The organism is Oceanobacillus alkalisoli (assembly GCF_021556485.1).
GTDB lineage: Bacteria > Bacillota > Bacilli > Bacillales > Amphibacillaceae > Oceanobacillus > Oceanobacillus alkalisoli.
This window is the reverse complement of the sequence record NZ_JAKGBW010000007.1, coordinates 115,343-173,013: the sequence shown is the minus strand read 5'-3', so window position 1 is coordinate 173,013 and position 57,671 is coordinate 115,343. Positions and strand designations below refer to the sequence as shown.

The 57,671-nt window shown below is 40.1% G+C and carries 55 protein-coding genes, 1 pseudogene and 1 other annotated feature (2 of these 57 running past the window's edge); of the genes and pseudogenes, 10 read left to right on the top strand and 46 right to left on the bottom strand.

The annotated features are described in order from the left end of the window. On the bottom strand, window positions 1-1,829 hold the 5' portion of the coding sequence (gene dnaE / locus LZD48_RS09375) for a DNA polymerase III subunit alpha (RefSeq protein ID WP_235762471.1). 1,516 nt of this gene lie to the left of the window's left edge; 1,829 of the gene's 3,345 nt are visible here — the first part of the coding sequence; it begins with the start codon at window positions 1,827-1,829; the stop codon falls past the left edge of the window. 157 nt (window positions 1,830-1,986) lie between these two features. Here dnaE and ytrH point away from each other — a divergent pair, with 157 nt between their 5' ends. The 3 genes from ytrH to LZD48_RS09360 all read left to right on the top strand — a co-directional run bounded on the left by ytrH (window position 1,987) and on the right by LZD48_RS09360 (window position 3,169). Beyond that, the gene (gene ytrH / locus LZD48_RS09370; protein WP_235762470.1) at window positions 1,987-2,319 is read left to right on the top strand and encodes a sporulation membrane protein YtrH; all 333 of its coding nucleotides are present in this window, start codon (window positions 1,987-1,989) and stop codon (window positions 2,317-2,319) included. Next, window positions 2,320-2,811 carry a sporulation membrane protein YtrI gene (gene ytrI, locus LZD48_RS09365; protein ID WP_235762469.1) on the top strand — a complete coding sequence of 164 codons (492 nt, stop codon included), beginning with the start codon at window positions 2,320-2,322 and terminating at the stop codon, window positions 2,809-2,811. A gap of 157 nt (window positions 2,812-2,968) precedes the next feature. Beyond that, on the top strand, window positions 2,969-3,169 hold the full coding sequence (locus tag LZD48_RS09360) for a YtzJ family protein (protein WP_235762468.1): 201 nt from the start codon (window positions 2,969-2,971) through the stop codon (window positions 3,167-3,169). A gap of 96 nt (window positions 3,170-3,265) precedes the next feature. On the opposite strand, the gene LZD48_RS09355 is transcribed toward LZD48_RS09360, so the two are convergent. Then, the gene (locus LZD48_RS09355) at window positions 3,266-4,207 is read right to left on the bottom strand and encodes a DHH family phosphoesterase (RefSeq protein ID WP_235762467.1); all 942 of its coding nucleotides are present in this window, start codon (window positions 4,205-4,207) and stop codon (window positions 3,266-3,268) included. 157 nt (window positions 4,208-4,364) lie between these two features. On the opposite strand from LZD48_RS09355, the gene LZD48_RS09350 reads away from it, so the two are divergent. Continuing rightward, a complete protein-coding gene (locus tag LZD48_RS09350; RefSeq protein WP_235762466.1) occupies window positions 4,365-4,661 on the top strand; it encodes a YtpI family protein in 297 nt (98 codons plus the stop codon). A gap of 360 nt (window positions 4,662-5,021) precedes the next feature. Here the strand turns inward: LZD48_RS09350 and LZD48_RS09345 are convergent, their stop codons facing one another. From LZD48_RS09345 to LZD48_RS09320, 6 genes are all read right to left on the bottom strand, one after another. Continuing rightward, entirely contained in the window at window positions 5,022-6,329 is a 1,308-nt protein-coding gene (locus tag LZD48_RS09345) for a DRTGG domain-containing protein (protein ID WP_235762465.1), read from the bottom strand. A gap of 68 nt (window positions 6,330-6,397) precedes the next feature. Then, window positions 6,398-6,625: a hypothetical protein gene (locus LZD48_RS09340; RefSeq protein ID WP_235762464.1), complete on the bottom strand. Its 228-nt coding sequence runs from the start codon at window positions 6,623-6,625 to the stop codon at window positions 6,398-6,400. A gap of 84 nt (window positions 6,626-6,709) precedes the next feature. After that, a complete protein-coding gene (locus LZD48_RS09335; RefSeq protein WP_235762463.1) occupies window positions 6,710-6,925 on the bottom strand; it encodes a hypothetical protein in 216 nt (71 codons plus the stop codon). A gap of 144 nt (window positions 6,926-7,069) precedes the next feature. After that, window positions 7,070-7,825 carry a prepilin peptidase gene (locus LZD48_RS09330; protein WP_235762462.1) on the bottom strand — a complete coding sequence of 252 codons (756 nt, stop codon included), beginning with the start codon at window positions 7,823-7,825 and terminating at the stop codon, window positions 7,070-7,072. A 174-nt stretch (window positions 7,826-7,999) separates the two neighbouring features. Further along, window positions 8,000-8,683 (bottom strand): metal-dependent hydrolase, encoded by a 684-nt coding sequence (locus tag LZD48_RS09325; RefSeq protein WP_235762461.1) that lies wholly within the window; start codon window positions 8,681-8,683, stop codon window positions 8,000-8,002. Between the two features lie 128 nt (window positions 8,684-8,811). After that, window positions 8,812-9,498 (bottom strand): PspA/IM30 family protein, encoded by a 687-nt coding sequence (locus LZD48_RS09320; RefSeq protein WP_235762460.1) that lies wholly within the window; start codon window positions 9,496-9,498, stop codon window positions 8,812-8,814. Between the two features lie 180 nt (window positions 9,499-9,678). Here LZD48_RS09320 and LZD48_RS09315 point away from each other — a divergent pair, with 180 nt between their 5' ends. Next, the gene (locus LZD48_RS09315; protein WP_235762459.1) at window positions 9,679-10,776 is read left to right on the top strand and encodes a M24 family metallopeptidase; all 1,098 of its coding nucleotides are present in this window, start codon (window positions 9,679-9,681) and stop codon (window positions 10,774-10,776) included. Window positions 10,777-10,807: 31 nt separating this feature from the next. Here the strand turns inward: LZD48_RS09315 and ald are convergent, their stop codons facing one another. Then, entirely contained in the window at window positions 10,808-11,926 is a 1,119-nt protein-coding gene (gene ald / locus LZD48_RS09310) for an alanine dehydrogenase (protein WP_235762458.1), read from the bottom strand. A gap of 162 nt (window positions 11,927-12,088) precedes the next feature. Beyond that, the gene (locus LZD48_RS09305) at window positions 12,089-12,244 is read right to left on the bottom strand and encodes a hypothetical protein (protein ID WP_235762457.1); all 156 of its coding nucleotides are present in this window, start codon (window positions 12,242-12,244) and stop codon (window positions 12,089-12,091) included. Between the two features lie 125 nt (window positions 12,245-12,369). On the opposite strand from LZD48_RS09305, the gene LZD48_RS09300 reads away from it, so the two are divergent. After that, window positions 12,370-12,798: a universal stress protein gene (locus tag LZD48_RS09300; protein WP_235762456.1), complete on the top strand. Its 429-nt coding sequence runs from the start codon at window positions 12,370-12,372 to the stop codon at window positions 12,796-12,798. Between the two features lie 89 nt (window positions 12,799-12,887). Here the strand turns inward: LZD48_RS09300 and LZD48_RS09295 are convergent, their stop codons facing one another. The 5 genes from LZD48_RS09295 to LZD48_RS09275 form a co-directional block, all read right to left on the bottom strand. Continuing rightward, entirely contained in the window at window positions 12,888-14,075 is a 1,188-nt protein-coding gene (locus tag LZD48_RS09295) for an acetate kinase (RefSeq protein WP_235762455.1), read from the bottom strand. A gap of 23 nt (window positions 14,076-14,098) precedes the next feature. Further along, a complete protein-coding gene (locus LZD48_RS09290; RefSeq protein WP_235762453.1) occupies window positions 14,099-15,082 on the bottom strand; it encodes a class I SAM-dependent methyltransferase in 984 nt (327 codons plus the stop codon). Between the two features lie 340 nt (window positions 15,083-15,422). Then, window positions 15,423-15,923 carry a thiol peroxidase gene (tpx, locus tag LZD48_RS09285; RefSeq protein WP_235762452.1) on the bottom strand — a complete coding sequence of 167 codons (501 nt, stop codon included), beginning with the start codon at window positions 15,921-15,923 and terminating at the stop codon, window positions 15,423-15,425. Window positions 15,924-16,094: 171 nt separating this feature from the next. After that, a complete protein-coding gene (gene ytfJ, locus LZD48_RS09280; protein ID WP_235762451.1) occupies window positions 16,095-16,532 on the bottom strand; it encodes a GerW family sporulation protein in 438 nt (145 codons plus the stop codon). A 20-nt stretch (window positions 16,533-16,552) separates the two neighbouring features. Continuing rightward, window positions 16,553-17,083, bottom strand: a complete 531-nt coding sequence (locus tag LZD48_RS09275) for a DUF2953 domain-containing protein (RefSeq protein WP_235762450.1) — start codon at window positions 17,081-17,083, stop codon at window positions 16,553-16,555. A 145-nt stretch (window positions 17,084-17,228) separates the two neighbouring features. On the opposite strand from LZD48_RS09275, the gene LZD48_RS09270 reads away from it, so the two are divergent. After that, window positions 17,229-18,029 carry an NAD kinase gene (locus LZD48_RS09270; RefSeq protein ID WP_235762449.1) on the top strand — a complete coding sequence of 267 codons (801 nt, stop codon included), beginning with the start codon at window positions 17,229-17,231 and terminating at the stop codon, window positions 18,027-18,029. A gap of 89 nt (window positions 18,030-18,118) precedes the next feature. On the opposite strand, the gene LZD48_RS09265 is transcribed toward LZD48_RS09270, so the two are convergent. The 5 genes from LZD48_RS09265 to refZ all read right to left on the bottom strand — a co-directional run bounded on the left by LZD48_RS09265 (window position 18,119) and on the right by refZ (window position 24,207). Next, window positions 18,119-18,316: an alpha/beta-type small acid-soluble spore protein gene (locus tag LZD48_RS09265; RefSeq protein WP_235762448.1), complete on the bottom strand. Its 198-nt coding sequence runs from the start codon at window positions 18,314-18,316 to the stop codon at window positions 18,119-18,121. A 105-nt stretch (window positions 18,317-18,421) separates the two neighbouring features. Continuing rightward, entirely contained in the window at window positions 18,422-19,618 is a 1,197-nt protein-coding gene (thiI, locus tag LZD48_RS09260) for a tRNA uracil 4-sulfurtransferase ThiI (protein ID WP_235762447.1), read from the bottom strand. 6 nt (window positions 19,619-19,624) lie between these two features. Continuing rightward, on the bottom strand, window positions 19,625-20,764 hold the full coding sequence (locus LZD48_RS09255; protein ID WP_235762446.1) for a cysteine desulfurase family protein: 1,140 nt from the start codon (window positions 20,762-20,764) through the stop codon (window positions 19,625-19,627). 741 nt (window positions 20,765-21,505) lie between these two features. Further along, the gene (gene ezrA, locus LZD48_RS09250) at window positions 21,506-23,200 is read right to left on the bottom strand and encodes a septation ring formation regulator EzrA (RefSeq protein ID WP_235762445.1); all 1,695 of its coding nucleotides are present in this window, start codon (window positions 23,198-23,200) and stop codon (window positions 21,506-21,508) included. Window positions 23,201-23,571: 371 nt separating this feature from the next. Next, the gene (gene refZ / locus LZD48_RS09245) at window positions 23,572-24,207 is read right to left on the bottom strand and encodes a forespore capture DNA-binding protein RefZ (RefSeq protein WP_235762444.1); all 636 of its coding nucleotides are present in this window, start codon (window positions 24,205-24,207) and stop codon (window positions 23,572-23,574) included. Window positions 24,208-24,396: 189 nt separating this feature from the next. Between refZ and LZD48_RS09240 the strand changes: the two genes are divergently transcribed. After that, window positions 24,397-24,876, top strand: a complete 480-nt coding sequence (locus LZD48_RS09240) for a free L-methionine (R)-S-oxide reductase MsrC (protein WP_235762443.1) — start codon at window positions 24,397-24,399, stop codon at window positions 24,874-24,876. Between the two features lie 83 nt (window positions 24,877-24,959). On the opposite strand, the gene LZD48_RS09235 is transcribed toward LZD48_RS09240, so the two are convergent. Next, entirely contained in the window at window positions 24,960-26,771 is a 1,812-nt protein-coding gene (locus LZD48_RS09235; RefSeq protein ID WP_235762442.1) for a sensor domain-containing diguanylate cyclase, read from the bottom strand. A 399-nt stretch (window positions 26,772-27,170) separates the two neighbouring features. Here LZD48_RS09235 and rpsD point away from each other — a divergent pair, with 399 nt between their 5' ends. After that, the gene (gene rpsD, locus LZD48_RS09230) at window positions 27,171-27,773 is read left to right on the top strand and encodes a 30S ribosomal protein S4 (RefSeq protein WP_235762441.1); all 603 of its coding nucleotides are present in this window, start codon (window positions 27,171-27,173) and stop codon (window positions 27,771-27,773) included. Between the two features lie 86 nt (window positions 27,774-27,859). On the opposite strand, the gene LZD48_RS09225 is transcribed toward rpsD, so the two are convergent. The 25 genes and pseudogenes from LZD48_RS09225 to tyrS form a co-directional block, all read right to left on the bottom strand. Continuing rightward, the gene (locus tag LZD48_RS09225; protein ID WP_235762440.1) at window positions 27,860-29,713 is read right to left on the bottom strand and encodes an LTA synthase family protein; all 1,854 of its coding nucleotides are present in this window, start codon (window positions 29,711-29,713) and stop codon (window positions 27,860-27,862) included. A gap of 1 nt (window position 29,714) precedes the next feature. Next, entirely contained in the window at window positions 29,715-31,310 is a 1,596-nt protein-coding gene (locus LZD48_RS09220) for an aminotransferase class V-fold PLP-dependent enzyme (RefSeq protein ID WP_235762439.1), read from the bottom strand. Between the two features lie 505 nt (window positions 31,311-31,815). Then, window positions 31,816-32,382, bottom strand: coding sequence for a glycerol-3-phosphate acyltransferase (locus LZD48_RS09215; protein ID WP_235762438.1), 567 nt, complete (start codon window positions 32,380-32,382; stop codon window positions 31,816-31,818). Between the two features lie 194 nt (window positions 32,383-32,576). Beyond that, entirely contained in the window at window positions 32,577-33,092 is a 516-nt protein-coding gene (locus tag LZD48_RS09210) for a YfiT family bacillithiol transferase (RefSeq protein WP_235762437.1), read from the bottom strand. Between the two features lie 87 nt (window positions 33,093-33,179). After that, window positions 33,180-33,532 (bottom strand): annotated as a pseudogene (locus LZD48_RS09205) (FAS1-like dehydratase domain-containing protein). Between the two features lie 276 nt (window positions 33,533-33,808). Next, entirely contained in the window at window positions 33,809-34,654 is an 846-nt protein-coding gene (fba, locus tag LZD48_RS09200; RefSeq protein ID WP_235762436.1) for a class II fructose-1,6-bisphosphate aldolase, read from the bottom strand. Window positions 34,655-34,699: 45 nt separating this feature from the next. Beyond that, complete coding sequence (locus LZD48_RS09195) at window positions 34,700-35,719, bottom strand: LacI family DNA-binding transcriptional regulator (protein ID WP_235762435.1); 1,020 nt, start codon at window positions 35,717-35,719, stop codon at window positions 34,700-34,702. Between the two features lie 117 nt (window positions 35,720-35,836). After that, window positions 35,837-37,750 carry a 3D-(3,5/4)-trihydroxycyclohexane-1,2-dione acylhydrolase (decyclizing) gene (gene iolD, locus LZD48_RS09190; RefSeq protein ID WP_235762434.1) on the bottom strand — a complete coding sequence of 638 codons (1,914 nt, stop codon included), beginning with the start codon at window positions 37,748-37,750 and terminating at the stop codon, window positions 35,837-35,839. A gap of 99 nt (window positions 37,751-37,849) precedes the next feature. Further along, window positions 37,850-39,310: a CoA-acylating methylmalonate-semialdehyde dehydrogenase gene (locus LZD48_RS09185; RefSeq protein WP_235762433.1), complete on the bottom strand. Its 1,461-nt coding sequence runs from the start codon at window positions 39,308-39,310 to the stop codon at window positions 37,850-37,852. Then, window positions 39,291-40,172, bottom strand: a complete 882-nt coding sequence (locus LZD48_RS09180; RefSeq protein WP_235762432.1) for a class II fructose-bisphosphate aldolase — start codon at window positions 40,170-40,172, stop codon at window positions 39,291-39,293. The genes LZD48_RS09185 and LZD48_RS09180 overlap by 20 nt, the downstream gene beginning before the upstream one ends. A 28-nt stretch (window positions 40,173-40,200) precedes the next feature. Further along, window positions 40,201-41,199 carry a 5-dehydro-2-deoxygluconokinase gene (iolC, locus tag LZD48_RS09175; protein WP_235762431.1) on the bottom strand — a complete coding sequence of 333 codons (999 nt, stop codon included), beginning with the start codon at window positions 41,197-41,199 and terminating at the stop codon, window positions 40,201-40,203. A gap of 55 nt (window positions 41,200-41,254) precedes the next feature. After that, window positions 41,255-42,067, bottom strand: a complete 813-nt coding sequence (iolB, locus tag LZD48_RS09170) for a 5-deoxy-glucuronate isomerase (RefSeq protein ID WP_235762430.1) — start codon at window positions 42,065-42,067, stop codon at window positions 41,255-41,257. 120 nt (window positions 42,068-42,187) lie between these two features. Then, a complete protein-coding gene (locus LZD48_RS09165) occupies window positions 42,188-43,213 on the bottom strand; it encodes a Gfo/Idh/MocA family oxidoreductase (RefSeq protein ID WP_235762429.1) in 1,026 nt (341 codons plus the stop codon). Window positions 43,214-43,227: 14 nt separating this feature from the next. Continuing rightward, complete coding sequence (locus LZD48_RS09160) at window positions 43,228-44,238, bottom strand: Gfo/Idh/MocA family protein (protein WP_235762428.1); 1,011 nt, start codon at window positions 44,236-44,238, stop codon at window positions 43,228-43,230. A gap of 1 nt (window position 44,239) precedes the next feature. Further along, complete coding sequence (gene iolG, locus LZD48_RS09155; RefSeq protein ID WP_235762427.1) at window positions 44,240-45,265, bottom strand: inositol 2-dehydrogenase; 1,026 nt, start codon at window positions 45,263-45,265, stop codon at window positions 44,240-44,242. 151 nt (window positions 45,266-45,416) lie between these two features. After that, window positions 45,417-46,253, bottom strand: coding sequence for a sugar phosphate isomerase/epimerase family protein (locus LZD48_RS09150; RefSeq protein ID WP_235762426.1), 837 nt, complete (start codon window positions 46,251-46,253; stop codon window positions 45,417-45,419). A gap of 18 nt (window positions 46,254-46,271) precedes the next feature. Further along, window positions 46,272-47,096 carry a sugar phosphate isomerase/epimerase family protein gene (locus tag LZD48_RS09145; RefSeq protein WP_235762425.1) on the bottom strand — a complete coding sequence of 275 codons (825 nt, stop codon included), beginning with the start codon at window positions 47,094-47,096 and terminating at the stop codon, window positions 46,272-46,274. Then, window positions 47,093-48,100, bottom strand: a complete 1,008-nt coding sequence (locus tag LZD48_RS09140) for a Gfo/Idh/MocA family protein (protein WP_235762424.1) — start codon at window positions 48,098-48,100, stop codon at window positions 47,093-47,095. The genes LZD48_RS09145 and LZD48_RS09140 overlap by 4 nt, the downstream gene beginning before the upstream one ends. Next, window positions 48,093-49,040 carry a myo-inosose-2 dehydratase gene (iolE, locus tag LZD48_RS09135; protein ID WP_235762423.1) on the bottom strand — a complete coding sequence of 316 codons (948 nt, stop codon included), beginning with the start codon at window positions 49,038-49,040 and terminating at the stop codon, window positions 48,093-48,095. Before iolE ends, LZD48_RS09140 begins: the two co-directional genes overlap by 8 nt. A gap of 12 nt (window positions 49,041-49,052) precedes the next feature. Further along, the gene (locus LZD48_RS09130) at window positions 49,053-50,261 is read right to left on the bottom strand and encodes a Gfo/Idh/MocA family protein (protein WP_235762491.1); all 1,209 of its coding nucleotides are present in this window, start codon (window positions 50,259-50,261) and stop codon (window positions 49,053-49,055) included. Between the two features lie 39 nt (window positions 50,262-50,300). Continuing rightward, entirely contained in the window at window positions 50,301-51,737 is a 1,437-nt protein-coding gene (locus LZD48_RS09125) for a sugar porter family MFS transporter (RefSeq protein WP_255770972.1), read from the bottom strand. A 149-nt stretch (window positions 51,738-51,886) separates the two neighbouring features. Further along, a complete protein-coding gene (locus LZD48_RS09120) occupies window positions 51,887-52,633 on the bottom strand; it encodes a sulfite exporter TauE/SafE family protein (RefSeq protein WP_235762422.1) in 747 nt (248 codons plus the stop codon). 420 nt (window positions 52,634-53,053) lie between these two features. Then, the gene (locus LZD48_RS09115; RefSeq protein WP_235762421.1) at window positions 53,054-53,812 is read right to left on the bottom strand and encodes a FixH family protein; all 759 of its coding nucleotides are present in this window, start codon (window positions 53,810-53,812) and stop codon (window positions 53,054-53,056) included. A gap of 47 nt (window positions 53,813-53,859) precedes the next feature. After that, a complete protein-coding gene (locus LZD48_RS09110; protein WP_235762420.1) occupies window positions 53,860-54,423 on the bottom strand; it encodes a DeoR family transcriptional regulator in 564 nt (187 codons plus the stop codon). 208 nt (window positions 54,424-54,631) lie between these two features. After that, window positions 54,632-55,906 (bottom strand): tyrosine--tRNA ligase, encoded by a 1,275-nt coding sequence (tyrS, locus tag LZD48_RS09105; protein WP_235762419.1) that lies wholly within the window; start codon window positions 55,904-55,906, stop codon window positions 54,632-54,634. Between the two features lie 55 nt (window positions 55,907-55,961). Beyond that, window positions 55,962-56,171 (bottom strand) — a binding site (T-box leader). Window positions 56,172-56,290: 119 nt separating this feature from the next. Between tyrS and LZD48_RS09100 the strand changes: the two genes are divergently transcribed. Then, window positions 56,291-57,671 carry the 5' portion of a transglycosylase domain-containing protein gene (locus LZD48_RS09100; RefSeq protein ID WP_235762418.1) on the top strand. The gene runs 1,583 nt beyond the window's last position, so the window shows 1,381 of its 2,964 coding nt (coding positions 1-1,381); its start codon is at window positions 56,291-56,293; its stop codon lies beyond the right edge, outside the window.

The following is a 57,671-nucleotide window of genomic DNA, read 5'->3' as shown; positions in this document are numbered from 1 at the left end:
GCATTGACCGCAACGATATCTTCAAAGTCTGTCGGCTGTAATTCTCTCAGCACCCGCTTCATCCCTTCAGATTCCAATTGGAAGACTCCATTCGTTCGGCCTTCTCGAAGGATTTGAAACGTTCGATTGTCCCAAACAGGAATTGCTTCCAAACGAAGCGGTCCCTTTCTCACATAATTTACAGATTGAACGACCCTTTCGAGCAAAGACAAATTCCGCAAGCCAAGAAAGTCCATCTTCAATAAGCCGATTGCTTCCAGGTCATTCATGGCAAACTGGGTTAAATAGGTCTCCCCTGCCCCTGTTGTAAGCGGAGTATGCTCAAGTAATGGCCTTTCACTAATAACTACACCGGCCGCATGGGTTGAGATGTGACGCGGGAGCCCCTCCAAGCTTATCGCTACCTGGAATAATAGTTTTAATTTAGTGGATTGCTTAATATACGCTGCTAGCTCAGGAAGACCTTTCATCATCTCTACTATAGAATTCGACGGCTGAGAGCCGATTTCCTTTAAAATAAATCGGGCATCTTGTTGTTCCACGTCAAGTGTCTTTATTAATTCTCTTATTAATGACCTTGCCGCAAATGTACCAAACGTAATAATTTGTGCCACATGCCCCGTACCATATTTTCCTCTGACATATGCAATGACTTCATCGCGTCTTTCATCGGAGAAGTCAATATCAATATCTGGCATCGTCTGCCTTTCCGGATTCAGGAAACGTTCAAACAGCAAATCATACTTTATCGGATCGACATCCGTAATCCCGAGCGTATATGCGACGAGTGAACCAGCTGAAGAACCACGGCCAGGGCCGACAACGATCCCTTTCTGTTTGGCATATGCAATAATATCTGCTGTTATAAGGAAATAGTCACTGAAATCCATTGTCTTGATAACAGATAACTCGTAAGCCAGGCGTTCTTTAATTTCTTTCGTTGGTTCGTCGTATTTCTCTTTCAACTTCAACATACATTGTTCTTTTAAATAAGTATGTGCATCCGTCACTCCCTCGAGCGGAAACGTCGGGAGATAGCGTTTTGTAAAGTCCATTTCAACCGAGCATTTCGCAGCGATTTTCTCTGATTCATGGATTGCTTCAGGAAAAAGCTCCCCAAGTTCAAGTTCCACTTCCTGCTCGGTACGTAAATGCTTACCTTTTAGCTCAGGAGTTGATAATTGCATATTCCACTGCCTGCCACTTCTCATCGCAAGAAGACAATCATAGCTATAGACGTCTTTCTCCTCGAGATAATGAACATCTGTAATGACAGTAATGTTCGTTGGGTATGTATCTGCGTAAGCTTTTAATAATGAAGCAGTTCTCCCACTTTGTTCGACACCAATATAAAAATCTTCTTTTCCAAACAGCTCTTCAAATGATTGCAAATAATCCTTTACATCCTGAAAGTTATTATCACCCAGCATTGAACGAAGCTTCGTATCTTGAACCGGAATAATCCCAATTAATCCGGTTGCTTGCTCTCTAATTTCTTCCGTAGAAAGTGCCGCTTTATCTTCCACTTGAAGGAGTGTGCTTAAACGCATCAATTGATGATATCCGGTATAATCCTTCGCAAGTAATGTAAGATTCGTAATTGTTCCTTGTTCATCCGCTAAGAGTGGTACGATCAAACCAAGTATCGGTTTAATGCCTGCACGCATACATGCACGGTAAAAGGAGACGGCTCCGTACAGTACCCCCTCATCCGTTAAAGCAAGTGCAGGGAATTGTAATTCCTTCGCTTTATTTATTAATTTATCAATGGTAATTGTACTGTTCATAAGACTGTAGCCGCTTCTAACTTGTAAATGTATGTAAGCCATACAATCCCACCTTCTTTTCATTACTTTCTATTATAGCAATAATATAAGAACAAGCATACGGTTACGTGTTTTTTTCCGTGATTGTTACAAGGGTTCATAATCAGAAACATCTATTCATAAAATAATAAAGGACATGCTAAAAGGGGTGAAGTGCTTCATGGAGGAACGGTTTTTCGCAGCATTTATCCATTGTTTTTTCATTGCTTTCGGTGTTATTCTTGGCGGTTCCGTTATCGGTAGTATCGGAGACTTCGCAACTGGGGAAGCTCCGTTATCATCCATGACAAGAATCGCGGACAAATTGCGTATTTGGGCAATTGTGGCGGCAATCGGCGGAACATTCGATGCGATCGCCAATGTAGAAAGAGGCTTACTCGATGGCTCCACCTTTGACCTTGTAAAACAAGTGCTCCTCATCGTCTCTGCAATGGGGGGAGTTAAAGTTGGAATTATGATTATTGAATGGCTCACACAGAGAGGGATGTCTTAAATGCACTTCCCTCCTTATTATAAACGACCGGAATGGCAGCGATTCATCATCGGTATCCTCGTTGGCGGCCTCGTCAGCTACTTCGTCTTAATCTATATGTATGGAGTCATGTACGAAGAATTGCTCGCCGAGAATTATGAACTGCGAGAAGAAATCATTGATCTCAGACAACAGAATAAAGCGTTACTTGAAAGTCAGGAAAATCAGGACACCGCAAGAACAATAGAAGCGATTGAAATTACGATTTCAAATCCAAATGTGCTGAAAAATGACAGCTTACTCGTCTCCCAGCTCAAAACATTAATCAAAGAAGAAGTCAGTCATCTCATCGGAAATGATATCTTAAATGTTTCCTCCAGTGTAGAACTGCTTATCTCAGCAATTGAAAACAAAGCGTTCACGATTGATAGCGTTACGTATCACTTTTCGATTACACGCTTAATCATTGATTCAAAATTAATTATTGCCGTTGAAGGAAAAGTAGCGAATTGAACATTTCATGAGTTATCTAGAACTCCCGTTTAATGTGCGTATATTTTGTGTAATATAGGAGTAAAAATGATTGTAAGCGTTCTTCTTGGATTCAAGTAAAATCGGAACCAATTTATTAAATGCCCATAGGATAGAAGAAGAATGGAGGAGAAACATCATGGTCATACCTAGAAAATCCTTATTGAATCAAAAAATCGAGCAATTGAAAAATGGGGAAAATGCCTTTGCTGAATCAGCGGAACTTATTCGCCTGCTCGAGCGGGATATAGCGAGAGAAAATCTAAATGTCGTATTCGATAAAACTCCAGCCGGCTGTTGGATTATTCCCCAGAAGGATTACCCGGAGATGAGTGAATAACCCAGACGAGAAAAAGACTGGGTTATTTTCTAGCAGATAAGAAATATAAGCCCTTTCTTGCCGCATAAGATAAAAACGTAATGAATGTCAAGTTGTCTAATAGTTTTCACATGCTTCATTTAAATCATGAATGACCTGGTCCGCTTCCTTCCATTTATAAATGGTCGCACCTGACGCCATCGGATGTCCCCCACCATCATATTTAGCGGCAATTTCATTAATGATTGGTCCTTTCGAACGAAGCCGAACACGAATCAGATCCTCTTCCTCAACGAAAATGACCCATGCTTTTATTCCCTTCACGTCTCCAAAAATTTGTACAAGTTGCCCTGTCTCATCTGGAGAAACCTGAAACGTTTCGAGTAATTCCTTCGTTAATTTCACAGCGCAGAGCCCTGAATCAAACATTTCAAATTCCTTTAAAATATGTCCTCTTAAACGGAGTATATGAGTTTCCACACTATAAAGATTCTGATATAATTCCGAACGGTTGAAGTTATACGTAACAAGCTCAGCTGCATATTGGAACGTCTTCTTCGTCGTACTCGGGAAAAGGAACCTGCCGGTATCCCCGACAATTCCCGCATAAAGCAGGCGGGCTCCTGCATCATTCAAAATAAAACCTTCTTCTTTCCCTGCTTCATACAGCTCATAGATCATTTCACTCGTCGAACTTGCCGTTGTATCAACCCATTGTACGTCACCGTAGATGTCGACGTTTGGATGATGATCAATTTTAATGATTTTCTCGCCCTTCATGTATCTTTCATCATCGACCCGAGGTGTATTCGCCGTGTCACAAATAATGATAAGTGCCCCTTCATATGTCGCATCGGAAACAACATCCATCTTCACAAGATAATCAAATTCAGGGTCATCCTCCCCTACGATATAGACTTTTTTCTCCGGGAAGGAGGCTTGGATAATTTCTTTCAGTCCAGCTTGCGAACCAAGTGCATCCGGATCCGGCCTGACGTGCCGATGAATAATAATCGTGCCATACTGTTTAATTTCTTTCATGATTGCTTGCTTTTCCATACTATAGCTCCAATCTTATTGTAGAATATAATCACTTTATTCATCAAACCTTCCTCATATCAATTAGAACGAACTGGCATAATAAGTGAAAACAAGTTAAAATAGACTTATAATAGCAATGGATCGTTTCATAGAATGTTTATTTAGGAGAGATTGAATGATTATATTCACTATCGGTATTGTTATTTCTATTGTGTTATATGTATATTATAAGGTTGCAATTGTGAAAAGCAAAGATATCTTAACACAGAAATATTTTAATGGAAGATCCCGACTCTGCCTCGGTGCTTTTATTCTTCTTTTCGCTATCAACCAATATTTCTTTTACGAAAGTGTCATTTCCATATTTATTGGAATTATCTTTGCCCTCTTAGGCGGCATGCAAATTATCCGTGGATATAATGAATCAAGACATTATAAGAAAGAATACCGCAGACTCCATCCAGCTGAATGAAAAACAAAGGCGGAAGCGCCCGTTTAGCAACGTACAAACTGTGCCTCCCAGGATGGGAGGTAGTTCCATGTTGCCCCAGGAAGGGGCGAACTTAATCGAATCTCCTTTTTACCGGAAGGGAGATAAAGGTAACTCAGGCGACGAGAGTGAGTTTATGTTGACTTTCACCACAAGGGTATAAGTGCGACTAAGCCTCTGGCTGAAGCCAATTGGCAAGTCTTCTTTATCGATTGGAGGTGTGTGAAGTTTGATAGTTGTTGGGCGCAGAGCGGACGCGGCTAGTCCTAGTAATTATAGTAGTCCACCGTACTTATTTTATAGATGCAATGAAAAATGCACCCAATAAACGGGTGCATTTTTTTATCGGCTGATTAGCTGTGCCATTAAGAGCCCCTTTCCAATCAATGTGCGTTCATCGTATACCTCAACATCAATTTTTGCGTATAAACGTCCGATTTCAAGAATGGTTGGATGGATGCTCAGTTCACTTTCGATCTGCACTGGTTTTGTGAAAAATACTGTTATATTTTCAATCGAAAGGTCCGCTTTCCTCATATGCATTAATAACCGGCTGCTCGATTCAATAATTAAGGCAGTGAACACACCATGACCTAACGTACCGAGATGATTCGTCATCTGCGGCACAACACTCGTAATAAATACATGGGGGTTATCTTCACTCGTGACGAGATTACTATTGATAATGTCACTTATCGTCTCCCCGACTTGTGGCTGCCGTTGAATCTGCTGCATTGCTTTTAACACATCTTGCCGCGAAACGACACCAGTGAGCGCCCTTGCCTCGTCAACTACTGGCAATAACTCAATCCCTTCCCACACCATCGTATGGGAAGCAGATGCGAGAGACGTCTTGGACTGGACGACATGGGGTTTCCTGCTCATTAATTTGTCAATCCCTAGATTCTCATCTTGACCCACAATATCTTTAGAAGAAACCATGCCGACAACTCGTTTCTTACTATCAATAACAGGGAAACGTGTATGTGTTGAATATTTGTTCAGTTCATACCAATCTTTTACCTTATCCTTTGTCTTTAGATAGAATGTTTCCTCTAAAGGTGTCGCAATATCTCCAACAAAAATAATTTCCTTCTTAATTAGCTGGTCATAAATCGCCCGGTTAATCATCGATGCTACGGTAAATGTATCATAGCTAGTTGAGATGATCGGCAAACCCGTTTCATCCGCAAGCCGCTTATTCTTCTCGTCCGTATCGAATCCGCCGGTAATTAATACAGCTGCTCCAGCTTCGAGAGCACTATAATGCGCTTCCACCCGGTTCCCGATAATCAGCAAAGAACCAGCATCGGTGTAACGCATCATGTCTTCCAGCTGCATCGCGCCGATTATAAACTTATTAAGTGTTTTATGCAGCCCTTCCCTGCCACCTAAAACTTGTCCATCAATTATATTAACAACCTCTGCAAACGTCAGTCGCTCGAAATTTTCTTTTCTTTTCTTTTCAATACGGATTGTTCCAACTCGCTCAATCGTACTTACGAGTCCTTGATTTTCCGCTTCTTTAATTGCCCGGTATGCGGTTCCATCACTAACATCCAAATCTTTCGCTATTTGACGTACGGAGATTTTCTGGCCAACTTCCAACGATAAAATGTGTTGTAAAATCATTTCATGCTTTGTAGCCATTGTTTACACCGCCTCATCTGTACTATATCAAAGTCTTAACTCAATTATACAGTTTAAGGCGTAATAACTCAATGTTTGTCACGAACTTTGTTTTCTTCAACCGACTGTTCTATTGCGGGCGGCTGTATTATCTGTAAAAGACTTGCTAAGTTTGAACCAACAACTGCGAGAAAGAACAACAGCCACATCGCCCAGAATGTCATCTCAAGGGTGGAAGTGGCTTGTGGGATTTTCGGCCAGGCAAAATAAAGCATGAAGCCTGCAAGCAGAAGTCGGAGGGTCTGTTGGTTTTTCATGGGTGGGTGTGCCTCCTTTCGTTGGTATTAGTTTATGAGTTTTATGTATTTAAAAGAACATAAAATGCTTTATTCCATGTTGTTTTAGTATGTTACATCAACTATCGTTTTTTCACATTCAAGGTCAGAAAAATTAAAATCACTTGGAAGTTCATTGTCATCCTCTATAAAGTTACACTCATCTGGAAAACGACCGTTAATATCTATATTATTGCCCCCACCCAAATCACCTTCAACTCTTAAATCTGAATCATTGTGGTTTAAATTATTTTTTGTTTCTAATTGATGAATGAATTTCATAATTACCAAAGTCGGCTTTTCCATCACCATATGTAGTTGGGAACGAATCAACCCAACTACATATGGTGATGAAGCATTAAATACGTATTATGAAATTCATTAAGATAGGAAACAATAATAGAAGAATAAAAAGGTCAAAATTATTCACGAGAAGAAGCTAATGTAAAGTTGAACTATCTCTTTCCCGTAAAAATAAGCAATCAATGCTCCAATCACTATATACGGACCAAAAGGAATCGGCTGTTTCCGTTTTACAACCTTTAAAGCGATCAACAGGATGCCAACAATCGCTCCAATCAGGCAGGCTAAAAAGAAAGCTAGGAACACATTCTGAAAACCTAAAACAATTCCAAGTACTCCAAATAACTTCATATCCCCAGCTCCCATACCGCCTCGGCTCACTAAAATAATCAATGCCAACAGCACGGTTCCAGCAACTGCCCCGGCAATCGGTGACCACCAAGGTTCGAGTGGTGTGATCATACGAAGAATAATAAATAGTGGAAGGAAAAACAGCAATACTTTATTTTGGATGATCATATAATGGATGTCCGAAACAAAAATAATCATTAACATCGATACGAGTAATAGCGATATTATGAGTTCTGCGCTCAACCCAAACGTTAAGTAACTAAGTACAAATAAAGCACCAGTTAAAGTCTCTACGACAGGATAAATGATGGATATTTTTTCTTTACAATTCCGGCATTTCCCTAGCTGTAACAGATAAGATAGAATTGGAACTAATTCAAACCACGCTAAGGTTTTATTACATTTCGGACAATGGGACCGATTATGAACGAAGGTTTCGTTCTTTGGCGAGCGAATCCCTACTACATTAAAAAAAGAACCGAAAGCAGCACCAAATAGAAAGAATAGGGAAGATAAGAATAACTCCACTACACGCACTCCCTTTAAATAACAAAAAGAAACTTTATACCTATGATTATAGCACCACCAACCAAAAATAGTTAGTCAATATGGATCGATTTAACAAAAATTTTACAAATAAAAGACTGTATAAACGCCTTCTCAGCATTTATACAGTCTTTTTGTTTACCATTTTCCAGATATTTAAAGTTCGATAGACTCTCCAACCTTCAGCGCACGCCCTTCGCCAGTTTTCACTTTGCTTGCCCAAGCGTCAGCATCTTGTTCAATCACTGGGAATGTGTTGTAATGGACCGGTACACTTACTTTTGCATTTATCCAATCTGCTGCAATAAGTGCATCTTCCGGTCCCATTGTAAAGTTATCTCCGATTGGAATGAATGCCACTTCAATATCATTCATTTCTCCGTACATCTTCAAATCGGTAAACAGTGCGGTATCTCCAACATGATAAATTGTTTTCCCGTTTACGGTGGTGAAGAGAATCCCCCCTGGCATCCCGCCATAAATGATAGAACCATCATCCTCCGTGTAAGATGAACCATGGAATGCTTGGGTGAATTTCACCTTACCGAAATCAAACTCTCTTGCCCCTCCGATATGCATGGGATGGGTTTCAATTCCCTTCGATCCTAAATATACAGCAAGTTCATTCGGAGCAACGACGAATGCTCCTGTTCGCTTAGCAATTTCAAGTGTGTCCCCTACATGATCATTATGCGCGTGAGTTAGTAAAATAGCATCTGCTTCTACTGTATTTGAATCTAAATCACAAGCTTCATTTCCTGTAATAAATGGATCAATTAATATCGTATGTTTTCCTGTTTCGACTTTAACGACGGAATGACCGTGATAAGATACTTTCATTTACTATCTCTCCTTTTTTAGAATTAATTCTATCTATACTAAAATTAAAACATACTGTATAGGGAATGTTAAGCGATAACAAGTTTCCCATAAGAAAAGCACCGCAGCAAACGGTGCTTTTCCATTATTTATTCACTTTTCTCGCTATCATCTTTACCCATTTTCTGCTTCAGCGCTGCAAGTTCGTCATCTACATCATTCGTAATTAAATCTCTGAAATCATCATCTAATGTCCGGCTTGCCTGTGACAGGTGTTCAGACGTTTCTGCTTCTGCTTCAAAACGTAATACTTTCTCTTCCATACGCTCAAAGCCTTGGCGAGAATCGTCACTGCTGATAGAGGACATTGTACGGTTCATTTTCGTCCTTGTTTTCGCAGATTCTGCGCGAGCTTTCAAAGAATCTTTTTTCAAGCGCATGTCATTGTATTCCCGCTTCATTTCATCGAGCTTATCACGCAGAGACTCTACATCCGCTTGCGCTTTCTCCCAAGATTCTGTGAGCGTTGCTAATGTGCCTTCATGCTCACGTCGATCTTGGAGGGCACGGCGGGCTAAGTCATCATTTCCTGCCTCAACCGCTTTTTCCGCTTGTTCCTGACGGCGATCCACTAATGCCTGTGTATCATTGACCTTCCGCTTCAGCATCTTCTCGTTTGCAATTTGTTTGGCAACGGCTTGCTCTGCTTCTCTGATATCTTCCCCCATATCACGCAGGAACTGATCGAGCATTTTAACCGGATCCTCTGCCCTGTCAATCATCGCATTTAATTCTGAACTTACTACCGTCTTCATTCGCTTGAAAAATTGAAACATGTAATCTCCTCCTTGAAATATTGTTAATCTTGGATAGACAAATTAGATAAAAATCCTTAAGGAACTGTTTGCTTATTAATACGGGCTGACAACAAAAAAGGTTTCAAGAAAAATATAAAATGCTAAAAATATTTCACAGTGCTATACTAGTAGTACTATATGTTACTTGAGGTGATTTACTTGAATACACGTATTGAAGAGTTAATAAAAGAACTGAAACGGAATAATTTTGATAGTGCTTTAATAACATCTACAGCCAACTTCTATTATTTGAGCAACTATTATACCGAACCACACGAGCGGGTCATCGCAGTCTATGTCAGTGAAGCAATCGATCCAATTATCGTCGTTCCGGCCATGGAAGTGGAAGATGCGAAAGCGGCTGGCTGGAATGATACGATCATCAGTTATCATGATCATGAAAACCCGTGGCAGTTATTAAGTGACTTTCTCCGCGGTCAGGAAAAATTACCAGTATCGATGGCAATTGAGCATAATCACTTCACATTAGAGCGTTATAATAACCTGACAGCGAGCTTCCAGAATGTTGCATTTTTTGATTTGGAAAATATACTTGCTGATATTCGGGTTATTAAAAGCAAAAAAGAATATACACTCTTGAAACAAGCAGCACAGTACGCTGATCTCGCGATAAAAACAGGGATAGAAGCCATTGCAGAAGGAGCTACAGAACTAGATATTATTGCTGTTATCGAATATGAAATGAAAAAGCAAGGCATCCAGGAAATGTCCTTTGCAACGACATGCATCTCCGGTGCGAAAACAGCTTCCCCTCACGGCACACCTGGTCAAAAGAAAATAACGGCAGGAGACATAGTCTTATTTGATCTTGGTGTTATTTTTGACGGCTATTGCTCCGATATTACGCGCACTGTTGCTTTTAAATCTGTTACCTCAGAACAAGAAGAAATTTATCAGACAGTTCTCCGGGCAAATGAAAAGGCGATTGAAGCATCTCAGCTTGGCACACCAGTAAATAAAGTCGACCAAGCTGCACGAGAATACATTGAATCAAAAGGATATGGTAAATACTTCAATCATCGTGTCGGTCACGGACTTGGGATTGAAGTCCATGAGTACCCTTCCATGAGCAGTGATAATACGCTCGAACTAAAAGAAGGTATGTGCTTCACAATTGAGCCGGGAATCTACATTCCAGGAACTGGCGGCGTTCGCATTGAAGACATGATGTTCATGACGAAAAACGGCGCCGAGATCTTAACAGCATACCCGAAAAATTTACAAATCATCGATTAAAGAAAAAGCACTGGAGTCCAGTGCTTTTTCTTTAATTACGTAATACATCTTGGACACTTTTATATTCCATCTCATGTGTATCGGCAACTGCTTTATACGTGACATAACCGCCTAGCGTATTTACCCCTTTAAGAAGGGCTTCATTATCTAGTACAGCTTGTTTGTATCCTTTATTTGCAAGTTGCAGAACATAAGGTGAAGTCGCATTCGTTAAACCTATCGTTGCCGTTTGCGGAACTGCTCCAGGCATGTTTGCAACTGTATAATGAACGACTCCATGTTTTAGAAATATTGGATCGTCATGTGTTGTAATACGATCGCTCGTTTCAAAGTTTCCACCTTGATCAATGGCAACGTCAACCATGACAGAGCCAGGCGTCATTTGTTTCACCATCCGCTCTGTCACAAGGACCGGGGCTTTAGCGCCAGGAATTAATACAGAGCCAACGACGAGATCCGCTTCTGTCACCGCTTCTTGGATATTATGCGGATTTGAAATTAATGTCGTAATGGAATTCCCAAAAATATCATCGAGTTGACGTAAACGATCCGGATTTAAATCAATAATCGTAACCTTCGCACCTAAACCAATCGCAATTTTAGCAGCATTTGTACCAACTACCCCGCCGCCAATGATGGCAACCTTCCCACGAGCAACTCCAGGAATACCGGAAAGGAGAATTCCTTTTCCACCCTTAATTTTTTCTAGGAATTGCATTCCGACTTGCGTAACCATTCTTCCAGCAACTTCACTCATCGGTGTTAGTAATGGTAACGGGCCATGTGGCAATTGTACGGTTTCGTAAGCAAGAGCGGTCACTTTATGCTCCGCAAGTGCCTTCGTTAATTCAGGTTCATTCGCTAAATGTAAATACGTAAATAAAATAAGTCCTTCATGAAAATATTTAAATTCTTCTTCTTGGGGTTCTTTTACTTTAAGTACCATATCTTGTTTCCATGCTTCTTCCGCTGTATCAACAATTACTGCTCCAACTTCTTTATAAGCCTCGTCTGCAAAGCTCGAGCCTTCACCAGCATTTTTTTGAATAAACACTTGATGCCCTGCTTGCGTTAAGGAATACACGCCGGATGGTGCCATTGCGACTCTGTTTTCATTGTTAAGTACTTCTTTCGGTATACCGATTCTCATTCCCCGTATCCTCCTGTTTAAGCATAATTCATTCTATTTAATTGTATCAAAAAGATTGTTTTAAAGCATTAAAATAATCAAATAGACAGAAAAAAGTTGAAACAGACCGCGCCATAACCTCCGGCTTTATGTCGCGTCTGTTCAACTTTATTTTAATGACAATTATCTGCTTTTATTGTTGAAATGATGGATGCCGCGGTTGTTTTCGAGTTGGTTTTCAATAACACCACTCTGGTAGCTTTCATTCAACTGATTCTTGACCGTTTCTACACCTTTTGGATCGGTATATAGTTTTGGATGTTTCTTTTCTTTTTCCAAAAAGATCACCTCCTTACTGCTAGCTTGCCCAAAAGGCTGTAACAATGTTGTGATTTTTATTGGCAAATATTGATTGTAACGTTGTAAAAAAGGGTATATAATTAAAGTAGAGAGGAGAGATAACTATGAAATATCAAAATATTGTAATCGCTGTAGATGGTTCTGAAGCTGCTGAAAAGGCATTCCAGAAAGCAATCAAAATCGCAAAAAACAATGATGCACGCCTTGTTATCGCACATGTTATCGATTCCCGCACCTTTGCAACAGCTGAAGCCTATGACCGCACACTTTCTGAGCGTGCCGAGGAATATGCGAAGGAACTATTAGATAATTACATTGAAACAGCGAGAAATGAAGGGCTTACTGATTTAGTAAGATGTATCGAATACGGCTCTCCAAAAGTAAAAGTTCCGCGTGATATTGCAGAGAATTTCAAAGCGGATTTAATCGTCTGCGGGGCAACAGGAATGAACGCGGTCGAACGCTTCCTCATCGGAAGTGTTTCTGAAAGCATTACACGACATGCAAAATGTGACGTATTAGTAATTAGATAACTGCTTCAAAGGCAAAAGCGCCCGTTTAGAAACAGAATTAAAAAATAATGGGACGAAAGGATTTTCACATCCTCTTGTCCCATTATTTTTTAATTACCGCTTAATCTGATTGTATCGCGAGCAATCATTACTTCTTCATTCGTCGGAATGACAATGACTTTTACTGGGGAATGCGGGTAGTTGATGAACTGTTCTTTCCCACGGACATCATTCCGCTTCGGATCCCAATATACACCCATGAACTCAAGTCCTGTTAAAATTTTCTCTCTCATTGTAATACTATTTTCGCCGACTCCTGCTGTAAAGATGATTGCGTCAACACCTGACATTTTCGCAGCATAAGAACCAAGGTATTTGTGGATTCGCTCTGCAAAAACGGTTAGTGCAAGTTCTGCTCGCTCATTTGTTTCAGATTGTTCCTCAATATCACGTAAATCACTGGAAAAACCAGATAAAGCAAGCATTCCACTTTCTTTATTCAGTACGTTGATTACTTCATCCGCTGACTTTCCGGTTTTTTCCATAATATATGGGATTAATGCCGGATCAATATCTCCTGAGCGTGTCCCCATTGTTACACCTGCCAGTGGTGTGAAGCCCATGGATGTATCAATGGATTCTCCGCCTTGAACAGCAGTTACACTTGCTCCATTACCAATATGGCACGTAATTAATCTTAGGCTTTCAAGCGGTGCTCCGATTAATTCTGCTGCCCGTTCGGATACATATTTATGAGATGTACCATGGAAGCCATATTTACGAATGCCGTAGTCTGTATAATAATTCTTCGGTAAGCTATATACATAGGATGATTTTGGCATCGTTTGATGGAACGCTGTATCAAAAACAGCAACCATCGGTACATCCGGTAAAATTTCTTTGAAGGCACGGATTCCAGTTAAGTTAGCTGGATTATGAAGTGGTGCCAATTCGGATACTTTTTCAATTGTCTCAATCACTTCATCTGTAATCCGTACGGAATCACTGAAATGTTCTCCACCATGCACAACCCGGTGACCAACTGCATCAATTTCATCAAACGACTGGATGACTCCTGTGTTGATAAGTGCTTCTAAAAGCATTTTGACAGCTACTTCATGATCTGGAATATCTTGTACTATCTTATCTTCTTTTCCATCTACTTCGATTTGGAAGATCGAGTCAGCTAACCCAATTCGTTCTACTAATCCAATTGCAGATACTTTTTCTTCAGGCATCTCAATTAATTGAAACTTTAGAGATGAGCTTCCGGCGTTAATAGCCAATACGTTTTTCATACTATCACTCCACCATCAATATTTTAGTTTTCATAAGTTTGAAACCAACGATTCATTTGTCCAAGTATGTCCGCCATCGCATTATGACTCGTTAAAGATGGCAGCTGTACCAGCAACGGCTGCTTCGGACTATTAGTGTTTACCCCTTTTTTCTGAAGAACTAAAATGCTTTTTACATTCCTTGATGATTTGAAGCTTGATTCCGGTAAACGGAGGACACCGACAATATGCGCATGCTCTTTCAGATAGCGGTTCAATTGGTCGGACTGATCGCTCTCAAATAAAAAATCAGGCACAACAAAAATAAGGTACCCCGCTTCCTTTGTGTAGGTCATGCTCTGTTCAATGAATAAATGGTGCGCATAGGAATGTCCTTCTTCTGCTTTTAATTCATAGTCCCCTGCCCGGATATCATCTGGATAAAAACCTACCGGAAGATCGGCTACAACCAAATCAACTGGATCAAGTAATAATGGTGCAAGACTGTCCTGATGGAAAAATTCAATTTCCTGCTTTAGGAGATTGGCACTGCTCACTGCAAGCTGGATAAGTGTCGGGTCGACTTCACTGGCATAAGTTTTTAGCTCCTGCTCGAGCTGTTCCATGACGGTAAAGAGTAGATTCCCTGTGCCACCAGCCGGATCAAAAAGCCGGATCTGTTTATTGTTTCTCATCAACTGATTTGCCAAATAAGCGACAATCATACCAACAGATTCCGGAGTCATCACATGTTGTTCCTGAACCGATCCTTTCATTCCGTTTAAAGCAGCAAGTTGAATTGCTTTTTTCAAATCTTGCTTGGAATGATTGATATTCTTGAATTTATCTATTTGGTTGTCTAACTTTTTACGTAAAATATCATCAAAATTCTCATGTGGTGTTTCGTAAAAAACAGTGTCCATTGTTTCCGAAAGACTGTTTAAATACGGTTCATCCACATGAGCTTGAATGATTTCAGTTGTCTCGTCGAACCATTTAAAAAGTTCTTCTACGGTTGACTTTTCCATTCCTTTCCTCCAAACATGCATATATTTCACAGAGCAAAGGCGCAAGCGCCCGTTTAGCAACATCGAACTTCCACTCTTCTTTTTGAGATAAAGGAAACTCAGGCGACGACAGTGAGTTGATGTTGACTTTCACTACAAGGGTATAAGTGCGACAAAGCCTCACAAAGACCAAACGGCTAAGTCTTCTTTATCGATTGAAGGAGTGTGAAGTTTGATAGCTGCTGGGCGCTGGAGCCAGACATGGCTATTGCTAAGAATATAAGTTATTCACTACATTTATCTTAAAATTTCCTTCGCCACGAAAAATCTCTCCCGGGCTCCCGCCAGAGAGAGATCTCGATTATTTCGCTTGTTTCACAGCTTCTAAAGCAGCGTCATAGTCAGGGTGGCTTGAAACTTCATCGACATATTCTACATAAGTCACTTTGTCATTTGAATCAACAACGAAGATCGACCTCGTCAGTAAGCGCAACTCTTTAATCAAGACACCGTATTTTTCACCGAAATCAGCATCCCGATGGTCGGATAATGTGTCCAAGTTCTTAACTCCTTCAGCTGCACACCAACGCGTTTGAGCGAAAGGCAAGTCCATGCTAATCGTTAACACGTGGACATTATCAAGCTTAGACGCTTCTTCATTGAATCGTTTCGTCTGATCAGAGCATACTCCGGTATCAATGGAAGGCACGACACTTATCAATTTGACTTTTCCTTTATAATCATCTAAAGAAACTTCCTTCAAATCATTTGATAGGACAGTAAAGTTTGGTGCCTCGTCCCCAACTTTCACTTCAGTTCCTAATAAAGTGACTGGATCATTATGGAATGTAATTTGCTTCATTATTATCCTTCCTCCCAATTTAGTTCTCTTGTCTCTATTATGAAGAATCCTCATTCAGTTGTCCAATCTTTCACTTGAAATAAGGGAGAAAAATTAGTGTTACCGTATTCATCCCCTTTTAGTTAACATATTGAGGATAACAAGAGCAACTCACACAAATGAAAATCCGTTCTATATATCAAAATTTAGCGGATTTGTCTTTTTCACCTTTTCATTTTTTTCTTTGTTAGACCCTTTTTCTTTCATCATCTTCTCTACTCTATCGAAAACTTGCGGGGTCATTTCGAGAAACTTTTCATAAAGCTGTGTATGCTGATCAAGGCGCACCATCTTCACCTCGTCATTTTTGACGACGAGAAATGCAATTGGCGTTAATGAAACCCCGCCACCACTTCCGCCACCAAAAGGTAAAGTAGCATCTCCTTCCGTTGACTGAGGGCTAAACTCACTTCCTCCTGCAGCGAAACCAAAACCTACTTTTGATACAGGTATGATTGTACTTCCGTCAGGAGTTTCAATTGAATCCCCGATGATTGTATTTGTCTCTACTAAAGACTGCAGACTCTCCATTGCCGTTGTCATTAAACCTTGAATTGGATGATCTTCCATTACAATTCCCTCCGTATCCTTTACTTTTGATCATTGATTATCCGATAGATTTTTAAAAACGTGTGTATACGTAACCGAAAGATACAGTCCAGTCGTGAATATAACCCTTCCCCTTGATAATTGGACTCGACAGCGACGATTGGTTTAGATAGAACCGTGCAATATTGTTCCACCACTTTTACAGCAAGCTCTTGACATGCCCATAACCAACCGGAAATCATTCCAGTAATATGTGCTTCCCCAGTGCCAATTCCTGTCTCCCATTCAAGCTCTCTTACCTCTATCTTTTTTATAAACGGAATGATTTTCTTCCAATCGACTTCAGGTAAGGCATGGTTCTTACCTGACTCTGTTGTGCCTTCTAAACGTGGTAAATCAATCGATTTTTTCCATAGGAGAATGTTCATGACGGACAGAAAAATGTCGAGTTTGTGAACGACTGTCAATTCGAATCGATAAGAAAATGCAATATTTACCTTTAAAGTAGTGATAAGGATTAAAAAAAGGGTAAATAGAAACAATAGCAGGGAGAAAAATATAATCCAGACCATAAGGATGCTTCCTTTTTCTTTTTCCAGTGATTATTCTTTAGCTTGTTCGATTATTATTTTTTTAATCATCATTATGAATATAATTGGATTATACGATTATGGGATGATATGATAAAATTATGAACTTCAACGGGAGGCGCATACATTGGTGCAGCGAAATCAATTGTTTTTCCATTATTTAAAAGATGACGAAACAGATGCAAAAGTGGACGCGTTGGGAGCGATTGCTGTAGATAACGGCTTTGCGATTGTCGACCATCCGGATAAGGCAAGTATTATTGTAAGTATTGGCGGTGATGGTGCTTTTCTACAAGCAGTAAGAAAAAGCGGTTTCCGACAGGACGCCATTTATGTCGGGATTACGCGCGACGGTGAATCAGGTCTGTATTGTGATTTTGACCTTGATAATTTCGATGAAATGCTTCACAGTCTGATGCATGAAGAATTGGAAGTGCGTAGATTTCCTGTAATTAAAGCTCGAATCAACGACGGAACAGAATATCATTGTTTAAATGAAGTAAGTATCCGTTCTACAATAGTTAAAACGATTGTCATTGACGTTTTAATTGATGATGTTTATTTCGAAACATTCCGTGGCGATGGCCTAATCGTTTCCACTCCAACAGGAAGTACAGGATATAGCAAATCTGCATTTGGTGCAGTGATCGATCCACTCATATCAAGCTATCAGGTTTCAGAAGTTGCTTCGTTAAATAATAATCAATATCGGACATTAGGCTCTTCTTTTGTTTTAAGTAAAGACAGGCAGCTAACCTTGAATGTTCAGCCAACAGGTAATGACCATCCGATTATTAGTCTGGATAATGAAGCACATCCAATAAGAAAAATCTCCTCTCTTCAAGTTGAGATGAATGATACGGCCATTAAAACGGTGAAATTAAAAAATAATTCTTTCTGGGACCGGGTGAGGCGGACATTCTTGTAATCATCTAACCTGAATAAAAACAGGACGCAGCGTAAATCTGCGTCCTGTTTTTTGCCTGATTGCAGGCTTTTGTTATTCACTTATACTGTTTATTGACCGCTAAACTGTTGCTGTGCCATTGTTACGAGACGTTTTGTAATCTCGCCACCAACTGAACCGTTCGCACGGGAAGTTGTGTCAGCACCAAGTGAAACACCAAACTCTTGAGCAATTTCATATTTCATTTGATCTAACGCTTGTTGTGCACCAGGGACTACTAATTGATTTGAAGAATTATTGTTAGCCATGTTAGCTCACCTCCTTGGTAACTATAGATTGTGTTACTTGGAGGAATATCATACACAACTAAACTTAACAGTTCCTGGTAATCTTCCTAAATGTACCATGTGTTCTTATAATAAATCTTCAAACTCGGTTTCTTTACTTTTAGCGGTAACATGGATTGTTTCAATTCCTGCAATTGCTTCTTCAATGGACGGCCTGAAATCATGTCGTGCTTCCATCGCATTGATTTTATCACGGCGAGGTTTCGTCTTTGGTGACTTCGGTACAAAAATTGTACAGCAATCTTCATATGGCAGGATAGAAATATCATAGGTATCAATCTCTTTTGATATATCCACGACCTCTGCCTTATCCATCGCTACCAGCGGACGAATAACCGGATAGTTTGTCACTTCATTAATTGTGTGCATGCTCTCCATTGTTTGACTTGCAACTTGTCCAAGATTCTCTCCTGTCGTGAGAGATAGAATATTTTCTTGTTTACAGACTGCTTCAGCTATTTTGAACATCATTCGGCGCATGCTCGTCATCGCATAGCTATCTGGGATTTCGCGGAATATTTCCTGTTGTAATTTCGTAAATGGTACGATATGAACTTTAATCGACTTTCCGTAACCGACTAATTTCTTTGTAAGATCAAGCACCTTCTGTCTTGCTCGTTCACTCGTATATGGCGGTGAATGGAAATGGATGGCTTCGAGCTGAACACCACGCTTCATGGCGAGATACCCTGCAACTGGACTATCAATCCCACCAGAAAGCAGCAAAAGAGATTTACCAGCAGTTCCGACAGGCAATCCACCAGCTCCCGAAATATTTTCCGATGTAATATATGTTGCCTCAAGACGCACTTCCACCTTTATTTCTACATCCGGTTCATGAACGTCAACGGTATAGTCTTCCGTATTCACTAAGAGATGTTCTCCTAGTATCTGGTTCATTTCTTGTGAACCATAAGGGAAATTTTTATCCACTCGTTTTGCTGCCACTTTAAATGTCCGAGCATTTGCTTTTTTCAATGCTTCCAGTGTCGCTTCCTTTATTTTTTCAATATCATTTTCCACTTTAAATGCAAGGGATAGACTATGAATTCCAAATACTTTTCTGCAAATCTCGATAATCGGTTCTGGCTCATGTCCGTTTAAGAGCACGAACATTCTGCCTTGCGTTCGCTTTACTTTTGCATTTTGGAAATCTTTTAGTTTAACTTGAAGGTTTTCCTGGAGGGCTTGGATAAAGCTCCGAATGTTCTTTCCTTTTAATGCCATTTCTCCGTAACGTATTAATATATGATCATATTGCATGGTTATCTACCTCAAAACTTCCTTAAATTCATGTATTGCCTCTTCTAATGAAACGACAAAACGTTCCATTTCTTCTTGTGTATTGTTATAAGACAAGCTAATTCTTAATCCAGAAACTGCGATCTCCCTTGGTAATCCACAGGCAGCGAGGACTTTGCTCTCATCTTTCTCTTTTGAAGAACAAGCGGACTTCGTAGAGATATAAATCCCCTTCTTCCCGAGCATATGAATCATCACTTCCGGCTTGATGCGTGGCACGGACAAGTTAAGAATATGCGGGGCTCCGTTTTTCGGACTATTGATCTGAACACCGTCCATATTTTCTAACTTTTCCCATAAAAAATCATGCATCAGCTGTAAATGACTCGTTTCGTTTTGCTGTTTTTCTTTTATTAAGCGTAATGCACGCCCCATCGAAACAGCCCCAGCAACATTCTCTGTACCAGAACGAAGGCCATTTTCCTGTCCACCTCCGTGAAATAGCGGGAAAAGCGAGGTTTGTTTATTGACATATAAAATTCCGGTTCCTTTTAAGCCATGGATTTTATGTCCCGAAAAGCTGCATAAATCGATCCGTGACCTTTGAATATCGAGCGGAACCTTACCAAGACTTTGAACTGCATCTACATGAAAATATAATTTCGGATAATTGCTTAATAATTTTCCAATTTCCTCAATCGGTTGAATAGTGCCAAGTTCATTGTTCACATGCATGACACTAACTAATATCGTATCATTTCGAATCGCCTCTTTCACATCATTCACATGAACCCGTCCTTCTTCATCTACTGGAAGAACCGTCACTTCAAATCCTAAGCTTTCAAGACTATGACAAGCCTCATCAACAGAAGGATGTTCCGTTGCTGTTGTAATAATATGTTTGCCGCGATTTTGATGTTCTAACGCAATCCCTTTAATTGCAATGTTATTCCCTTCCGTACCACCTGAAGTAAATATGATTTCATTTGGCTCAACTTGCAGGAGCGATGCTGCTTGCTGTTTAGCAGCATGTAGAAGCTTCTCTGTCGCACCGCCAAGTTGGTGGATCGATGACGGATTTGCAAAAAATTTCTCTGTTGTTTTTTGGAAACTTTCGATGACGGATGGATCTGGAATCGTCGTTGCACTATTATCCAAATAAATCATCAAATTCCTCCTTTCTTATTGTTTATTCTATATTGATTTTGATTTACGCCAAATAATTCCTTAAGAATCGTACTGCATCCAGCTATAAAAAACAAGCCCTTTGCTTAATTATTCAAAGAAACTTCTCCGTTTCGCAGCAGAAACAAAAAGGGATACCTTTACTGATTTTATAGAATCCCCGGAGTTCATTCTACTTATAGCAGCTATTTACTTTCATTCAGCGTAAGTGTCTTGCACGTTCTCATGGTTCGCTCTCTAACCGCCGTTCAGTTCCCAGTGGACGGATGCGCATCCTTAGGCACTGCTAGAGCTCCTCGGGCTACCGCCCTGTGGGGTCTCAAGGCTCGTGCTGTTCCCGCAGGAGTCACCGTCCACCGGGCAACTGAACTGGTTGAGATAATTATTATTAATAGCATTTATTCCAGTGTCTTGTCACGATAAAATCATATCTTTGGAATAATAAATAATGTTCCAAATTAGGTTTTTCCTGGTAGCAGTCCAAACACCTCGAGACTCCTGCGGGAGGATAGGCCTGCGAGACCCCGCAGCGCGATAGCGCGAGGAGGCTTGCCGGACCTCCAGAAGTGAGTTTCGGGCACTTACGCTGAATGAAAACGATGAGCAGTTCTTTCAGGTTCAAGATGGGGACATGTACGTGGTCTATGAAGCATAGCAGGGGACTTTTTCACATAATGAAAGGCTGTATAAAAGGAAAACCTTTTTATACAGCCTGCTTTGTAATTAATCATTCATGACAAGTTGGGTTTCTTCGATGCGTTTTAAGGCACCTGGTTCGACTTGTTCAATTGCTTTTGCAGCTTTTTCTAAAGATAGTTCATATTCATACGATCGGAATAATCGTTCTGCTTCCACAAGTTCAGCGGCAAGTAATGGATTTTTACTTCGGTAGCGGTTGGCATATTGAATGACTCGTTCCGTTAAGTATGCCTGGTCAAGCATCATATCGATTTGTTCCTCAGCTTGTTCAATCGCATTTTCTGCCTCTAGCAATGACCGGTGAACGGCCCCTGTGTCCAATGGGTGCTGGTCAAGCGCTTCTAATACTTTTTTATTTCTTTGCTGTGTCTCTTCCAGACTTGTCCATATAAAGGTCGGTACTCCAGGGATATTGCTTTTACGCAAGCGACGATGCAACTCTTTAATTTGATGATGCATCTCAGACAATTTATCTTTTGCAAGCAATTCATCTTTTCTTAATGTTTGAATTGCTTCTTTAAACGTATCATGCTTTTCTTTCAAGTCATCGATTTGTTCCAGGCTGATTTCAACTCTTCTGCGTAACTCACTATGCGCAGCGTCATTTTCTTCAAAGCTCGCAAGTACTTCCGTCAATTCATTGTTCAATGCTTGAGCTTTTCTATCAACTGCAAGGAACTTTTCCAGCTCTTCATCTTTTACATAATAAGCCTTCCTTAACTCCTCAACTTCTTCCTTTGTTTCGATAAAGGATGTATGTAATGCAGTTACCGCTTCTTTGTAGGGTGGGACATTTTGATCCAGATAATTCTTCGCTAATGCTTCTTCTTCGAGCAACTCATACATTTCGGTAATTCTTTCTTCCATTTCATCCAGATTCTTCTTGCCTTCCTCTAAATTACCTTCCTCAAGCAAAGTCATTACATCCGTAATTCTTTCCTGATATGTACGAACTTCGTTTTCAAAATCAAGGTGCTCGATATAAAAGCCACCTTCCTTCATTTCTTTCATTCCGGAAAGCAGTTGATCCAGTTGAGTAGAGAGTTCATGTTTCGCTTTCTTATAAACTTCAGGGAAAGCATGAACCTTCTCATCCAGTTCCTCTAGCTCGTCCTTCAACTCATCAACAATTTTTTTGGCTTCCATATAATTTCCAGCAGCACTTTCTTCATGGTAGTTCTCTAACTCTTCTTCCAGCTTATCAAGCTGTTCATCGAAATAACGATCTGCTTTCGCATACTGGTAACGATTTTGCGATATTTGCCTGCGCAGCTCTCTAATTGCCGGTTCTACCTCTTCTACTTCCATTCTGCTCGATTTTTCGGATTCGAGTAATTCCTCAAGCTCAGATAAGATACTATCGATACTTCCTTCAATCGATTGAAGAATACCCTCTGTCTCCTTCAATACTTTCTTCGCTTTAGAAATCCGAAACTTATCTGCTGCATCCTCTGCATCAAGTAAATGCTCTTCAATATCAGCAAGCTCTTTACTTACGATATAGTCCCAGCGTTCCTTCCACGCTTCAAATTTCACTTGTGTTTCACCAGATAGGGTGAGATTTTTAATTTTACTAAGTTCACCGGCTACGTTTCTCCCCATTATATCCAACTTCCACGCTTCCAGACGATCTACTTGGTCGTACACGCGCTTCCGTAATATTAAACCGATGACGATTAATACAATGATTGCCAAAATAATTCCAATGAATATTTCCATAGCGTACCTCCTAGCCCCATTTCAACAAGAGGATTTATACAATTAACAGTATGTGTTCAAAAAGGATGATAAAAAGGACAGAGGGCGGCTAAGTACGCAACGTCCTGTTGCAACGCTGACACTAACACGTCCTGTGCGTCGAAATTCCAGGCGGCGAAAGCTCCTCGCACCGGAATGTACATCGATGGGTACATGAGGAGCGGAAAGGCGAGCCTACACAGAAGTTCGAAGTCTCATTTTTACCGGACTTTTTGAACAACCTCTAACATGTATTTAAATTACATTTCATTCAAATCTGTTATGATATAGTATTAATATAGCATGTAATCAGTTACTTTGGCTAAGAAAAAGAAAATTTTGTCTAATTTTTATTACTTTCCCTGAAATTTGTCGGAAACATCTTCATTTTCGACAATAAATTTCAGCCAATTTTGGATAGTTGCCACATATTTTTTCACAAAAACCTCATGCGAGTAATCACCAATCACCCTATCTTTCCATTCGTTATGTAAAATATATGGTGTAATCAACATCCCCTTTAGCTGCATGAGTAAATAATCCCTTTCATCCCCAGGCAGTTTCTTTCCTGCTAACACATTGAAAAACGCCGTACGGATATGAAAATTCTCTTTAGCAAGATAGGTGATGGTCATTTCACGGACAAATATCGAATCAAGAGTTAGTTCGCGCTGAATGAAACAAGTCAATTGAAGTTTTGATTGCTTGTATTGTATAATTGTGAAAATCAATTCGTTTAGCCGATCAATCGCAGACCAATTCTCTGTTGCTTTCAAAATGGCTTCTATTGTTTCCAAGTATTCTTCATAATATTTAGTTACGGCATATTCGAGCAGACCTTGTTTCCCGTTAAAATAATAACTAACGGAAGATACATTCACTTTGGCCCTTTGAGCGATGTCCCGAACGGACGTGCCGTGGAAACCTTTTTGGAAAAATAAAGAGGAAGCAGCATGGATTACTTTTTGTTTGGACAGATTTTTCTTCACTATAATCAGCTCCTTACCTATCCATTACGACAAATTTGCTTGAAATCCTGTAACTTTCGTTCGACAGAAATTTTACGCATGTCGAACTGCGCCGAAAAAACATATATCTCTATCTTACTGGAAACGAAGCAGAAAGCTCAAGTCTATTCAATCAGGCATTTAGTATAACGAAAAATGAGGAGGAATATGATGTTTCAACAACTCAGTTATTCAACAGAACGAACCGAAGCATATGAATTATTAATTAAGCAATTGCATGCACTTTCAGAGGGGGAAAAAGACGAGACTGCTTTACTTGCTAATGCGTCAAGCTTATTGAACCAGTTTCTTGATCAAGTAAACTGGGTCGGATTCTATCTTTGGAAAAATGATGAACTAGTCCTCGGCCCATTCCAAGGATTACCGGCTTGTATACGAATACCATATGGAAAAGGTGTTTGTGGCACAGCAATTAAAGATAAGGAAACCCAACTCGTTCCAGACGTCCATGCATTCCCTGGGCATATTGCTTGCGATGCTGCAAGTAATTCCGAAATCGTTGTACCTATTATACGGAACGGTGAAATTTATGGTGTTTTAGATATCGATAGCCCAATCAAAAATCGCTTCGATGAAACCGATCAACACTATCTGGAAAAATATGTCGAAGCACTAATAACGTATTTATAGGCAAAAAAACGAGCAGCTTTATTGGAAGCTGCTTGTTTTTTTGTGAATAAACCAAAACATTTGTGTCTTCAGCAGAGAGTGGATCAAAGTGTGAGTATGCGATTTTTCCCTTTTGATTTTGCTTGGTATAAAGCTTGATCTGCTCGTTTGAATAAGCTTTCCTGCGTGACATGCTCCCCCCTATACCAACTGGAAATACCACAAGAAACCGTAATAGAAGGGTCGGTTCCTAAAGGGATTTGCTCTCGAATTTTACCAGCAGATCGCTGAGCATCTCTTAATGCTAGTTCCGGCAAGTATACAGCAAACTCCTCCCCGCCCCATCTTGCTACAACCCCGTCGTTACCAATTGCTTTTTCCATTACTGATGCAGTTTGTTTCAATACTCTATCGCCGACATGATGACCATATGTATCATTCACTGACTTAAAGTTATCAATGTCAAAAAGCAGCAGTACCCCAGTTGCCCCATTCTCTTCGTGATCGTTGATTGTCTCTTCTAAATAACGCCGTGTATAAACTTGAGTCAGGTAATCCGTAATAACGGTTGTTTGCAATCTTTCTTTTAAAATCGTATTCGAAATGGCTAAAGCAGAATCTTGCATCAACGACACAATCAGCTTAAAATTCTCAAAACCGAAATAATAAGCGTTTTTATGTAAAACAATTGCAAAACCCATACTTAATCCAGAATAAACCATCGGAATTACCATAACCGATTGATAGCCGTATTTTTCTAATTCCGTTGCATTACCGGTAAAAATCGCTTCTCTTGTCTTCATAATTTTAACTTTATATTCATTTGCCAATTGCTGACCTTGAATTCCTTGAAATAAAGCGGTACTGCCGGTTAAGATATCGAAGTCTTTGTCTGACTTTTCATCAAAATAAATAAAACCAACTTCTGTAGCGCCCGTTATTTTCATAATTTGCTTCCGAATTAGCTCCGTTAACTCCTCTAATTTCAACGCAGCATTTAAATCATGGATCGTATTATTTAATAAAGTAAGCTCGGAAACCTGACTAAGAGAGTCCTCATACAGCATCGTTTTTTCCAATGCTTTCCCGGATAAAAATGCAAACTCCTCGATAAACTGCTGTTCCTGTAATGGAAAATAATCAGTGATCGGCACGATGAGTTCAAGCACACCATACACACTTTGTTCTCCCGCAATTGGTGCATAGACGGTTTTTATCCCTTGCTCTGACTCCACTTCTATTTGAAACTTTCCTGTCATAAATACTTCGGTGCTAACTGGCATCGGCAATGTGTCTGAGTATTTTAATATTTTAATTGGCAGAGTTGAAGTCGCTCCATATTCCAGTGTTAAAATAAGATGGAATGAATAATCTTGATAGACACTTTCCAAAGCCTCGACCATCTGATGTAAGACTTCGCTTTTATCATGTGCCATTAACATTTTCATACTTGTATCGAGTAATAGTGTATTATATTTTTGTTGAAGCATCTTGTTCCATATGCGCTCAACGATGGAAAAAGCTTTTTCAGTTTCTTCCCGTAATTGAAGGAGGACTTGTTCCGTGAGGGATACAGGCTTATCATAGAGAAGAAATAATACGGAAGACTTTTCCAGTTGTATCGGAATAAAGCGAACGTATTCCGGCTTCTTCCCTTTGAAGAAATGATCTGCAATGAGGTCCTTATTTGAAATAAACTCCTCTGGCTCATACTGCTTCAAATGAGAAACAGAAGCAAGTAACCGCAAAGAATTAGTCGTTTCAAAGTGAAGGTAAAGTGCAAGATAATCCGTTTCGAGGTATTCGCTTAGTCTTCGGAGCATTTTTTCTATAAGCTCATTATCCAATCTTTCCTGTTTGAGCATATCCGTAATAATATCATAGTATAGAAGCTGTAATTCGTGATTTTCTTTCATTTATATCACCTATATTTATTTCATTAAGATGTAATGCTGCCTTTCAACTGTATTATACACGGAATAGTTCTGTTTTCCTATGTATGACAGTCAAATTTTACAATAACATCACCTTGAAGTAGGTCTTTTGAATTAATTGACGATGAAAGTTCGTTATTCTTAAAAAAATTATATTTTTCATTGACTTTTTCACTATTAAATAATATAATATACTTTGTGTAAATTTAAGGTAGCCTTTGCGTTCAATGCATTGCAACTAGTTTGTTCCTTATACAGATATAAGGGCGTATCGTGTAACTCTCTGCTGCTGGAGCGATGGTACAAGAAAACAAACTAGCCAGTGTGGTTGACGTGGTGATTTATTTTTATGCAAAAATAAAATCAAAGGAGGAAATGTCTATGGCACGCTATACAGGTCCTGTATGGAAGAAATCACGTCGTTTTGGCATTTCATTAACTGGAACAGGTAAGGAATTAGATAAGCGCCCTTACGCTCCTGGACAACATGGTCCGAACCAAAGAAAAAAGCTATCTGAATATGGTCTTCAGCTTCAAGAGAAGCAAAAATTACGTTATATGTACGGATTAAACGAGCGTCAATTCCGTAACCTATTCAACAAAGCAGGTAAAATGAAAGGGATCCATGGTGAGAACTTCATGATCTTACTTGAATCTCGTCTTGATAACCTTGTTTACCGTTTAGGTCTTGCTCGTACACGCAAACAAGCTCGTCAGCTTGTAAACCATGGTCACGTTCTAGTTGATGGCCGTCGTGTAGATATTCCATCTTATACGGTTACTCCTGGTCAAACAATCGGCTTACGCGAGCGTTCAAGAGAGCTTGACATCGTGAAAGAAGCAATCGAAGTGAACAGCTTCGTACCAGAGTACACAACTTTCAACGCAGACAACGTAGAAGGTTCATACACTCGTTACCCAGAGCGTTCTGAACTTCCAGCAGAGATTAACGAATCTCTTATCGTTGAGTTCTACTCTCGTTAATATCTATCTTATCAAATTAAAAGTATCAACCCCCTTGAAATCACTATTTCAGGGGGTTTTTCTTTGCATTGCAACTTAATACATCATTAATCATATGTGAACCGTAACAAATCCCCAAAGATAATATGATCGGATAAAGACAACTCTTGTCTTGCCACATCCGCATACACTTCACAATTCTTCGTATTTACAACCTCTCCATCTTCTTTGCGGTAACAAATATTATTTTTATAAATATAATCCTCTGACAAAAAACTTCCATCTCGAAAAATAACCGGATGGCTACGATCCCTTGTGAATAGATTATGCCCAAATGAATAATGATGATCAGCACTAATTCCTAATAGATGGAGAAGTGTTGGACGTATATCGATTATCCCTCCTTGTGCCGTAATCGTTTCTCCCGCTTGACCAGGTATATGGATGATTAAAGGAACTTGTTGCTGTTTCATATGATTCGCTATATTTATTTCCTCATCTAATAATTCACTTAAACCTTTTTCATATTTTTCAGAAATGCCATAGTGATCACCTACTAGAACAAACACTGCATTTTCGTACATACCTGCTTCCTTTAATTTATCAAAAAACAGTTCAATCGATTGATCCAAATAACGAGCTGTCGTAATATAGCGATTCACGACATCTTCCCCTGTGTCTGCTTCATCGATAAAAATATCCTCCTCATCCAACAAGAAAGGAAAGTGATTCGTCAAGGTAATCAATTTGGCATAATACGGTTTGGGTAGATCCTCTAAATAAGGAATCGATTGCTTAAAGAACGGTATATCTTTTATTCCATAGTTAATAGAAGTTGCCTCTGTCACCGTATAATCCTCTTTAGAGTAAAATTTATCGTATCCAAGGGATTCATACATGACATCACGATTCCAAAACGTTCGATCATTTCCATGAAAAACTGCTGAATAATAATCCTTGTTTTCTTTTAACAGATGCGGCAGACTATTAAAAGTATTTTCAGGTTTTCTTACAAAAACAGATCCACTTGCCAATGGATAAAGACTCGTATCAATCATCAATTCTGCATCAGATGTCTTTCCCTGTGCTGTTTGGTCATAAATTTGAGGGAAATAAAAGCTATCTTTAATTAATTCATTTAGAAATGGCGTAACTTCTTCTCCGTTCACTTTATGATCAATCACAAAGTTTTGCATAGATTCCAAGGTTATGAGGATAATATTTCTCCCTTCCGCTACTCCGAATAAATCCATTCGTTCCGAACTTTTTGGTTGCGTGTAATCTTCAAGTACATCAGCATCTGCTTCTGTAACAATAAGCGGTTGTAAGGGTGCTTTAATGCTTAACGCTATATCATATAAATGGTAATTTAATAAACCGATTGATTTAACCATCTGTTCCCGGTCATAAGACTCGGAAAAAATATGTACCGATTTTATTAGAGCGAAACAAATAGTTATCATAATAAAAGAAGTACTGACCATCACATACTTTCTTTTTCTCTGTTTCGGTACGGTTATATCAGATTTCTTTCTAAATAGGAACGAACCAATTATAAATAAATCAACGAATAATAAAATATCCCACCAGCTCATCAGTTCTAACGTACTGGCACTCAAACCACCAACATTATCGAACTGAAAAAGAACCGGTAATGTAACAAAATCATTATAAAATCGATAATACAGCAGATCCCCGTAAAGCACTCCTGTACCTACTAATAATAGTCCGAACAAAATAAATTTATTTACCTTTTGTCCAAAATAAAAACTGAAACCCATCGCGAGTAAAAGAGAGCCAATGGAACCTGTCAAAATTAAAAAACTATCAAAAATGGAATGATTGCTAAGATTAAAACCGACGAAGGAGACGATTACCGTCTTTCCCCAAAGAATACTCGCAACTAATAAAGTTAGTTGTATACCCGTTAGCTTTTCAAATAGTTTGTAAAGGTTTCTCATATTAAACCTTCTTCATCCTGTGTTTTAAAATGGCTTCAAGAGCAATACATGCAGTCTCAAACTCCGCTAGTGTTACGTCCCCCATGAATGCAAATTGAATCCAGTTTCGTTCTAGCAGGTAGTCACTCTCGTAACTAATGATAATTCCTTTCGCTTTTAATTCATCTCCAATTTCTTTTGAAGAAACGGAATGAGGAAGTGGAATGGTTAGGATGCCGGGAGAATAATGTTTATCCCCCAAAAAGGATATATCAGCATCTGCCAGCATTCTTTTAATTGCATTTGCCATTACAGTTTTTTTGTTCATATCAAGCCTTTTTGCTGCTTCCTTTAAAGCAGCAATGAGATTAGAGGAATGCGTATATGGAACACTGTCCATTTTAGCGTATTGACCTAGATCCAAATATCTCGGTATTTCCTTACTAGGCCCTATTTCCTCCTGGTGGAAAACAATCGCTAATCCCGGATAAGAACCAAGTCCTTTTCCACTTACTGTACTGGCAAGATAGGTATCCATTAAATCAATTGGTACAATCCCAACCGAACTGCAAGCATCTACACATAATTTTACCTGATGCTTATTTGTTAATTCTTTCAAACGATCCAAATCGTAAAGATAGCCTGTCGATGTCTCGCAATGTACCGTCCATAGCCAGTTGACATCAGGATGTGATTCCAGAATGAATTCGATTTCTTCTATCGTTATTTTTTCATTCCATTCCTTTTCTACCTTTTCGTGCGGTAAATTCATCCGTTCTGCATGATCGATTAACCGATATCCAAATTCCCCATTAGCTAGTATAAGGCCTTTTCCTGGAAGTTTTTTTAGTTGAGCAGCTACTAGATCATTTGCTAATGTTCCAGTACCAACAACAATTTGCGCATGTTCAGCATTCACAAGTCCGCAAAGTCTTTCACGTACTACTTTGATATTTTCTATAAAGTCACTGGAACGATGAGAGATAGGCGGATTAAAAAATGCCTGTTCTACTTCCCTCTTTATTGCCACTGGCCCAGGCAAAAAGTTTAACTGTTTTTGGGTCTTCCCCATCATCATTTTACGAAAGGCTTTGGATGACGTTTCAAATCTTTCTTGTGTTAAGTACATTGGTTGAAACATCGCTTCCCTTGTTCCGACCATTGGACCAAAGGGTTCAAAACCAATCCTTTTATATAACCTGGTTTGACGATCCGTACCTGAAATCAAAGCCATATTATAATCCTTCTCCAAACAATAACGTACAAGAAGTTTAACCAATTGATAAAATACCCGACTCTTTCGGTAACTTCTTTTTACGGAAAGCAACCGCACCTCACAAGGGTTCGCGTCATTCGGCAAATATTCATCTAAATCAGCTAACTTCTGGTCAAGGGAAAATGGACGATTTGCCCGTACGGTAATCATCCCGATAACTTCTTCTCCATCCTTAGCAATGAAATAGATATTTTCCTCATCAAATTTATCAATTAATCGCTGACTCTGATTTTGCTCATGCTGTGGAATTTCTTCTACAAATGTTTCATAATTTAATTGATAAATCTGATCCATTTCGTCTGGATCTGATGCTATCTTATATGTTAAAGTATGTGGTTCCATTTTTTTGCCTCCTCTAACGAGTAGAAAAGATTATTTTCTTGTTGCATTAATGAATTTCATAATACGTATTTAATGCTTCACCATCACCATATGTAGTTGAGTTAGTTCGTTAACAACTACATATGGTAATGGAAAAGCCGACTTTGGTAATTATGAAATTCATTCGCATAGCAAACTATAAAATAAAAATGTTGTAGATAACTTAGTATCTAGGGCTAGCCATGTCTGGCCTCCAGCGCCCAGCAACTAGCAGATCTTTTAGTGGGTCGAGCAGTGCGCAGTGCCAAACTTCACACTCTTCCAATCGATAAAGACTTAGCCGTTTGGTCTTTGTGAGGCTTAGTCGCACTTATACCCTTGTGGTGAAAGTCAACATCAACTCACTATCGTCCGTCGCCTGAGTTTCCTTTATCTCAAAGAGAAGAATGGAAGTTCGATTAAGTTCACCCCATCCTGGGTCAACATCGAACTACCTCCCATCCAGGGAGGCACAGTTTGTACGTTGCTAAACGGACGCTTCCGCCTTTGTTCTAAGATGGGGGATAAAAACAATAATTAATAAGATGAATAGACCGTTTCCAATACAGTATTCTCCCATGATCCATGCTGTTACGGGAATCGATAGCATCGCAATCAGCCCGGAAACCGTAAAGTTTCGTATAAGTAAATAGCCAATTCCAGCGATTATTCCTAAGACAACGATAGCCATTGGAACTAAGAATAACGTCGATGCTAAATAAACGACAACCCCTTTTCCGCCTCGCCCTCCAAGGTGGACCGGCCAAATGTGTCCAACTAATAGAAAAAATGCACTTACCAATAGCATTATTTTATTTTCCGGAAAAAGAAGACTAGTTAAAGAGAGCGCAATCATAACCTTGGCAACATCAATAAAGACGGTATATAAAAACCCTTTCTTACCTAGTTCTCTCCCTGCATTTCTTGCTCCCGCATTACCGCTTCCTAGTCTTCTAATATCTTGCCCAGTCATCCATTTCGTTATATAATAAGCGCCAATCAAACTTCCCATACAGTAGGATAGCAGGACAACCAATGTAATATTCAGAACCATATTCCCCCTAGCAACTTTCTAATACATCCGCACATTTTACAGCTTTTTGTTTGTTAACAGTTATTGTAAATTTCCATTTCATTGTAATATTACATGCAACGTAATTCAAGGTCGAATTTTTTATTCTAGATGAATACAAAAAAGATACGCCTTCCCTTTGAGAGACATATCTTTTTTGATTTAACCTAACTATATTATTTTGCTAATGCAAGTTTAATATGAGCTAAATGATGTTCTTCATGCCAAGCTAATTTAGCCACCTTTGTTGCTACCGTTATTTTACCGTTAATTTCGTGCGTAAAGGTTCGCTCTAATTGTTCTTCGGTTAAGCTATTACCTAAAACGACAATTCGCTCATTGATACCTTCCAATAATTTAATAGAAGGTTCTACAGGTAGTTCTGTATCGGGTTGAACTGCCCATTCATCTTGAATGAAGTTTGGTACGGTTGGATTATCATCTGTCAAAGCGAGTTTTAACCGTTGAAACATGTTCAACTGAGAGTCTGCAATATGGTGTACGAGCTGACGAACGTTCCAGCTACCATCCCGATACGTTTTGCTTAATTCCTCATCATTCAACGAGTCGACGGTTTCTCTTAATCGAGCCGTATATGACTCTATTTGCTTTAACCATTCTTGAACATTTTCTAATGTTACCTTTTCCGGCACTTCTAATTCACCAATTGGGAACTTGACTTCCTTATTCAAAACGATTCTCCCCTATTCTATACGTAATCATAATGTATCCAGCTTCCATTCTTAGCGTACCAACAACCCGGGTAGGCGTCAAATAAGTCAATCCGTCAAGATGACTCCTGCGAAGTATCCGCTTAGCACTTCTTTTCATGTTTATTTCTGCATGTAAACGTCGCGATGATAGAGAATCGATTATTCTTTTTCTCTTCTACTTCCTTGATTGTTACCGTACAACTGATTGTATCTCCAGTGAAAACGGGTCTGAAGAATTCAAATTTCATCGTACGAGCTAACACATTATAATCTCCCCCAACCTTCGTCGGTAATGTGGCAGTCAGCAGTCCTTGAACAACTAATCTTCCAAGTTCATCTGGGGTTGTATGATGCTTTCCTTCATCTTTAGATACTGGAATGAATTTCATAATTACCAAAGTCGGCTTTTCCATTACCATATGTAGTTGGGAACGAACCAACTCAACTACATATGGTGATGGTGAAGCATTAAATACGTATTATGAAATTCATTAACTGTAGTAAACATTGCGACATCTTCTTTCGTGAATGTACAGTAAAAACGAATAATATCTCCAATTTGTAGTTCTACCGCAATTCACTCCCCCATTCTTTTATCGTTAGCAGTCTAACTATACATAACTGTATCAAGTACTAAGTTCAAATTCTATCGAGTAAAAAAACCTCTCTATTCATATATAGGAGAGGTCCAAGTTTTATTTAAAACCAAATTCTTTAATTTTAGATTTAACCGTCTGTTTAATTGCTCCATGGGCTGGATCAAGGATTTTCCTTACTTCATAAATATCCTGATCCGCTGTTACAATTTCTCTTACGGTTTGCGTCCAGGCTTGAGCAGTTTCTGTGTTCACATTTATTTTTGCATGGCCGTAATGAATTGCTTTACGAATCTGTTCCCGAGGAATTCCTGTTCCACCATGCAATACCAGTGGAATATCGATGAGTTCCGAAATCTCTTTCATTTCTGCAAAACCTAATTTCGGTTCACCCTGATACGGACCATGAACAGAACCAAGCGCTGCTGCCAGTGCATCAATCCCTGTCTCTTCAACAATTCGCTCACAATGTTCGGGATCGGCATATTGAATGCCTCCAGTCAGTCCATCTTCCGTACCACCAACCGTCCCGACTTCAGCTTCTACAGATACACCATGCAGCTGCGCATATTCAACAACTTCTTTTGTCATCCGGATATTCTCTTCAATTGAATAATGCGAGCCATCAATCATGACAGATGAATATCCGGCATCAATTGCCGCTTTACACCGTTCAACCTCGATTCCATGATCGAGGTGTAAGGCGACGGGTACCGTAATCCCCAATTCTTTGATAAACATCTTCACAGTCGAAGCAATGATGCGGAAACCGCCCAAATAATCGACTAATCGCTCAGACGAGGCAACGATAACCGGTGCCTTTAATTCCTCGGCAGCTTCAAGAACCGGTCTTGCCCATAATAATGTGTTCAAATTGAACTGGCCAACAGCATAACCATTCTCTTTGGCCGTTTTCAGCATTTCTTTCATCGATACGAAAGCCATATCCTGAATCCCCCTCATCCCTATCGTACCTTTTCAAAAACTTCTTCATGCCTTTGATGATTTCTTCACTGCTTGTGTCGTTCCTCTAATGATTAATTCAGGATTAAATAGTTGCCTATCCTTCAATTGGCCGCCTGCCTTAATTTCTTTCAGTAATAAATCGACGCTCATTTTCCCCATGTCCTCTACTGGTTGGGAGACCGAAGTTAGAGCCGGTACACTTGTGGTTGCTAAAATGGTATTATCAAATCCAATGACAGATAAATCTTCAGGTATGCTTATCCCATACTCCTTTGCAGCATGGATAATTCCAATAGCAAGCAAGTCGTTACAAGCAAATATTGCAGACGGAAGTTTTGCATCGTTTCTTTTGAAAATTTCTTCAAAACAATGCTTTCCACCTTCAATCGTTGCCTCAGCATACATAATATTATCTTCCTGCACTTTCCTGCTCATTAGTTCATGCGCTTCCCGATAACCATACACCCGCATGCGACTACTATATGCATGTTCCGCTATCATGACGATATTCTCATGCCCCTGATTCAGCAGATGATTTGTTGCAATAAAACCACCTTTAAAGTCATCGATTGATACTTTTGATACATTCATTGTCGGATCATCAATCGTCAACATGACAAGCGGTACATTTCGTTCAATCAAATCATCGAGCAACGTGTCATCTTGAAATTTCGAGGCAATAAGAATTCCATCAGCTTGCTTTTGCTGCAGTACTTCCAAATATTTACGTTCTTTCTCCGGATTCGCATCCGTACTGCAAATGATCACGCTCAATCCTTCTTCATGCGCCCGATCTTCAATTGTTTTTGCCATTTCAGCAAAAAACGGGTTCGATATATCAGGCACGAGAAGACCTAATGTTTGCGTGCTTTTTCCCGTGAGAGCAGAAGCCATAATACTCGGCGTATAATTCATCTCTTTCATTGTCTCCAGCACCCGTTTACGAGTCGATTCGCGCATATTTCCCGTATTATTAATTACTTTTGAAACCGTAGCAATGGAAACACCGGCTTCTTTTGCAACATCATAAATCGTTACTTTCATATTGCAGCCTCATTTCAAGCTTTTATTTACTTCAATTTTATCAAATCTATTTCTATATTGCACATTTATGAAAAACGAAGGGATCCATCATGGATATGCCCTTCGCTTTAACTTCTATTAATATTTTCGCGCTTTATCCAATTGATCCAGACGGTTCTTGTGAGCAGCTTGGATTGACTCTTTCTCTGATACTTCCGCAATACCCACGTTCCACCAGCCACCATAGCCGTCAGTCATTGTTTTCGGAAGGACTTTAATATCTATCAGTGTGGAAATGGTCTGCTTCTTCGAGTCTTCAATTGCTTGTTCCAGTTCTTCGAAAGTCCTGACACGATATGTCTTAACGCCATAACCTTCGACTACTTTCGCAAAGTCTGTCGTCAAGATATTACCTGATTTATCATTATTCGCACGGAATTCAGTTGAGAAGCTTCCCATTCCGTTCTCCATCTGTAAATTATTGATACAGCCGAATCCAGAGTTATCAAATAAAATGACGTTAATCTTTTTGCCTTCCTGAAGGCTTGTAATCAGCTCGGAATGAAGCATCATAAAGCTCCCGTCTCCAACCATCGCATATACTTCTTTATCCGGTTCCGCCATTTTCACACCTAAGGCACCAGATATTTCATATCCCATACAAGAATACCCGTACTCCATATGATAGGTGTTTGGCTGCTTACTAACCCACATTCGCTGCATATCACCTGGAAGGCTTCCTGCCGCACCGACAACAATGGCATCCTCATCAAGCAATTGGTTAACCCTTCCTAAGACAGCAGTCTGTGTGAGGCTTGTATCTAATGCTTTTTCATATGCAGCTAACTGTTCTATTAGGCCATCGTCTATCTCGGGCTTAAAATCACTAGCATGGAAATTCGTCTCATATAAACGGTTTAGTTCATCTTGCCAAGCCTTTCGGGCAGCAGCAATTTCTCCGTCATAAAAAGATTTGTATCCAATCGCTTCAAGTTCAGATTCAAGCGTCTCTATTCCTGCTTTTGCATCCGCGATTATCTGAACGGCATCAAGTTTTGCAGCATCAAAATCAGAAATATTTATCGTTAAAAATTCCACATCTTCATGATCAAACAATCGTTTCGATGCGGTTGTAAAGTCAGTGAAGCGCGTGCCGATACCAATAATTAGATCCGCTTCTTTAGCAATCGAGTTTGCCGCACTATTACCAGTAACACCAATTCCACCAAGATTAAATTCATGTGTACTTGGAAGTGCACTCTTTCCTGCTTGTGTTTCCGCAAACGGAATCTGGAATTTCTCTGCAAATGCCCCGAGTGTTTCGGCTGCTTCCGAATAGCGTACGCCACCGCCAGAAATGATCAGTGGTTTCTTTTTCGCTTTCATCAATGCAACTGCTTGTTCCAGTTCATAGCTTTGCGGTTTTCTGCGATTCAGATGGTAAACGCGTTTTTTAAAGAACGACTCTGGAAAATCATACGCTTCTCCTTGCACATCTTGGGGAAGTGCAACAGTTACAGCTCCTGTATTCGCCTCATCTGTTAACACACGCATTGCGTTAAGCAGCGCACTCATCAACTGTTCCGGACGATTGACCCTGTCCCAATACTTACTGACCGCACGGAATGTATCATTCGTCGTCAAGCTCGCATCCCAAGGCTGTTCAACCTGTTGCAGTACCGGATCCGGCTGACGCGTTGCGAAGGTATCTCCTGGCAGAAGCAGTAATGGGATATTATTGGCTGTAGCGGTCGCCGCTGCCGTTATCATATTAGCAGAGCCCGGACCTACAGAAGACGTGCAAGCAATCAGTTGTTTCCGGTGATTTTGTTTCGCAAATGCTGTAGCTGCATGGGCCATTCCTTGTTCATTTCGTCCTTGATACACTTCCAAGTCCCCTGGATTCTCTTCTAATGCCTGACCGATACCAAGGACATTTCCGTGCCCAAAAATTGTAAATATCCCTTTAAACAGCTTATGTTCTTTCCCATCAGCATTAACATATTGCTGATTTAGAAATCGTACTAATGCTTGAGCAGTTGTTTGTCTCATATGCCCACCTCAGTAAAAATATTTTTGTGAAAACTTACTTTTCATGAAAGAGCAGTGTGCTCATTCAACTAAACGAGCACACTGTTTGCTTTCTTATCATTAAGCCCAACGGCCCGTTACAACTTTTTGACGAGTATAGAAGTTCAAACCATCTTTACCGTTTGCATGTAAGTCACCATAGAAGGAATGCTTCCAACCAGAGAACGGGAACATTGCCATTGGTGCGGGTACCCCGATGTTCACGCCGAGCATTCCTGCATCGATCGTTTCACGGAATTGACGTACAGAGCCGCCATCTTTTGTAAAGATACACGCGCCGTTTGCGAATTCTGAAGCATTTGCAGTTGCAACAGCTTCATCCAAGTCCTTCACACGTATGATGGATAGTACCGGTGCAAAAATCTCATCCTGCCAGATTGTCATATCTTTCGTTACATTATCAAAGATAGTTGGACCTACGAAGTAGCCCTCTTTATCCACAGCAGCATCTTTACGACCATCACGAATAAGGTCTGCACCTTCTTCGATACCTTTTTCGATATAGCCTACCGTGCGCTCTTTATGCTGTTCACGGATTACTGGACCCAAGAACACACTATCGTCAAGTCCATTACCAATATTTAATTCATTTGCTTTCTGGACAAGCTGTTCAATGAATTCATCTGCTACTTCATCTTCAACTGTAACGACAGCAGCTGCCATGCAACGCTCCCCTGCTGAACCAAACGCAGCATTGATTACTTGTGTTGTCGCATTATCCATATTCGCATCTTTCAGTACAATCGAATGGTTTTTCGCTCCTGCCAGTGCTTGTACTCGCTTCAAGTTATCTGTCCCGCGTTTGTACACATACTCAGCAACCGGCTGAGAACCAACGAAAGAAATTCCGGCAACTTGCTTATGATCAAGCAATCCGTTTACGACGTCATGCGCGCCATGAACAATGTTCATTACCCCTTTTGGAACTCCTGCTTCTTCTAATAATTCAACGAGGCGGATTGCTGTTAAAGGCGTACGCTCAGATGGCTTCAATACGAACGTGTTACCAGTAGCTAACGCCATTGGAAACATCCAAGCTGGAACCATCATTGGGAAGTTGAATGGTGTAATTCCACCGATTACTCCGATTGGATAACGGTACGTGCTTGCTTCAAGTCCAGTAGCAATGGACGCAAGGCTGTCACCCATCATTAATGTTGGTGCGCCTGCTGCGAATTCCACGTTTTCAATTCCACGTTGTACTTCCCCTTTTGCTTCCGCCAAGTTTTTACCGTTCTCTTTTGTAATAATCTCAGCGATTTCATCCCAATGTTCAACAAGTAGCTGCTGGTATTTGAATAGAATTCGCGCACGTCTTGGAACAGCTAGATCTTTCCACGTTTGAAATGCTTCATGAGCAGCACGAACCGCTTCGTCCACTTCTTCTACTGTAGAAACTGGTACGTGAGCAAGAACTTCACCAGTAGCCGGGTTAAAGACCTCTTCCTTTTTATCAGATTTGGACTCCACCCATTCCCCATTTATATAGTTCTTTAATACTTCAGTCTGTACTTTCTCCATTACTCATTTCCTCCTCTAAAGTATTCGCTCTAGTTGAATTCAACAAAAGCATTTTATTTATTGCAGCTTGTTTCACTTTTTCCATCGCGTCTGGGAACAATTCCAGCCGGTCATAGACAACCGGGTCTGCCTCCACTTGTTTGCGGAGAGATCTCCCGAAAGCCATCCGAAGCGCGGTTCCGATATTCACCTTACCAAAGCTAGTTGCCGCAAGCTTTCTTAAATTCTCATCGGATATACCTGTTGCACCGTGCATCACAAGCGGGATATCAACTACTGCTTCAATCGCTTTAATCAATTCAAAATCAATCTCAGCAGTCTGTTCTTCCATTCGGTGTAAAGAACCAACAGACACAGCAAGGCAGTCAACACCAGTTTCCACAGCAAAGCGCTGGGCGTCGTACGGACTTGTATGTTCTTGTTTGATATGCCTGTATTTATCCCGATAAGCAACTGAGCCAACTTCTGCCTCAACCGGAATATCGAATGCATGGGCAAGCTTCACAATTTCTTTCGTCTTTCGGATATTCTCTTCAATTGGTAATTGGGAACCATCATACATGACGGAACTATACCCCGCATGAATTGCTTTTGCCACTGTTTCATAATCAGCACCGTGATCTAGATGAATGACGACCGGAACTGTCGCTTGTTCCGCCATGGTAACGAGCATCCTGCCAAATACAGCTACAGGAATATGCTCGAGTGCCACTTTGTTTGTCGCTAGAATGACTGGTGCCCCCAAGTGTTCCGCAGCATCAATACAAGCTTTCGCATCTTCAAACCCGAATATATTGAAGGCCGGGATAGCATATTTCTTCTTCGTTGTGTCTTTTAGCACGTCTCGGAGCATTGCTAACATCTATCGCACTTCCTTTTCCAGCAACTAGTTATACGCCGACTTTTTCAGCTGTATTGATAAATTCGTTCAATTCTTCAACAGTAGGCATCGCCTCGGAACAGCTATGTCTAGAAATCACAATTGCTGCTGATGCACTACCGTATTCCATCACTTTTGGTATATCCCAGCCATGCATAAGGCCATAAATAAAGGCTGAAGCGTAGGAGTCTCCTGCACCGAATGTTTTAAGCACTCTTGTTTTGAATGTAGCGCTTGTAAATGACTCACCTTGTTTCGTATAAGCAATCGAACCTTCTGCTCCATGCTTGATGATGACGATTTCTGCATGGTGGCTGAACCATTTCCCAGCTGTTTCTTCGTCTGTGCTCTTTTCCTTTTGGAATTGTTCCATCATGTCGAATTCATCGCGAGTTCCAATAATGACATCACATTTCTCTGCCGCCAAGTTGTAATATGTTGCCGTCTCTTTATCGTCGTTCCAAGTATACGGACGATAATCAAGATCAAAGATGACGACTACATCATGTTTACGAGCATAGTCAAGAGCTAGAAATACCGCTTCCCTTGATGGACTCGCTGCAAGCGCTGTCCCAGAAACGAGAAGTGACTTCGACTGTTTGATATAGTCTTCCGATACGTTTGATGTATCTAACTTCAAGTCAGCAACATTATCGCGGTACATGAGAATACTGCAATCTTCGGGACTCTTAATCTCTGTAAAAGCGAGGCCGGTAACAGCACCGGTATCATCAACAGATACATTTGATATATCAATATCATTTTCTTCTAAATAAGTTACAATGTAGCGACCCATTTGGTCATCGGATACCTTTCCGATGAAGCCGGTTTTTTTTCCAAGTCTTGCTGCACCGATCGTAATGTTAGCTGGAGAGCCACCGACATATTTCGTAAATGACCTTGTCTCTTCCATTGGACGGTTGATTTGATCAGCATTTAAATCGATACAGAGCCGACCAATTCCAACTAAATCTAATAGACGGCCTTCTTTAAAATTCAAGTTATACAAAGCCTTCTCCTCCCTTATGTTTCTATATTGCATCTGCTAGAGGTCTGCACCTTCCTTAGCGTTTTACCCCTTCGAATAACCATTCATGATCTTTTTCATTATTGAATTTCCATGTACGCTTTGGCCCTGCCATGACGTTCAAGTAATAACATTCATAACCTGGTACCGCAGTAAATGGATGATACCCTTCCGGAACTAATACGACATTTCTATGTTCTACTGTCATTGCTTCGTCGAGACTGCGATCATCGTTGTATACCCGCTGGAACGCAAACCCTTGACTTGGGTTGACTTCGTGATAATACGTTTCTTCCAAATAAGATTCATGTGGTAAGTTATCTTTATCGTGCTTATGCGGTGGGTAGCTTGATGTATTTCCATCTGGTGTATACACTTCCACTACAAGCAGACTGTCTGCATCTTTTCCTTCTGGTAAGATATCGTGAATCTTCCTGCTCATTTTTCCAGAACCGCGATCAGACTGTTCCACATCTTCTGGAGCAATCAGACGAGCTTCGTATGTTCCTTTACCAGGTGCCGCACATACAGCTAACTCTAAATCGGATAATGCTTCTACTTCATAATAATCGTCATTTGGAATATATACGGAATATGGGGGTATTTTCTCAAATACACTCATTCGTTCTCCGATTTCGTTAAATGCCTTTTCATTTGTTTTAACATTTGCTTTTCCTGATAGAAGTACGAGGCAAACTTCATCTGTTCCTGTTTCCTTTTTCAAAGAAGCTCCCTCTTTTAATGAATAGACTTGAAAACCGACATATTCCCAACCTGCTGATTCAGGAGTAACATCAATGATCTTCCCGTCTTGATCAACTTCCTCGGGCTTAACCAGTAACTTAGACACATAATCCCTCCATAATCTTTTTGGAAACGCTTAAGTTAAGCGCTTAACCTAATCTGACCATAGTCTATAATACTCTTAATATTATTGCAAGTGAAGTGTTTCAAAAAATTAATTATTCTATTATTTGCCTATAAGTTGCTTATCCAGCAGGTTAATCTTCTTCCCGGTCTTATAGGATTCTGTTGCAGCTACAGCGATTTCAAGTGCAATTTTACCGTCTACTTCATTAACAAGTGGGGATTCCCCTTTTCTAAGCTGCTCGATAAAGGATACCATCTCCAACAAATAGGCATCTGAGAATTGAGTTGCAAAGTCTGGTAAAATATCATGTGTTCTGCCCTTGTTTTTTAGAACATACATATCTAGATTGCGCATAGAACCAAGCTGGATTGCCCCTTCTGTACCAATGATTTCTGCACGGATATCATAGCCGTAATGTGCATTTCTGCTTGCTTCTACGTCTGCTGCAGCTCCGCCGTCAAACGTCAAGTATGTTAATGCTTGGTCAACGTCTCCATGTTCTGCCACATACTCATGCTGAACAACACTGCCATGAGCAATGACCTCCTTCACTTCTTGACCGAGGAAGAATCTAGCCGTATCATATTCATGAATGGAGAAGTCGAGATAAAGTCCGCCACTATTTTGAATGAATTCTGGTGGTGGAGTATTTCCGTCTCTTGAAAGTCCCTTGAAGTAAAGCGGTTTACCGATATCTCCGGCTTCAATCCGGCGTTTTGCTTCTGCATAATCTGGGTCAAATCGTCTCATAAAGCCAACTTGGCAAAATATATTATTAGTTTGAATCACTTCAATCACTTCATCTGCTTGCTCTAAAGTTTCCGTGATCGGTTTCTCTGTGAAAATATGTTTACCGTTTGCTGCAGCCTTTTGAATCATTTCATGGTGCGTGCTAGTCGGTGTAATAATAGCAACTGCATCAATATTTGGATCCTCAAAAATATCATCTGGATTATCCGTCCATTTTGCTACACCAATTTGTCTGGCAACTTCTTCCGCACGCCCTGGCATTTGGTCTGCTACTGCAACAAGTTCTGCGCCTTTTACTTTTTGTGCGAGATTCTCGGCATGCCAAAATCCTAACCTTCCTAAACCAAGTACTGCAATTCGAATAGATTCTTTCATTTTATATCACCCTTTTATAATTTTTCCGTACATCGACGGATTGTTTCTGTTTGCTTTTTCCAATTACGGACTGAATCCATTGCTTTTAAATTATTTAATGTGTCCTCCGCCAGATGTGTAAGATCTTTTCCATCAATGATTTGACGAGTAAAGAACTCCACTCCTTCTACATAGTAATCCGAAATAATTTGTTCCTGTTTGACGGGACCTTCATTTGGGATGAGTTCAATAATCCCCTCACCGTCTGCTTGCGGAATAAATGCTTTCGGCACTCGAATCGTTCCTTTTGTACCGACGATTTCATATTCATTTCTCGTGGACATGTTCATTCCACAATCAAAATATGATTTTTTACCATTCTTATGTTCGAATATGCCTATTGCTGCAATATCCGTATTACCATCTGCAGTCAACGTCTCCTCTACGAACAACACATCAGTTGGTTCTCCTAAAAAACTTCTAATCGCATGGATTGTGTAGCAGCCGATATCAAAAATACTGCCTCCACCATCCACTTGTGATTTAAGACGGAAATTACCCGGTTTTTCAAGCGGGAAGCTAAACGAAGCACGCATCTGCTTCACTTCCCCAATTGCTCCTTCCGCAATGATTTCCTTCACTCTTTTGTGCTGTGGATGAAATTGATACATCATCGATTCCATGAAAGTGATATTTGCAGACTTGCAAGCTGCAACCATTTCTTCCACTTGTAATGCCGTGAGTCCCGCTGGCTTTTCACAAAGGACGTTTTTACCGTAAGCTGCAGCCTTTTTCGTCCATTCAGCATGAAGCTCATTCGGAAGCGGTACATACACAGCATCGATTGTTTCGTCGGCCAATAGTTCCTCATACGAAGAATAAATGGTCGGTATATCGAATTGTTCTGCTAACTTAGTTGCCTTTCGAGCCGGGTTTCTGCTTGCGATTGCTGCGACTTTACCATTTACAGACTTTTGAATTGCAGGAATGACCTGTTCTTCTGCGATTTCAGCTGTGCCTAGAATACCCCAGCTTATTTCCTTCATGTTAAACCAAACTCCCTTCCTGCAACTCTGCAATCCGGACGGTGCGTTTTTCTTTATGGGATATATTCGCTGCAAATGCCATGAGTTCTGCCTGGTAGCCATCTTCCACCGAGCAAGATGTCGGTTTATCTTCTAAGATTGCATCTGCTAACTGGTGGATTTCTTCAACATATGCCTCCTGATAACGATCCAGGTAAAAATGCTTCGGCACATCTAAAGTTACCGCTTCTTCTGTTGCAATACGAATATTTGTCTTCGATTCGTTCTCAGCTGAAACAGCGCCCTTATTACCGAAAACCTCGATTCGCTGATCATAACCGTATACTGCCTGTCTGCTGTTATCGATGACACCTAGAGAACCGTTTTCAAATTGGAGTGTAATAATGGCTGTATCGACGTCCCCGTGTCTTTCAAACATGGGATCAACGAGATTCGCCGCATTTACCGTAACCTCTGTCACTTCACTTCCGGAGAGATAGCGTATTATGTCAAAGTCATGAATCGTCATGTCCATGAACATACCGCCTGATTTTGGAATATAGTTTTCAGGAGGCGGTGCCGGATCGCGGGAAGTTACTTTGATGATGTGCGGGTCACCAACCGTTCCAGTCCGGACTGTTTCATATACTTTCCGGAAATGTTTATCAAACCGTCGATTGAAGCCGACTTGGAACTTCACTCCGGTTTCTTGAATTATTTTCCGTACTTCCTTCGTTTCCTCTATATTGAAACTAATTGGCTTTTCACAGAATACATGCTTACCTGCTCTAGCTGCTGCTTTAATGTATTCAGCATGTGTATTTGTTAATGAACAGATAAGTACAAGCTGAATCTCTTTATCATTGATTAATTCTTGAGGGTCTTTTGTTATTTTTGGTACTTGTTCCTCAAAACGTGTCCCTTTTAAATGATCCGTGTATACATCGGCAATCATCGTGAGCTCTAATTTTTCGGAATGAAGTATATTATTTGCATGTAATCGCCCGATATTACCTGCACCGATGATACCTACTTTTACCTTTCCCATCTAATCCCTCCTCGGTATATTTGATACGCCCTGAGGTTAAGCGCTTAACTATAATGAATAATAGCAAGGAAAACTCTTCGCACGGAAAGCGCTTTCCCGACTATTATTCTAATAAAGGTTTTCTGAAAAAGCAATAGCTTTGTACAATATATTAATTGAACATTCTTTCGGCAATTTTTTTCATATATTTATAGGCTTCTTTCCCCAATTCGTTCTTATCCATTTTCCAGTAGTCTTCCCGGAACAACTCAAGGCTGATCATTTCATTATAGCCAATCTCTTTAAATGCTTTGCCGATACTTTCTAACTGGATAGTGCCGAGACCTGGAAATATCCGGTGACTATCATTTAGTTCATGTTTATTAAACCCTGCTTCTGCGTCATTAACATGGAAGATAAAAATCTTTTCTTTATCTACCGCTTGAACAGATTCGATGGTCGAACCACCTAAATGAAAATGATACGTGTCTACAACTAATCCGACATATTCATCATGAACCCGGTTCACGATTTCATTCGCAAGCGCCAATGTACTTACAGAGAATCCAGTAACGCCAATGAACTCAAAGGCGATAGATACTCCATGTTTCTTTCCAATTGTCGCCAACTTATGTAAACCCTCTACTGCATCATCAATTATTTCCTCCCTTGTTTCCTGACCTTTGAGCAAACTTGGGACAGCAACAATATATGGGCAGTTAATTGCTGCAGCTATCGTACACCATTTTTCCGCTTCCTCGAGCATTTGTTTTTCTTCCGCTTCTGTTTCTTTTAGCGTGAAAAATTCCAATGCATTGATTGCATAAGGATGGACACCATTTTCTTCAAAAGCCGCTTTTAAGTCAGGTAATGTTCCGCCCTCCTCTAAATAAGCATCTATTTTATATGTCCGCAACTCTAAAAGATCAAAGCCAGAGGTTTTTGCCACCTCAATATCTTCAATTAAATTGCATTGGTCTGTCGTTGAACCGTTCAAACCTAATTTCATTTCTGGATCACTCCGATACTAAAAATAGTTTTTTAAAAATGTTAACGATTCTTCCATATCTTTAAACAATATATTCAATTGTTGCTTTGATGTCGCTTCAAACGGGTGACCGCCTGGAGCAAGACTTTCAACGGTAATTGTTTTATCATAATCAATCTGTTTGATGGCTTTTACCACTTCCTCAAAAGGAAGGTGGCCTTTGCCTAAACCTCTACGGTTCGAATCTGCTACGTGGATCGCTTCAAGCCAACCTTTTAATTTCGTAAATGGATCGATCAAGTTCGCTTCATCAATATTCATATGGAACGTGTCGAGCATCGTTTTCACATTTGGTTCTTCTACTGCTTGCAAAAAATAAGAGGCAGTATCTGCATTATATACGAGGCAGTTCTCGTATCGGTTCAACGGCTCGATTACGATTTGGATTCCTAACTCATTTGCAAAAGGGGCGAGTTGCTTAATAGAATCTACTCCATTTGACCAATCTTCTTCACGTGATAAAGCAGGGATGGAACGGCCTGGAGCAGCTGGGGCAAGTACCATATACTCAGCCTCCAGATACCCTCCAATTTCTAGTTGCCTTTTAAAATAAGCGATTGCTTCATTCCTTAATGCCACATCCGGATTTGCCAGATCGGTTTCCGGCTTTAAGAAGCTTGCATCCGCATTAATTCCTCTAATATTTATATTCTCTTTCTTAGCTGTCTGTTTAATCGATGTCCAGTCGTGCGCATCAACTGCTGTACCTACCTCAACCTCATCATACCCCGTCTTCGCAGCAAAGCGAATGACATCTTCTATTGCTAAGTCACCAAAGACCCAACTGCAGAGTGAAAACTTCACTGACTTACCTCCTCTTGATTAAAGTGAATCGTCTCTCCTGTATCTGCACTTTCATAAATTTTTTCAATCAGGTAAGTAAGTTCAAAAGCCTCTTGCGCATTAACTGGTGGTTCCTCACCGTTTAAGATTGCATCGATAAATAGTCGATCTTCTTCTACATAACCGCACTTTTCTTTAAAAGCTACTTGCGTGTAATCTAGTTTCTCCACTTCCTTGTTAAGCCCTTTACTATAACGGATTGTTTCAATCTCTTCCGTCGCAACGGTAGAATATTCCCCGTAGATTTCAACAGATTCAAATGGGAAACTCCAGCCAGAATGGGCAGAAGAAATAAGCGTTGCTATTGTTCCCGATTCGAACGTGAACATCATCACAAAATCATCATATTGCGTATCAGACAAGCTCTTTCTCGCTTCACATTTGACCGTCTTGATTTTTCCAAAGAAGTAGGAGAGCAAGTCAAGCTGATGGATTGTCGTTTCATACAAGAACCCACCGGTAACATCCGGATTCGCTGTCCAAGCTGGATTCAGTAATTCTCCTCGGTTCAACTTAATATGTGCGGAATATGGTGCAAGCTCTTTATTCTCAATTTTTTCTTTAATATCTTTATGAACGTAGGCATAGCGACGGTTCATTCCTAAGTTGTATATTCCTTCTGACTTTTTCGTTGCATCGAGAATCTTACGTGCCCCTTCAATTGTTGTTGCCATCGGTTTTTCCGAGAATACGTGAATATTATTTTCCAGACAAGTAATAACAGCTTCAACGTGTAGTGTGTTCGGTGTCGTAACATAAACAGCATCAACACCTAATTCAATTAGTTTATCGAGTGAATCAACTGCTTGTACATCATATTTAATCGTATCTGCCAATTGTTTCGCTTTATCAATATAAAGATCTGCAATTGCTACAATCTCTACCCGCTCATCATCCTGTAAAATATCTGCATGTAAACCCGCTGCAAAACCTGCTCCTAAAATTCCTACTTTTACTTTAGCCATTTGCGAATTCCCCTTTTCCCTTTGTTAATTCTTGTACAAGTTCCTCTTCTATTTGTTGTAAGTATTCGATTGCTTTTTTTGCATATTCATAAGGATTAGCCTTCGCTGGATCTTGTTCTGCCTCGACTATGATCCAGCCATGATAATTTGTCTCCATCAGTTTTCTCATAATTGGTTGGAAATCAATCACACCATCACCTGGAACAGTAAAGATACCATCAACTACTTCTTCGCGGAATGTCTTTCCTGCTGCACGGCAAGCTTTCAATACTTCTGGACGCACATCTTTATAATGTACATATTTAATGCGATCGAGGTGGTTTATTAAAAATTCATAGGGATCGTAATTTCCATATAAAGCATGACCACTATCAAACAATAAGTTCACGTAGCGTGCATCTGTTATTTTCATTAACTTATCCACATCTTCTTTTTGCTCAATCACCGTTCCAGCATGCGCATGATAAACTAGTTGCATCCCATATTCCCTAGCAATTTCACCAGCTTTATTTAATCCTTTCGCTAGAGAATCCCACTCTTCTTCCGATAGATCCTTCGGAGTCCTCCGTTCTGGATTTCTTGCGTCCCAATGTGTGGAGCCAGCCATTTCACAAACGATTACATAATCACAACCCATTGCTTTTAAAAATTCAGCTTGCTTGCGGAAGTTGGCGATTTGTTCATCGTGAAGGGCTGGGTCTGAGAACAGGACACTGACAAATTGGCTTGCTAGTGTCATATTATGTTTATTTAATAATGCTTTCAATTCTTGTTCATCGTCCGGGAATGTCCGACCCTTTTCTGTTGCAATATAGCCCAGTTCGTTCATTTCTTTCAGGATCTCATCGATGGATGTTTCGTCTCCCAGGCCAGGGATATCATCGTTTACCCAACTAATTGCTGCAATGCCAACATTAAATTCATAATTTAATTGTCTCATTGTCTTTCCTCCTTACAATTGATGGATCAAATCTTGTTTTTCAATATTATTTTCTTGTAAAACATCGTTCACAGATACCCAGGATTTGGTTTCACTGGAGCGCTCTACTGCTTCTACAATTGCTTGGTTCATCACCCCATCTTTAAAATTAGGCTCAGGTGACTCCCCTTTCGCTACCCCGTCCAAGAATGTTTTTATAATATTTACGAATGTGTGCTCATAACCGAGAATATGTGCTGCTGGCCAGTAGTTACCGGCAAATGGATGGACATGCTCTGTACAGTTAATCGTACGGAATCCTTGCAACCCCTCTTCATCATTTGTAAAGTACACTTCCAAGTTATTCATATTCTCCATATCCCAACGGATTGAACCAAATTCGCCATTAATTTCAAAACGGTTTCCTGCTCGATTACCTGCCGAGAAGCGGGAAACTTCAAACGTTCCCATGGCACCGTTTTCAAATCTCGCTAAAAATGCTGCTGCGTCATCTACCGTTACTTCTCCGTATTCATTGCTCGTCGTTTCGTATTGAAGTGTGTCAGTCATTGTTCCAAGTGGGCGCTGTTTAATGAATGTATCCATCATACCTGTCACTTCACTGAATTCACCGATTAAGAAACGGGCCAAGTCAATGATATGAATACCTAAGTCACCTAATGTTCCTGATCCAGAAATATCTTTTTGCAAACGCCATGTTAGCGGTGCTTCCGGGTTCATCAACCAATCTTGTAAAAACGTTGCTCGAAAATGGTAGATTTTTCCCAAACGACCTTCAGCAATCAGCTTTTTCGCATATTGAACCGCTGGGGCAAAACGATAATTATGACAAACCATATGCAGGACATTATGTTTGTTCACTGCATCAAGCATCTCCTTGGATTCCTGCAATGTCAGGGATAAAGGTTTTTCACAAAATACGTGCTTCCCAGCCTCAGCTGCACGAATCGCAATTTCTTTATGTGTATTGTTCGGTGAAGAAATATCAATCACGTCAATGCTTGGATCATCAATTAAATCTTGCCAATCTGTCGAATGATTCTTCCAGCCCATCTTGGCTGCTGACTTTTTAATTTTTTCCGGATCTCTTCCCACAATGGTATTTAATACTGGGTTCACATCAAGATCAAAGTAGAATGGAGCCGCTCGGTAAGCATTACTATGTGCTTTCCCCATCATGCTATATCCAATTAGTCCAATGTTGATATCTTTCTTTTTCATCATTTGATACATCCTCTCCTAGTCCCTTTAAAGTGTTTCCTATATAATTTCCCTATCTATTTTTTTTGATGATTTCTTTTTATAGTTCCTGAACATTTCTTCTAGTTTTTCTAGGCTTACTCCCTTCGTTTCAGGCAAGAATTTAACTACGAATAGAATAGCTAGAATGTTTAAGATTCCGAACGTATAGAATGTCGATGACAGCCCGAGTGAACTTAATAAAGATGGGAATGTTAATCCAATGAAGAAGTTGACAATCCATAAAAAGAATACACTAATTCCCATTCCGACGCCACGAATTCTTGTAGGGAATATCTCTGAAAGCATGAGCCACGTTACTGGCGCAATCGCCCCTTGCATAAATGCTAGGAACATAATGATAAATGCCATTACAATAAACGGTAAATAATCAGATCCTGCAAATGCATTCGAGAAATATCCAATAGCAAATAGGGCAATAACAGCACCAATTTGTCCAACAAGAAGCATTGGTTTACGTCCGACTTTACCTAATAGCCAAATACCTACAATTACCGCTGTAACCGAGATGACACCGTTCGCGATATTTGCAATCAACGCTGCACCTGTTTCAAATCCGGCATCAATCAATATTTCTGTCCCGTAGTACATGATAGAGTTAATACCAGTAAGCTGCTGGATAACGGCAATGCCGATTCCGATAAGTAGAAGTCTTCTTACCCACGGAACCATCAACTCGCTCACTTGAACCTTTTCTTTCGATTGTTCTTTCTTAACTGTTTCTTGTATGAAATCAAATTCTGACTGCACCTCGTCGGCTGGGCGAATTTGTTTTAATACTTTCATAGCTTCATCTGTTCTGCCTTTTGAAATTAACCATCTTGGGCTTTCCGGAACTTTTAACATTCCTATACCAAGGACTACAGCTGGAAAAGCCGCTAGGACGAGCATGTATCTCCATGCAAATCCACTGTCAGCAAGTACGTTTCCAATAATTGCGTTCATTGTAAAAGAAAGTAGCTGTCCAGATACAATCATTAATTCGTTTTGTGTAACGATACGACCACGACGTTCTGTCGGTGCCATTTCAGCTAGAAAAGATGGTACGGTTACAGATGCACCACCAACAGCAAATCCTAAGAAGAAGCGGAATCCTACCATCATCGAAAAGTTAATTGCAAATGCACAACCTAAAGCAGTGATAAAAAAGAGAAGTGCTAATTGCAAGATATACTTTCTTCTTCCTATTTTATCCGATAACGCTCCTCCAACTACAGCGCCAATCGCTGCCCCAAGTAATAGGCTACTCGCCACTACTCCTTCTGTAAATGGTGTCAGGTTCAACTGGTCTGCTTGACTCATAAATGGTAAAGCTCCGTTAATTACACCAGTATCATAACCGAATAAAAGTCCACCGAATGTGGAAATAACCGTAATTAACATCAGATTACGCCTATAATAATTCTTGTTCAGACTCTGCACCTTGTCCTTTTCCATGATTCATATCCCCTTTATATATTCTTTTTCCAAAAAACGTTATTACCGACAACCTTCTACAATCGAAAGCGTTCCTCCTTCCATAACTTGAAAGCGGTGTCAATAAAAACTAAAAATAAAACCATTTTGTTAAGCGCTTTCTTTAATGGTTAAAAAAATAAATTAATTGCACCTAATAACGTTAGAAATAAAATAAGTTGATTAAATCTTTCCTGTTTCATATGGGGCAGGACTCGTTTTCCGATATATGCACCCAATAAGATAAACAACGACAAGTAAAGTGTAAGTTGCAGCATTTCTCTGTTAATCAATCCTATGCTCCAATAAAGTGGTAATTTGACCCAGTTCACAACGAAGAAGAAATAGGCGACTGTACCGACAAATACAGCCTTTGGTAAACGTTGAAGCAATAAATATACCGACATCACCTCTCCACCAGCATTGCCTACGGTCGTAGAAAAGCCCCCGAAAATTCCAAATCCTGTTGTTAGTAAAGCTTGATGATTGCCCGCTAACAAGTTGTCATTCGTTTTTCTTCTAAAGAACATCATGCTAATGAATAATAAGATAATCGATCCAATCATCATTTTTAAATGTTTTTCATCAATTAACAGCAATGTGACATAGCCTATTGTCAAGCCGACAATCACCCAAGGAAAGAGCTTTATTAATCTCTTCCAATCTACCGATTTACGATAAGCAATGATCGCATAGAGATCTGCGACCATAAGTAATGGCAACATAAAACCAATAGCAAATCTTGGCGGAAACAGCAGCATAAGCATGGTTAAAATGAATAACCCCAATGACGGCAATGCTGTTTTATTAAAGCCTACTAATAATGCGATTACAATCAATATAGCGATTGTTTCTATCGAGTACGTAAGTTCTAACATACCTCCCCCTCTTTGCACTGCATACGTGTATTAATAAATATAACCCAATTAGATTAAGCGCTTTCCTAAATAGTATTATAATGTGCTTAATTTTGAAATGCAACTTATTTTGCCATTAATCTAATAAAATATTATATTTTGATTAACTACTTATTAAAATGTAAAGCTACATCCGGGTAATCGCTTTCTAATAGATTAACATAAAATTAATAACCCATAAAACAAAAAATGTAGTGCGTATTTTTTAAAGTCAGCACTACATTTATAAAGTGAATCTTCAATCAGGGGGGCTTCATCCACCACGGATTGTTAGTTGAACGAATAAGGCTGTTAGCTCACGTTTCTTCCCATCTAAACTTTCTTGACTTGACCTGAAATTTTGAGGTGGGAATTTTACGGACGTTTACACCGGGATAAATATTATTCTACTTCAATTATATATTCATCGTGTTCATGTAATTCCGCGTCATCCTCTACATGAATGACAAGTTTATACGTTCCTGGCTCTGTAAATTCGTGAGCTGTGGTGTATTCTCCAGCTACTGTTTCTTCTGCGTCAACCCAAGCCGCATCCCCTTCTTCTCCTTCTGGAATAATTTCATAACGAACGTTTGCACCTTCCATTTCGTCTCCGTCTAGATGGAGATGAACAGTTAAATTAATTTCTTCATCAATTTGAACAGACTCCGGTTCCATGAAATGCATGTGGAAACCTTCTGTCTGTGTCTGTGCGTGATGGTCATGATCCTCTTCTTCACCAGCATCACCCGCTTCTCCGCCATCCCCGACGATAATAGATTTAAGTGGCATCGTATGCAAGCCGCGGGCAGTCGTATGGGCGTACATTTCATACGTGCCATCTTCCGGAAACGTTACTTCTGCTGTATATTTTCCATCTTCTGTATGTATACCATCTATATTAGTGCTATCATCTTCATTTCCTTTTAACCAATACTCAAATTTCACTTCATCTGCATCTTCGACAAGCTCATCTCCGTAGCTGACAACTGCTTCAAGTTCGACGGTTTCTCCGGGCTCTGCGGTTTCTGGAACATTGAACTCTACTTCGAGCGCGACTAGCTCATCTGTTTCCGCTGTTTCGTTCGTCTCTTCCCCACTTCCACAAGCTGAAAGTAAAATGAATAAGACGATGATAAATGGTGTAATAATTTTCTTCATGTGAATAGCCTCCATATCATTTTTTGTTATTAGTATTTATACATACTCTAGCTTTGTTGCATTCGTTCATAAATGATATCAAGTGTGTCTTCAAAGCGATACACTTTTCCTCCAAAACCAGTTACAAACCGATTTGCATATTCTTCTGCCTCAAAAGTCAGCACTTGAGGCTTGCAGCAACCGACTGGAAGTGATGAATCGATAACATACCAAGCTTGATTCGCACTGATTGTCGTCTGCAGTAGGAAGTCTCGGCAAATAGCTTGGGTGACATCTGATTTCAGCTCTCGATGTTTCAGTACACCACAGTGAGCACAGCAAGCCGTCATGGTTTTATTTCCTTTCAGGAAGATACGATAGATAAGACGTTCCGTGAGTTCTCCTGCACAGAAATCACATGTATCCGTTTCTTCTGACTTCTTCCCCTGTTCTGCAGCAAGTGTAATTCCACCGAATGTTTTCGTAATCATCCCCTCCGCAATTAATGGTTTGATATCGCGATGAATCGTCATTTCAGAGACGCCCATTTCCTCGCTTAATTGCGAAATTTTTATTGTTTTACGTTCAATGATTAGCTCTTCAATCTTTTGTTTACGTTCTAGCGGCAGCAAACCTCATCCCTCCTTTCTTGATTCGTTCAAAACAGACTTAAACAATCTCTAACAATTTCTAACACAACTTTACCAATGAAACAAACCGCTTTCAATGACTATTCATGAACAATCTGTGAAAAAATCGGGACAAATGCTCTGACCCCTCTGTCCCTGAATCAAAAAAAGGGCTAAGCAGGTTAGTCCCTGTTAAGCCCTTATCAGTTATTTAACTAAAATCAATCAATGTGTATTTCTTTTTCCCCCTACGAATAATGGTAAACACATCTTCAATACGATCATCTGCAGTAAGTGTGTAGCCAACTTCCTGTTGGCGTTCACCATTAATATAGATCGCACCGTTTGAAATATCTTCTCTTGCCTGACGTTTCGATGGGGAAATTTTAGCTTGAACGAGCAAGTCGACTAGTTCGATATCTTCCTTATCCAGATTATGTGTCGGCACATCTTTGAATCCTTGCTCAATTTCCGTAACCGATAGTTCTTTAATATTCCCGCTGAACAAGGCTTCTGAAATGCGGATTGCCTGCTCAAGTGCTTCCTCACTATGAACCATTTTTGTCATTTCTTCAGCAAGCCTTCTTTGGGCGACTCGCTTTTCCGGTTGCGTTTCTACTTCTTTCTCTAGCGCTTCAATTTCTTCCTTGGAGAGGAACGTGAAGTATTGTAGGAATTTCACAACATCACGATCATCTGTGTTGAGCCAGAACTGGTAAAATTCATATGGTGTCGTTTTTTCCGGATCAAGCCAGATTGCATTACCAGCAGTTTTCCCGAATTTCGTTCCGTCTGCTTTCGTAATTAATGGGACAGTTAGACCGAATACGTTAACTTCCTCTTCTTCTGGATTCTCTCTTGTCCGGCGGATCATTTCCATTCCCGCTGTAATATTCCCCCACTGGTCACTTCCGCCAATTTGCAGCTGACAATTCTCTTCTTCATACAATTTCATGTAGTCAATCGACTGAAGCAGCATGTAACTGAATTCCGTGTAGGTAATACCTGACTCAATCCGAGAGGAAACAGATTCTTTGGCAAGCATGTAGTTTATGCTGAAATGCTTTCCTGCGTCGCGTAATACGTCAATAAATGTTATTTTGCTTAACCAATCATGGTTATTTCGCGATACGACAGGGTTCTCTCCTTCCCCGAATTTTACAAGCCGACCGATTTGCTCCTGGATACTGTTCGCATACCCCATCACGACGTCTGCTGTGTTCAAGGAGCGCTCTGCTGAACGTCCACTTGGGTCGCCAATCATTCCTGTGCCGCCACCGACTAGTGCAATCGGCTTATGCCCGGCCTTCTGGAATCTCTTCAGCATGACAATCGGTACAAGGTGACCGATATGCAGACTGTCTGCCGTCGGGTCAAACCCGCAATATAATGTAACTGCTTGCTTATTTAATAACTCTTCCAAACCTTCCCGGTCTGTGACTTGATTGATTAAACCCCGCCATTCCAACTCTTCTAAGATATTCATTCTTCTATCTCCTTTTTATGAAAAATAAAAACAAAAAAAGCCCGATCCCTATAAAAAAAGGGACGAGCTTAATCACGCGGTACCACCCTTGTTGCACAACTGTGCCACTTGGGATTGTTAACGATGTCTCCACCGTTCTTAAGGCTGCTCACCAAAAGAAATGCTCCGGAGTGTAATTCGCCTGTAAATATATATTGGCTTGCACCGACCGCCAACTCTCTTTAATAGGGATTTACTAGACTACTGATTCCTTCCTAGCATAACAAGTTTATTTAGATTATATTATAACCACAAAAATAGTTCCTTAGCAACCTTTTCCAAAAAAGCATTCATGAAAAAATCGATATATGGTATAATTATAAACGAATTTTAGGAGGGTTTCAAATGGATTTTAAAAAAAGCATCCAACAATTTTTACATACAATTAAAGAATCCTGGAAAATAGGAAAAATCCAAAAGACAAGCCGAATTACATATGGTGTGATGTGGAATGTCATTTTATTCTTTTTAATTATTAGCTTTATCGGCATGTTTTTCGTTGGAGGAATTGGTGCAGGCTACTTCGCTTCCCTCGTAAAAGATGAAAAAATCCTTGATTATGAAACAATGGCTCAGGATATTTACGATTATGCCGAAACAACGGAGATGTATTTTGCTGATAATGTCTTTTTAGGGGAAGTCAATTCTGACCTTCACCGGGATGAAACAACACTGGAAACAATAGCCCCCGAACTCATCAGCGCTGTCATCGCAACTGAAGATGAATATTTTAATGAACATCAAGGTGTTGTTCCGAAAGCTATCTTACGAGCAGTTTTACAGGAAGTAATGAATTCTTCCACTCAAACAGGTGGTAGTACATTAACCCAGCAATTGATTAAGAACCAAATCTTAACAAATGAAGTGTCCTTTGAAAGAAAGGCGAAAGAAATTCTGTTAGCTTTAAGATTGGAACGGTTCTTTGAAAAAGATGAGATTCTCGAAGCCTACTTAAATATCGTTCCATATGGCCGGGATTCATCTGGAAGAAATATTGCTGGCGTCCAAACAGCCGCTCAAGGTATCTTTGGTCTTGATGCGAAAGATGTAAACCTCGCACAAGCAGCCTATCTCGCCGGTTTGCCACAAAGTCCCTCTGCTTACACCCCGTTTGTAAGTGGCGGAGGATTGAAAGATGAAGAAGGAATCCAGTATGGGTTGAACCGAATGAAGACCGTTTTAAACAGAATGCTTGATATGGAATACATTACACAAGAAGAATATGACGCAGCAATCAATTATGATCTGGTGGCGGATTTTAAAGAAGATCAAAAGTCATCATTTGAAGAGTATCCTGTCTTAACAGCGCAAATTGAAAAAGATGCAACGGACATACTGTACAATGTATTCCTGGAAGAAGACGGAGTTACAAAAGAAGATTTGCAAGAAGACCCCGACTTAAGGGTAGAATATAAAGAGCGTGCAGCCCGAGCATTGCAAATGAATGGGTATGAAATTCACTCGACGATTGATAAAGAATTGTATGATGTGTTTCAAGAAATCGGACAAAACTTCAACCGCTACGGTAATAATAAGTGGACAGAGTATCCAAAAGAATCTGATGAGTGGATTGAACAAGCTGTGCAAGGTGCAGCAATCATGATTGAAAACTCTACAGGACGGATTATCAGCTTCTTCGGGAACCGGAACCCAAGTATCGAGAATCATTATAATTATTCAACGCAAGCAATACGCTCGAATGGGAGTGCAATGAAACCCTTCATCT

Bases quoted from the DNA above. Each gene is read 5' to 3' on its own strand.
- ytrH (WP_235762470.1), top strand. From the start codon at position 1,987: ATGGAGGAACGGTTTTTCGCAGCATTTATCCATTGTTTTTTCATTGCT.
- ytrI (WP_235762469.1), top strand. From the start codon at position 2,320: ATGCACTTCCCTCCTTATTATAAACGACCGGAATGGCAGCGATTCATC.
- LZD48_RS09360 (WP_235762468.1), top strand. From the start codon at position 2,969: ATGGTCATACCTAGAAAATCCTTATTGAATCAAAAAATCGAGCAATTG.
- LZD48_RS09355 (WP_235762467.1), bottom strand. From the start codon at position 4,207: ATGGAAAAGCAAGCAATCATGAAAGAAATTAAACAGTATGGCACGATT.
- LZD48_RS09350 (WP_235762466.1), top strand. From the start codon at position 4,365: ATGATTATATTCACTATCGGTATTGTTATTTCTATTGTGTTATATGTA.
- LZD48_RS09345 (WP_235762465.1), bottom strand. From the start codon at position 6,329: ATGGCTACAAAGCATGAAATGATTTTACAACACATTTTATCGTTGGAA.
- LZD48_RS09340 (WP_235762464.1), bottom strand. From the start codon at position 6,625: ATGAAAAACCAACAGACCCTCCGACTTCTGCTTGCAGGCTTCATGCTT.
- LZD48_RS09335 (WP_235762463.1), bottom strand. From the start codon at position 6,925: ATGAAATTCATTCATCAATTAGAAACAAAAAATAATTTAAACCACAAT.
- LZD48_RS09325 (WP_235762461.1), bottom strand. From the start codon at position 8,683: ATGAAAGTATCTTATCACGGTCATTCCGTCGTTAAAGTCGAAACAGGA.
- LZD48_RS09320 (WP_235762460.1), bottom strand. From the start codon at position 9,498: ATGTTTCAATTTTTCAAGCGAATGAAGACGGTAGTAAGTTCAGAATTA.
- ald (WP_235762458.1), bottom strand. From the start codon at position 11,926: ATGAGAATCGGTATACCGAAAGAAGTACTTAACAATGAAAACAGAGTC.
- LZD48_RS09300 (WP_235762456.1), top strand. From the start codon at position 12,370: ATGAAATATCAAAATATTGTAATCGCTGTAGATGGTTCTGAAGCTGCT.
- LZD48_RS09295 (WP_235762455.1), bottom strand. From the start codon at position 14,075: ATGAAAAACGTATTGGCTATTAACGCCGGAAGCTCATCTCTAAAGTTT.
- LZD48_RS09290 (WP_235762453.1), bottom strand. From the start codon at position 15,082: ATGGAAAAGTCAACCGTAGAAGAACTTTTTAAATGGTTCGACGAGACA.
- tpx (WP_235762452.1), bottom strand. From the start codon at position 15,923: ATGAAGCAAATTACATTCCATAATGATCCAGTCACTTTATTAGGAACT.
- ytfJ (WP_235762451.1), bottom strand. From the start codon at position 16,532: ATGGAAGATCATCCAATTCAAGGTTTAATGACAACGGCAATGGAGAGT.
- LZD48_RS09275 (WP_235762450.1), bottom strand. From the start codon at position 17,083: ATGGTCTGGATTATATTTTTCTCCCTGCTATTGTTTCTATTTACCCTT.
- LZD48_RS09265 (WP_235762448.1), bottom strand. From the start codon at position 18,316: ATGGCTAACAATAATTCTTCAAATCAATTAGTAGTCCCTGGTGCACAA.
- thiI (WP_235762447.1), bottom strand. From the start codon at position 19,618: ATGCAATATGATCATATATTAATACGTTACGGAGAAATGGCATTAAAA.
- LZD48_RS09255 (WP_235762446.1), bottom strand. From the start codon at position 20,764: ATGATTTATTTGGATAATAGTGCAACGACGATTCCAGATCCATCCGTC.
- ezrA (WP_235762445.1), bottom strand. From the start codon at position 23,200: ATGGAAATATTCATTGGAATTATTTTGGCAATCATTGTATTAATCGTC.
- LZD48_RS09240 (WP_235762443.1), top strand. From the start codon at position 24,397: ATGTTTCAACAACTCAGTTATTCAACAGAACGAACCGAAGCATATGAA.
- LZD48_RS09235 (WP_235762442.1), bottom strand. From the start codon at position 26,771: ATGAAAGAAAATCACGAATTACAGCTTCTATACTATGATATTATTACG.
- rpsD (WP_235762441.1), top strand. From the start codon at position 27,171: ATGGCACGCTATACAGGTCCTGTATGGAAGAAATCACGTCGTTTTGGC.
- LZD48_RS09225 (WP_235762440.1), bottom strand. From the start codon at position 29,713: ATGAGAAACCTTTACAAACTATTTGAAAAGCTAACGGGTATACAACTA.
- LZD48_RS09220 (WP_235762439.1), bottom strand. From the start codon at position 31,310: ATGGAACCACATACTTTAACATATAAGATAGCATCAGATCCAGACGAA.
- LZD48_RS09215 (WP_235762438.1), bottom strand. From the start codon at position 32,382: ATGGTTCTGAATATTACATTGGTTGTCCTGCTATCCTACTGTATGGGA.
- fba (WP_235762436.1), bottom strand. From the start codon at position 34,654: ATGGCTTTCGTATCGATGAAAGAAATGCTGAAAACGGCCAAAGAGAAT.
- LZD48_RS09195 (WP_235762435.1), bottom strand. From the start codon at position 35,719: ATGAAAGTAACGATTTATGATGTTGCAAAAGAAGCCGGTGTTTCCATT.
- iolD (WP_235762434.1), bottom strand. From the start codon at position 37,750: ATGAGACAAACAACTGCTCAAGCATTAGTACGATTTCTAAATCAGCAA.
- LZD48_RS09185 (WP_235762433.1), bottom strand. From the start codon at position 39,310: ATGGAGAAAGTACAGACTGAAGTATTAAAGAACTATATAAATGGGGAA.
- LZD48_RS09180 (WP_235762432.1), bottom strand. From the start codon at position 40,172: ATGTTAGCAATGCTCCGAGACGTGCTAAAAGACACAACGAAGAAGAAA.
- LZD48_RS09165 (WP_235762429.1), bottom strand. From the start codon at position 43,213: ATGAAAGAATCTATTCGAATTGCAGTACTTGGTTTAGGAAGGTTAGGA.
- LZD48_RS09160 (WP_235762428.1), bottom strand. From the start codon at position 44,238: ATGAAGGAAATAAGCTGGGGTATTCTAGGCACAGCTGAAATCGCAGAA.
- iolG (WP_235762427.1), bottom strand. From the start codon at position 45,265: ATGGGAAAGGTAAAAGTAGGTATCATCGGTGCAGGTAATATCGGGCGA.
- LZD48_RS09150 (WP_235762426.1), bottom strand. From the start codon at position 46,253: ATGAAATTAGGTTTGAACGGTTCAACGACAGACCAATGCAATTTAATT.
- LZD48_RS09140 (WP_235762424.1), bottom strand. From the start codon at position 48,100: ATGGCTAAAGTAAAAGTAGGAATTTTAGGAGCAGGTTTTGCAGCGGGT.
- iolE (WP_235762423.1), bottom strand. From the start codon at position 49,040: ATGAGACAATTAAATTATGAATTTAATGTTGGCATTGCAGCAATTAGT.
- LZD48_RS09130 (WP_235762491.1), bottom strand. From the start codon at position 50,261: ATGAAAAAGAAAGATATCAACATTGGACTAATTGGATATAGCATGATG.
- LZD48_RS09125 (WP_255770972.1), bottom strand. From the start codon at position 51,737: ATGGAAAAGGACAAGGTGCAGAGTCTGAACAAGAATTATTATAGGCGT.
- LZD48_RS09120 (WP_235762422.1), bottom strand. From the start codon at position 52,633: ATGTTAGAACTTACGTACTCGATAGAAACAATCGCTATATTGATTGTA.
- LZD48_RS09115 (WP_235762421.1), bottom strand. From the start codon at position 53,812: ATGAAGAAAATTATTACACCATTTATCATCGTCTTATTCATTTTACTT.
- tyrS (WP_235762419.1), bottom strand. From the start codon at position 55,906: ATGAATATCTTAGAAGAGTTGGAATGGCGGGGTTTAATCAATCAAGTC.